General features: G+C 60.5%; 53 protein-coding genes and 1 tRNA gene (2 of these 54 only partly in view). 22 read left to right on the plus strand and 32 right to left on the minus strand.

Annotated features, from left to right (window positions below; all coding sequences use genetic code 11):
* The 4 genes from HRU82_03435 to HRU82_03450 form a co-directional block, all read right to left on the minus strand.
* A protein-coding gene (locus tag HRU82_03435; protein ID QOJ34058.1) for a hypothetical protein crosses the window boundary here: on the minus strand, window positions 1-189 show its start. Its footprint begins 366 nt before the window's first position; the window shows 189 of its 555 coding nt (coding positions 1-189); its start codon is at window positions 187-189; the stop codon falls past the left edge of the window.
* On the minus strand, window positions 189-1,124 hold the full coding sequence (locus HRU82_03440; protein ID QOJ34059.1) for a hypothetical protein: 936 nt from the start codon (window positions 1,122-1,124) through the stop codon (window positions 189-191). Before HRU82_03440 ends, HRU82_03435 begins: the two co-directional genes overlap by 1 nt.
* 3 nt (window positions 1,125-1,127) lie before the next feature.
* A complete protein-coding gene (locus tag HRU82_03445) occupies window positions 1,128-1,325 on the minus strand; it encodes a helix-turn-helix domain-containing protein (GenBank protein ID QOJ34060.1) in 198 nt (65 codons plus the stop codon).
* Between the two features lie 81 nt (window positions 1,326-1,406).
* Window positions 1,407-1,613 (minus strand): helix-turn-helix domain-containing protein, encoded by a 207-nt coding sequence (locus HRU82_03450; GenBank protein ID QOJ34061.1) that lies wholly within the window; start codon window positions 1,611-1,613, stop codon window positions 1,407-1,409.
* 157 nt (window positions 1,614-1,770) lie between these two features.
* Here HRU82_03450 and HRU82_03455 point away from each other — a divergent pair, with 157 nt between their 5' ends.
* From HRU82_03455 to HRU82_03465, 3 genes are all read left to right on the plus strand, one after another.
* Complete coding sequence (locus HRU82_03455; protein ID QOJ34062.1) at window positions 1,771-2,529, plus strand: hypothetical protein; 759 nt, start codon at window positions 1,771-1,773, stop codon at window positions 2,527-2,529.
* The gene (locus tag HRU82_03460; GenBank protein ID QOJ34063.1) at window positions 2,513-3,592 is read left to right on the plus strand and encodes a site-specific integrase; all 1,080 of its coding nucleotides are present in this window, start codon (window positions 2,513-2,515) and stop codon (window positions 3,590-3,592) included. Before HRU82_03455 ends, HRU82_03460 begins: the two co-directional genes overlap by 17 nt.
* Window positions 3,593-3,650: 58 nt before the next feature.
* Window positions 3,651-3,740 (plus strand) — tRNA-Ser (locus tag HRU82_03465).
* A 241-nt stretch (window positions 3,741-3,981) separates the two neighbouring features.
* Here HRU82_03465 and HRU82_03470 read toward each other — a convergent pair.
* Window positions 3,982-5,487: a DUF2779 domain-containing protein gene (locus HRU82_03470; GenBank protein ID QOJ34064.1), complete on the minus strand. Its 1,506-nt coding sequence runs from the start codon at window positions 5,485-5,487 to the stop codon at window positions 3,982-3,984.
* A gap of 89 nt (window positions 5,488-5,576) precedes the next feature.
* On the opposite strand from HRU82_03470, the gene HRU82_03475 reads away from it, so the two are divergent.
* Entirely contained in the window at window positions 5,577-6,923 is a 1,347-nt protein-coding gene (locus HRU82_03475) for an MATE family efflux transporter (GenBank protein ID QOJ34065.1), read from the plus strand.
* A gap of 3 nt (window positions 6,924-6,926) precedes the next feature.
* On the opposite strand, the gene HRU82_03480 is transcribed toward HRU82_03475, so the two are convergent.
* Window positions 6,927-8,294 (minus strand): 2-dehydropantoate 2-reductase, encoded by a 1,368-nt coding sequence (locus HRU82_03480; protein QOJ34066.1) that lies wholly within the window; start codon window positions 8,292-8,294, stop codon window positions 6,927-6,929.
* A 118-nt stretch (window positions 8,295-8,412) separates the two neighbouring features.
* Here HRU82_03480 and HRU82_03485 point away from each other — a divergent pair, with 118 nt between their 5' ends.
* Both HRU82_03485 and HRU82_03490 read left to right on the plus strand, forming a co-directional pair.
* Window positions 8,413-9,702: a DUF2130 domain-containing protein gene (locus tag HRU82_03485; GenBank protein ID QOJ34067.1), complete on the plus strand. Its 1,290-nt coding sequence runs from the start codon at window positions 8,413-8,415 to the stop codon at window positions 9,700-9,702.
* A gap of 2 nt (window positions 9,703-9,704) precedes the next feature.
* Window positions 9,705-10,436 carry an NAD-dependent deacylase gene (locus tag HRU82_03490; protein ID QOJ34068.1) on the plus strand — a complete coding sequence of 244 codons (732 nt, stop codon included), beginning with the start codon at window positions 9,705-9,707 and terminating at the stop codon, window positions 10,434-10,436.
* Here HRU82_03490 and HRU82_03495 read toward each other — a convergent pair.
* Window positions 10,422-11,147 carry an HAD-IA family hydrolase gene (locus HRU82_03495; protein QOJ34069.1) on the minus strand — a complete coding sequence of 242 codons (726 nt, stop codon included), beginning with the start codon at window positions 11,145-11,147 and terminating at the stop codon, window positions 10,422-10,424. The two genes, HRU82_03490 and HRU82_03495, sit on opposite strands and share 15 nt — an antisense overlap.
* Before the next feature lie 158 nt (window positions 11,148-11,305).
* Here HRU82_03495 and HRU82_03500 point away from each other — a divergent pair, with 158 nt between their 5' ends.
* From HRU82_03500 to HRU82_03540, 9 genes are all read left to right on the plus strand, one after another.
* Window positions 11,306-12,352, plus strand: coding sequence for a response regulator (locus tag HRU82_03500; GenBank protein ID QOJ34070.1), 1,047 nt, complete (start codon window positions 11,306-11,308; stop codon window positions 12,350-12,352).
* A 315-nt stretch (window positions 12,353-12,667) separates the two neighbouring features.
* Window positions 12,668-15,436 carry a valine--tRNA ligase gene (locus HRU82_03505; GenBank protein ID QOJ34071.1) on the plus strand — a complete coding sequence of 923 codons (2,769 nt, stop codon included), beginning with the start codon at window positions 12,668-12,670 and terminating at the stop codon, window positions 15,434-15,436.
* Window positions 15,411-16,313: a carboxylating nicotinate-nucleotide diphosphorylase gene (nadC, locus tag HRU82_03510; GenBank protein QOJ34072.1), complete on the plus strand. Its 903-nt coding sequence runs from the start codon at window positions 15,411-15,413 to the stop codon at window positions 16,311-16,313. Before HRU82_03505 ends, nadC begins: the two co-directional genes overlap by 26 nt.
* 10 nt (window positions 16,314-16,323) lie before the next feature.
* A complete protein-coding gene (locus HRU82_03515) occupies window positions 16,324-17,166 on the plus strand; it encodes a biotin--[acetyl-CoA-carboxylase] ligase (GenBank protein QOJ34073.1) in 843 nt (280 codons plus the stop codon).
* Window positions 17,167-17,200: 34 nt separating this feature from the next.
* Window positions 17,201-17,971: a type III pantothenate kinase gene (locus HRU82_03520; protein ID QOJ34074.1), complete on the plus strand. Its 771-nt coding sequence runs from the start codon at window positions 17,201-17,203 to the stop codon at window positions 17,969-17,971.
* Between the two features lie 100 nt (window positions 17,972-18,071).
* On the plus strand, window positions 18,072-18,626 hold the full coding sequence (gene grpE / locus HRU82_03525) for a nucleotide exchange factor GrpE (protein ID QOJ34075.1): 555 nt from the start codon (window positions 18,072-18,074) through the stop codon (window positions 18,624-18,626).
* A gap of 83 nt (window positions 18,627-18,709) precedes the next feature.
* Window positions 18,710-20,641 (plus strand): molecular chaperone DnaK, encoded by a 1,932-nt coding sequence (gene dnaK / locus HRU82_03530; GenBank protein QOJ34076.1) that lies wholly within the window; start codon window positions 18,710-18,712, stop codon window positions 20,639-20,641.
* A gap of 86 nt (window positions 20,642-20,727) precedes the next feature.
* On the plus strand, window positions 20,728-21,840 hold the full coding sequence (gene dnaJ / locus HRU82_03535) for a molecular chaperone DnaJ (protein ID QOJ34077.1): 1,113 nt from the start codon (window positions 20,728-20,730) through the stop codon (window positions 21,838-21,840).
* A gap of 35 nt (window positions 21,841-21,875) precedes the next feature.
* Window positions 21,876-22,613 (plus strand): 16S rRNA (uracil(1498)-N(3))-methyltransferase, encoded by a 738-nt coding sequence (locus HRU82_03540; GenBank protein ID QOJ34078.1) that lies wholly within the window; start codon window positions 21,876-21,878, stop codon window positions 22,611-22,613.
* Window positions 22,614-22,621: 8 nt separating this feature from the next.
* Here HRU82_03540 and HRU82_03545 read toward each other — a convergent pair whose 3' ends face one another.
* From HRU82_03545 to HRU82_03605, 13 genes are all read right to left on the minus strand, one after another.
* Window positions 22,622-23,584, minus strand: a complete 963-nt coding sequence (locus tag HRU82_03545; protein QOJ34079.1) for a hypothetical protein — start codon at window positions 23,582-23,584, stop codon at window positions 22,622-22,624.
* An 11-nt stretch (window positions 23,585-23,595) separates the two neighbouring features.
* Entirely contained in the window at window positions 23,596-25,266 is a 1,671-nt protein-coding gene (locus HRU82_03550; protein ID QOJ34080.1) for an IPT/TIG domain-containing protein, read from the minus strand.
* Between the two features lie 215 nt (window positions 25,267-25,481).
* Entirely contained in the window at window positions 25,482-25,946 is a 465-nt protein-coding gene (locus HRU82_03555) for a RidA family protein (protein ID QOJ34081.1), read from the minus strand.
* 14 nt (window positions 25,947-25,960) lie between these two features.
* Window positions 25,961-27,115 carry a phosphopentomutase gene (locus HRU82_03560; GenBank protein QOJ34082.1) on the minus strand — a complete coding sequence of 385 codons (1,155 nt, stop codon included), beginning with the start codon at window positions 27,113-27,115 and terminating at the stop codon, window positions 25,961-25,963.
* A gap of 89 nt (window positions 27,116-27,204) precedes the next feature.
* Window positions 27,205-27,894, minus strand: coding sequence for a deoxyribose-phosphate aldolase (gene deoC, locus HRU82_03565; GenBank protein QOJ34083.1), 690 nt, complete (start codon window positions 27,892-27,894; stop codon window positions 27,205-27,207).
* Window positions 27,895-27,945: 51 nt separating this feature from the next.
* Window positions 27,946-28,998, minus strand: coding sequence for an endolytic transglycosylase MltG (gene mltG / locus HRU82_03570; protein ID QOJ34084.1), 1,053 nt, complete (start codon window positions 28,996-28,998; stop codon window positions 27,946-27,948).
* Window positions 28,895-29,497 (minus strand): Holliday junction resolvase RuvX, encoded by a 603-nt coding sequence (ruvX, locus tag HRU82_03575; protein QOJ34085.1) that lies wholly within the window; start codon window positions 29,495-29,497, stop codon window positions 28,895-28,897. Before ruvX ends, mltG begins: the two co-directional genes overlap by 104 nt.
* A 4-nt stretch (window positions 29,498-29,501) precedes the next feature.
* The gene (gene alaS / locus HRU82_03580; GenBank protein QOJ34086.1) at window positions 29,502-32,132 is read right to left on the minus strand and encodes an alanine--tRNA ligase; all 2,631 of its coding nucleotides are present in this window, start codon (window positions 32,130-32,132) and stop codon (window positions 29,502-29,504) included.
* On the minus strand, window positions 32,129-32,584 hold the full coding sequence (locus HRU82_03585) for a RecX family transcriptional regulator (protein QOJ34087.1): 456 nt from the start codon (window positions 32,582-32,584) through the stop codon (window positions 32,129-32,131). Before HRU82_03585 ends, alaS begins: the two co-directional genes overlap by 4 nt.
* Window positions 32,585-32,593: 9 nt before the next feature.
* A complete protein-coding gene (gene recA, locus HRU82_03590; protein QOJ34088.1) occupies window positions 32,594-33,679 on the minus strand; it encodes a recombinase RecA in 1,086 nt (361 codons plus the stop codon).
* Window positions 33,680-33,870: 191 nt separating this feature from the next.
* A complete protein-coding gene (gene thpR, locus HRU82_03595) occupies window positions 33,871-34,476 on the minus strand; it encodes an RNA 2',3'-cyclic phosphodiesterase (protein QOJ34089.1) in 606 nt (201 codons plus the stop codon).
* The gene (locus tag HRU82_03600) at window positions 34,473-35,759 is read right to left on the minus strand and encodes a competence/damage-inducible protein A (protein QOJ34090.1); all 1,287 of its coding nucleotides are present in this window, start codon (window positions 35,757-35,759) and stop codon (window positions 34,473-34,475) included. The genes thpR and HRU82_03600 overlap by 4 nt, the downstream gene beginning before the upstream one ends.
* A gap of 43 nt (window positions 35,760-35,802) precedes the next feature.
* Window positions 35,803-36,417 (minus strand): hypothetical protein, encoded by a 615-nt coding sequence (locus HRU82_03605; GenBank protein ID QOJ34091.1) that lies wholly within the window; start codon window positions 36,415-36,417, stop codon window positions 35,803-35,805.
* A 145-nt stretch (window positions 36,418-36,562) separates the two neighbouring features.
* On the opposite strand from HRU82_03605, the gene HRU82_03610 reads away from it, so the two are divergent.
* The 5 genes from HRU82_03610 to HRU82_03630 all read left to right on the plus strand — a co-directional run bounded on the left by HRU82_03610 (window position 36,563) and on the right by HRU82_03630 (window position 40,002).
* On the plus strand, window positions 36,563-37,267 hold the full coding sequence (locus HRU82_03610; GenBank protein QOJ34092.1) for a chlorite dismutase family protein: 705 nt from the start codon (window positions 36,563-36,565) through the stop codon (window positions 37,265-37,267).
* A 104-nt stretch (window positions 37,268-37,371) separates the two neighbouring features.
* Window positions 37,372-38,034, plus strand: coding sequence for a hypothetical protein (locus HRU82_03615; GenBank protein QOJ34093.1), 663 nt, complete (start codon window positions 37,372-37,374; stop codon window positions 38,032-38,034).
* Between the two features lie 88 nt (window positions 38,035-38,122).
* Window positions 38,123-38,335 carry a hypothetical protein gene (locus tag HRU82_03620; GenBank protein QOJ34094.1) on the plus strand — a complete coding sequence of 71 codons (213 nt, stop codon included), beginning with the start codon at window positions 38,123-38,125 and terminating at the stop codon, window positions 38,333-38,335.
* 34 nt (window positions 38,336-38,369) lie between these two features.
* Window positions 38,370-39,536 (plus strand): hypothetical protein, encoded by a 1,167-nt coding sequence (locus tag HRU82_03625; GenBank protein ID QOJ34095.1) that lies wholly within the window; start codon window positions 38,370-38,372, stop codon window positions 39,534-39,536.
* Between the two features lie 37 nt (window positions 39,537-39,573).
* A complete protein-coding gene (locus HRU82_03630; GenBank protein ID QOJ34096.1) occupies window positions 39,574-40,002 on the plus strand; it encodes a hypothetical protein in 429 nt (142 codons plus the stop codon).
* Between the two features lie 22 nt (window positions 40,003-40,024).
* Here the strand turns inward: HRU82_03630 and HRU82_03635 are convergent, their stop codons facing one another.
* From HRU82_03635 to HRU82_03665, 7 genes are all read right to left on the minus strand, one after another.
* Entirely contained in the window at window positions 40,025-40,591 is a 567-nt protein-coding gene (locus tag HRU82_03635; protein QOJ34097.1) for a DUF882 domain-containing protein, read from the minus strand.
* 296 nt (window positions 40,592-40,887) lie between these two features.
* Window positions 40,888-42,276, minus strand: coding sequence for a sigma-54-dependent Fis family transcriptional regulator (locus tag HRU82_03640; protein ID QOJ34098.1), 1,389 nt, complete (start codon window positions 42,274-42,276; stop codon window positions 40,888-40,890).
* A gap of 110 nt (window positions 42,277-42,386) precedes the next feature.
* The gene (locus tag HRU82_03645; GenBank protein QOJ34099.1) at window positions 42,387-42,770 is read right to left on the minus strand and encodes a hypothetical protein; all 384 of its coding nucleotides are present in this window, start codon (window positions 42,768-42,770) and stop codon (window positions 42,387-42,389) included.
* Between the two features lie 273 nt (window positions 42,771-43,043).
* A complete protein-coding gene (locus HRU82_03650) occupies window positions 43,044-43,691 on the minus strand; it encodes a response regulator transcription factor (protein ID QOJ34100.1) in 648 nt (215 codons plus the stop codon).
* A gap of 15 nt (window positions 43,692-43,706) precedes the next feature.
* Window positions 43,707-46,853 carry a PAS domain S-box protein gene (locus HRU82_03655; GenBank protein ID QOJ34101.1) on the minus strand — a complete coding sequence of 1,049 codons (3,147 nt, stop codon included), beginning with the start codon at window positions 46,851-46,853 and terminating at the stop codon, window positions 43,707-43,709.
* Between the two features lie 164 nt (window positions 46,854-47,017).
* Window positions 47,018-47,455 carry an NUDIX hydrolase gene (locus tag HRU82_03660; GenBank protein ID QOJ34102.1) on the minus strand — a complete coding sequence of 146 codons (438 nt, stop codon included), beginning with the start codon at window positions 47,453-47,455 and terminating at the stop codon, window positions 47,018-47,020.
* Window positions 47,448-48,386, minus strand: coding sequence for an SDR family oxidoreductase (locus HRU82_03665; GenBank protein ID QOJ34103.1), 939 nt, complete (start codon window positions 48,384-48,386; stop codon window positions 47,448-47,450). Before HRU82_03665 ends, HRU82_03660 begins: the two co-directional genes overlap by 8 nt.
* A 225-nt stretch (window positions 48,387-48,611) precedes the next feature.
* Between HRU82_03665 and HRU82_03670 the strand changes: the two genes are divergently transcribed.
* Complete coding sequence (locus tag HRU82_03670; GenBank protein QOJ34104.1) at window positions 48,612-49,295, plus strand: hypothetical protein; 684 nt, start codon at window positions 48,612-48,614, stop codon at window positions 49,293-49,295.
* A 22-nt stretch (window positions 49,296-49,317) separates the two neighbouring features.
* Here the strand turns inward: HRU82_03670 and HRU82_03675 are convergent, their stop codons facing one another.
* The 5 genes from HRU82_03675 to HRU82_03695 form a co-directional block, all read right to left on the minus strand.
* Entirely contained in the window at window positions 49,318-51,729 is a 2,412-nt protein-coding gene (locus HRU82_03675) for a CHAT domain-containing protein (GenBank protein QOJ34105.1), read from the minus strand.
* Window positions 51,730-51,746: 17 nt separating this feature from the next.
* On the minus strand, window positions 51,747-53,033 hold the full coding sequence (locus HRU82_03680; GenBank protein QOJ34106.1) for a filamentous hemagglutinin N-terminal domain-containing protein: 1,287 nt from the start codon (window positions 53,031-53,033) through the stop codon (window positions 51,747-51,749).
* Window positions 53,034-53,178: 145 nt separating this feature from the next.
* A complete protein-coding gene (locus tag HRU82_03685; GenBank protein ID QOJ34107.1) occupies window positions 53,179-54,975 on the minus strand; it encodes a ShlB/FhaC/HecB family hemolysin secretion/activation protein in 1,797 nt (598 codons plus the stop codon).
* Between the two features lie 304 nt (window positions 54,976-55,279).
* Window positions 55,280-56,287 (minus strand): hypothetical protein, encoded by a 1,008-nt coding sequence (locus HRU82_03690; protein ID QOJ34108.1) that lies wholly within the window; start codon window positions 56,285-56,287, stop codon window positions 55,280-55,282.
* Entirely contained in the window at window positions 56,284-57,039 is a 756-nt protein-coding gene (locus HRU82_03695) for an iron-containing redox enzyme family protein (protein ID QOJ34109.1), read from the minus strand. The genes HRU82_03690 and HRU82_03695 overlap by 4 nt, the downstream gene beginning before the upstream one ends.
* A gap of 182 nt (window positions 57,040-57,221) precedes the next feature.
* On the opposite strand from HRU82_03695, the gene HRU82_03700 reads away from it, so the two are divergent.
* A protein-coding gene (locus tag HRU82_03700; GenBank protein ID QOJ34110.1) for a VOC family protein crosses the window boundary here: on the plus strand, window positions 57,222-57,671 show its 5' portion. Its footprint extends 153 nt past the window's final position; only the first 450 of its 603 coding nucleotides appear in the window; the start codon lies at window positions 57,222-57,224; the stop codon falls past the right edge of the window.

Below are 57,671 nucleotides of genomic sequence, written 5' to 3' on the forward strand. Positions count from 1 at the left end.
AGACGGAATGCGATCGATGATGTCAGCCAGCGTGATTTTACGAAGCTCTTTTCGGCAACGCGTAAGGGCCTTGAGCACATCACCTAACGGATATCCCTGGAGTTCGCTGACGATGGTCGCAAGACCAATATCCGGCATTTCTTGTCCAACAACGGCAAAGGTTGCGGCCACTGCTTTTGCCAACTCCACTACGCACCTCCTTGAGGTTGCACCATGGCCGTGACGCGTTTGACCTGTTCCATCACATCGTCTCGTCTTTCGGCATTTCTAGCTTCGCCGGTCGTAGCCTTCACACCTGTCTGCCATTGCGTCTTCAGTCCAGTACAATCCTTTAGCAAAGCCTCAACAGGGTGACGGTTAGAGACGTAAAACGACTTGTTATGCTCGACATAGAAGGCCGCGACATGGGGAGCAATTTCAGGTCCCAGTCGTTCAACGAGCTTCGCTAGAATTCCATTGACCTGCTTGTCTCGATGAGGATTGATCCCATAGCGATTGCGATAGGCTGCTGAGTACGCTTCCCAGGTCGATACGGTTCGACCAGCAGCAACCTCCACCAATGATCGCTCGCCCGCGTCGGGCGCAGCGGAACTCTTTTCTTTCGTTTTCCTTTCTTCTCTTTCTTCTTTAGGAATCGAAGAAGAGGAGGAGGATGAAGAAGAAGAGGCAAATGAAGACGAAGAAGAAGAGTTGCCATTTGGTTCAACCAATTCACCACCATTAGTTAACGACCCTTCAACCAGCCTTGAACGTTCCTTGGATCGCAAAGCCCTTGATTCAGCTGAACGCTTTCCGCCTTCCTGGCTTTTCTTTCTCCATGCCTCCTGTTTTTTCCGTTCCTCCATCAGGCCCATATCGCAAAGTCTTCCTGGCTTCTTTGGGTGAGGGATAAAGCACTTACGCAACTTTTCCCCACTGCCCTTGTGCCAGCTATCTCCAAGGCGTGACAGCATGGCAAGCTCTTCATCATCATCTGGAAGACTGCAATCAGGATCCCGCCAGGCATGGCATTTAAGCCGGAAACGGGCGCCCTCTTCGGCCGGCGTAAGAAGCGCGTTCAGCGTGTCGGCCAGCCAGTCAGCTGCGTAGGTTTGAAAAGCGGGAGCTAAGTTTATCTTTGCCATCAACTATTGCCTCTCCTTCGCATTAGTCAGTGCCTCCTCTAAGGGACACCCTTCCAGCGAAGCTACCCAGGACTCGATTTCATGCCTCACGAAGACGATTCTTCCGCCCAACCGTCGAAACGGAATCAACCGTCTACTCACCTGCCCGCGTATTGTTTTTTCAGTGGTGCCAAGGAACGAGGCCGCAGTGGCTATATCCATTAGAGCGCCGTTTACTCGTCGAGGACCAAGGCCTTGACCAGGCTTTTTCATGGGAGGTATGCGGAGAGAAGAAGTCACGGACTATCGCGACTCCTCTGCAGCAATCTCTTTTCGCCAGCCCTTTAATATATGCTGGTCGATCCATGACCTGGGTATCCTTACTGATCGTCCTCCTATCTTTGTATATGGACAGCGACGCGTCGTAACCCACTTCCTAATTGTGCTTGGTTGCATCCCCAGCAAGGCGGCGGCTTCGCGAACCGTAAGCAACTGTTCTGCTTTGGTCATATGGTCTCCTTCGTTACGCTTGGGTATCCCTTGACCCTTTTGCAGATTATCTGTTACGCTGTGATATGTAAATGGCGTAACGCTATCCTGTTACGCTAACGGAGGCCGAGCAAAGATAATGGCGCAACGACAAACGGATGGAGCGACTAGGAAACCGATGACCAAAAGGATTCAGGATGGGAAAGGTTCACCGACGACCTATGAGGACGTATTTTTTCGAATCGGTGAAAGCGGAGCAGAAAACCTAAAATGGTTGCTTCAGTTTAGCCAAGCCAAACTCAAAGAACTTGGTCTTCGTGAGCGTGTGTGCATGATGGAAAATGTGCATGCCTTCTGCCTACTCAGCGGCAGTACTCCCGCTGCAGTCTATCGAAAGGAACAAGTTAGGAATTTTGACGTGGCCGCTGAGGCCGAGCCGGCTACATTTAATAAACGATTTCGGGAGATTGAAAGCTTACAAACAATTGTCCTTGAAGCCCTCGCCTGTTGCGTTGATAGACGACCGCTGCGCTTCCCCGCCATCAAAATGGAGATGGACATCGACTTTTCTCAATGGGGGCGCAATGACTCTCGGCCGTCATCGGCTCCATTTTGGATCACTCCACCAACGAGGATAGATGAAGAATTCTTCCCTGCATTCATTTATAGGATCGCCTGCATTCTTTCCGTTGATGGAGATCGTATCGGAAAGTGCCAATCAGAAGCCTGCACGCGAGGCATGCGTCTCTTTATCAGGACAAAAAGCGATCAACAATTTTGCTCCAATACTTGCCGATCCAGAGAAGCGATGAAGCGAAAGCGTCTTATTGACAGTCAGGTCAAGCAAAGCTCCAGACGTGAAGCACCGGTCGAGAAGAGTGGAGACGGTAATCATTCACCTACATCGAAAAGGAGAAGCCATGGCAAGAAAAGGTGATGGTCTTTATCAACGAGGAGGCAAGGGCGGGACGTGGTGGCTAGATTTCAGGCATGATGGACAACGACATGTTGTCCGATTAGGTAAAGGCATTTCCCGGAGCGTGGCCGGGGAACTTGCCGCCGTGAAACGTGCCGGCATTCTGAAAGGAGAAGCCGGTATTGGACACAAACGAAAAGATGTTCTATTTGAGAAAGCCGCGGAGGAGTTTCTTGCATGGGTGAAAACAAACAAGAAGCCTCGCACGCTGAAGGACTATCGGCAATGTATCGAACATCTCAAAGGATCATTCGCCGGGAAGCGCTTGGGGCAAATTCTCACACTGGACATTGAACGACACAAACGCAGCCGAGTTGATGCTGGCGCGCCCGTTCGTGCCAATCGCGAAGTCTCAGTTCTTCGTAACCTCCTGAACCGATGCCGTGCATGGAGCCTCTTCGAAGGTGAGAACGCCGCCACTGCCGTGAAGAAAATTAAAGAGCCGCAACGTCGTCTTCGCTTCATTGAACCAGAAGAGGAAACACGTTTGCTTGAACAGACCTCCGACTGCCTTCGCGCCTTAATCATCGTGGGAATCAACACCGGACTCCGAATCCGTGCAGAAGCATTGCCTTTGCGATGGTGCGATGTAGACCTTCAACGAGGCTTTGTAACGGTCACGGCCGCATATGCGAAGAACTCCAAGACCCGCAGCGTTCCCCTGAATAGCCGAGCAAGGGAATCTCTCAAGAATCTTCGCGCTGGGGCAAACGGTGAATTCGTGTTCTGCCAGCCTAACGGCCGCCCGTACAAAAGTATGGACAAGCCCTTTGCCACAGCCTGCAAGGAAGCCAATTTGAGCGGGACGGGTATAACCCTCCATACCCTCCGGCATACCTTCGCGAGTCGCTTGGCAATGGCTGGCGTCGATCTCAGAACCATACAGGAGTTGGGGGGGTGGTCAGAACTGTCCATGGTCCAGCGCTATGCTCATCTCAGTCCAAACCATAAGCGAGAGGCGATCGAGAAAATCGTCCCGGAATTTCACAACGCTATTCACAACACAGCGCTTTCGGCTGTGTAGAAAACGGCTTGCCAATGATCATGCAACTATGTGAATATGCGAGTCCTTTTGGCCTAGCGGAGAGGTGCGAGAGCGGCCGAATCGGACGGTCTCGAAAACCGTAGTCGGGGTAACTCGACCGAGGGTTCGAATCCCTCCCTCTCCGCCACCCCACGCGCGCCCTCTCCTGTGCCACCGACGACAGGGCGCTCCCCCTCATTCAGTGGCCTGTTCTCCGGTCAAATCCCGGCCTAAGCTCTCCCCCACACGGAGGGCGCCATGTTTGAACAATCCGAGTTCGCACTGGTGATGACGCTGCTGGCGGTAGGCGGGATCGCGTTGATGGCCGACGACCAAATCGGAACGACTTGTATGCAGGTGGTCCGGTGGGTCAGGCGCAAGGCGGGACATTAGGAGACTCGGCGTTTCAGCTCACGCCGCAGCTCGACCATCGCCAGCGTGTCCCGTTCGCAGTAACGCAACAGAGCTTCTTCAATCCTGGCCTTCTCGATCCAATCGTTCACCGCAAAGACCATTCGATAATACTCAAACGCAGCCGTCCCGCCGTCTCTTATGGCCAGGTCGTCGTAACGGAGCGACGGCACGACGGCGGGCAGCACGGCTTTGATGGAGTAACTACCTTCGAAACCCGGGTGGTAGTAATGATCCTTGATCACCGCATGGAGGTCCCACAGCCTCGCAATGGCCCGCTTCAGGTCCTTCCGTAGGGCGGGAAACTCTTCGGCCAGGCGCTCCAGGATGGAGCGCTCGTAACTCGAATAGACGCAAATGCTGCCTTCCTGCCCGAGCGATTCGAGTAGGGTCACCGTCAAGGCTTCCCGTGGATCGCGGCCATCACGACAAAGATATTCGGCATGCCGCAGGGTCCCGTCGGCCTCTTCGACGTGATTGGACCACTGCGTGGGAATCACCTGATAGGGTCTGGTCTCCGCGAATTTCGGCACCGCAGGCATGAAGGTCTCAAAATCCAAGTGATGCACGGGATACCGCGCACCCTCCAGCGCCGACCACAAGCCCGCCCCGATCCATTCGCGGTTGTCTCTCACTCGACGTTGCACCGGCGTCAGGCTCACATGTTCTGGAATGTCATCGATGGTCTCGATGCCTTGGTCTCGAAGCAGCACGACCGTTTTGCTTCCGCCTGGCAAGTGATAGATCCAGCGCGCCGGCTTATCCCTCGTGCAATGGGCCCAGAACGGACATTCGTAGGGGCTATGGCAATGCTCGTCCGGCGCGAGGTTCGGCGCCGAGGAGCCCGCCAACATCTCCTGCATACCCGCCAGTTGCTCCGCTACCGTTGCCAGCCGAGGCCGGACAAGCTCGTTCAGCGACCGCACCTCAAAGAGTTTCGTCAGGTCGATCGCACGACCGTCAAAGAGGTACTGCGTATTGACATGCATCAGGCAGATATCGGCAAGCACCAGCCCCGCCCCCTCCAACACGTAACTTTGGATGGCGAGATCGTCGAGGTGGATCTGCTTTACCTTGGTGGACGACTTCACCTCGATCAATCGCCAAGTCGGTTGACCGAGGGCGGTGACGCCCACGCGCTCCAAGACATCGACTCGAACCAGGACCTGATCATATTGGAAGGCTCCCTCAAAAATGGCCGGGACGTCAGGGGCCTGGAGCAATTGCTCCGTCTGCGCCAACGCCTCTTGAGACTGTCGGTATCCGACCTCGACCAACCGACCACCGGGAAATCGGCGGCGCGCCAGTTCGCCCAGTTCCGTCCCCATGTCGAGGATCGCTTGGGTCGCGGCATCCGGCTTGGTCGCTAGGGCCGGTGCATGGACTTCCAGGTACAGGCGTTTATGACATTGCAGACCCGACAAAAATCGAGACTTCGACAGGCGATAGGCGGATCGGGTGACGGACTCCGGCATGATGAGCATGGAGACTCTCAGGCTACCCAACACCCACGCCGCCTGTCCAGCCCCATCGGACCGGAACCTTACCCGACACCGCAGGCAGTTCTGGTAGGATGACGCCCATGGCAAACGGCCTTGCCCAGATCAGACGCTCGGTCATGACGCTGGCCCTGCCCGTGACGGTAAGCAGCCTCCTGCAACGGACGGAAGGAATCGTCGCGGTGTTTCTTGTCGGAGGCCTGGGCGCCATCCCGATCGCCGCCGTCGGCTTGGGTCAGTTGTTGGCCTTCATTGCCACCACGTTGGTGTCCGGGTTGTCGGTCGGCACGAACGTCATCATTGCTCAGCTGTGGGGAGCACGGCGCTACGATGAAGCAGGCCAAGCCGCGCGACATTTTCTGGGACTGTCCGCTCTCGTCTCCATCGGGTTGGTGTTGCTCGGCGTTTCTGTGAACCGCTTGGTGATGGAAATGCTCGGCGCGGTGCCCGATGTCATTACGCTCGCCCTGCCCTACTCCACGCTCATTTTTCTGGTGATCCCCTTCACGGTCTTCCTGCAGGTCTTCTCGTCGATTCTCCAGGGGACAGGCGACACCAGAACACCAATGTACGCCATGATCCTCGTCAACCTACTCCACATTGCCCTGGCCTATCCGTTGATTTATGGGCATTGGGGCCTGCCGGGGCTGGGTGTGAAGGGGGCGGCGGTGGCCGTCGGTGTGGCGGAGTGCCTCGGGTCACTGTATCTGCTGATACGCTGTCGCCCGCTGCTGCGCGGATCGCGACAATTCCGGCCCGATCTGCTTCGCACGATCTGGCAGGTCGGAGCACCGGTATCGGGCGAACGCATCGCGCAACAGGCGGGCATTCTGCTCTATACGAAGATCGTACTGATCTACGGAACCGTCGCCTATGCCGCCCATCAGGTCGGATTGTCGATCGAGTCGCTCTCGTTCTTGCCCGGATACGGGTTCGCCATCGCAGCCGCCACGATGGTCGGCCAGAGCATCGGTGCAGGCAAGTACATGCGGGCCAAGCTGGAAAATTGGGAAGCGAACCGGATGGCCGCGGCCATCATGTCGGCGATGGGTGTGGTGTTTTTCTTCTTTCCTTACATATTGCTGCGAGCCTTCACCGGCGATGAAGCGGTCGTGGAACTCGGCACGCTGTTCCTGAAGATCGTCGCCTTGCTGCAGATTCCGCTGGCGCTGACGATGGTCTTGGCCGGCTCCTTGCGGGGAGCGGGCGACACGCGGTTCATCATGGTCGCCACAATGATCGGCATGTGGGGTGTGCGGCTCCCCATCGCCATCATCATGGGCTACTGGTTGACAATGGGAGTCCTCTACGTCTGGTTAGCCATGATCGCGGATTGGACCCTGCGCATGGTCCTGATGCTCTGGCGCTACCGGTCGGAGCGATGGAGGACCATCCAGGTCCTGCGGTCCACCGCGACGTAAGGCTTACGCCTTTCTGTCACCCGTGCACTCGGGCGGCCTGACAGCGGGCCTGGTGTCTTTTCCAGATCCCACGCGCACCTCGATCCGCCCGACGCCCTTCACATTCGCGCAGAGATCGCCGAGCCCCGGGGTCACCAAGCGATAGGGTCCGCCCTTCGCCTCCGGCAACGGTTGTCCGTCCAGTTCATACAGCAGCAGGCCGAATTCCTGTGCCTGTTCTAGCGTCAATGTCGTAGCGTACTTGCCGTCGAGCGAGTGAACGGTCACGTGATCCGCATCCACGGCGAGGGCCGGAATTTCCAGAAGCCCTCGCACTCGGATCGCGCGCCCGCGCATGGAGGGCATAAGCGAGCTGATGTCGTCGACCTGGTGCTCCTTGGGCAATTGTGCGAGGGCCCTGCCGGTCAGGGACACCGCCTGCACGACCGCCCCATCGATGCGGATGACTCCCGGCCCGGACGGCTCCCGTTCCGTGACCGTTTTCACCATCGCCGTCAACGCCTCGTTCACCGGTGTGGGGATGCCCAATTCACGCCCCATTCGCACGATATAGCCGTTCAGATATTCGATTTCGGTCGGCCGCTTCGCCTTCCAGTCGTCGTACATCGAGGTGTGAATGTCGCGAATCTCCTGAGTCCATTTGACGACCCGCTCGGCCACATCGGGCGCCAGCGGCACCTTCAGCGCCGCCGACACCGCAGCCACCTCGCCGACGATCTGCCGGATTACCCCCATCATCTCCGGATGGTCCAAGGCCTTTGCCACCTTGTCGTCGATCAACACGGTGACGGGATTGAAGACGCAGTTCCAGCACATCTTTTCCCATTTGGTTCGACGAATGTCGTCGCTGAGCTGGCAAGAGATCCCCGCCTGTTTGAACACCTCCGCGATCTGCAGGAGGCGTTCGCTCTTGTGGCCCATGAGTTCGCCGATCGCCACAGCCCCACGCTTGTAATGTTCGATGACGCCGGGCTCCACGATCTTCGAGTAAATGTACGCCACCCCGCCGACGACACAATCGCGATGCAGCCGCGCCAGGAGCCGATCCTCCGTATCGATGCCGTTCTGCAGGGTGAGGATCACCGTGCGCTCCGTCAACACCGGCTCCAATTGGGCCATCACCTCATCGAGATCGTAGGCCTTCACGGCGAGGATGATGAGATCGGGCACCGGCAGCTGCCGCGGATCGGAAGCAGCCCGGGGATGCACCGTGAAATTGCCCTTGGCGCTCTTGACCGTCAGGCCATTACGCGACACCGCATCAAGCGTTCTCGGCCTGAGCAGAAACGAGACGTTGGAATTCTGTTTGGCAAGCTGGGCGCCGAAATAACCGCCGACGGACCCTGCCCCTACGACCATGATCTGCTGCATGTCATCCTCGCTGATTGCGTTCGAAAGGCGCGTACTATAGCATGCAGGCGCTTGGCGGAAACAGGGACCGCTTCCTCCCCGGGAGGCACGACGGAACCACAGACAAAGGCGCGCTGGCATGAGTGAACCGACCATTACCTGCCCATCCTGCAAAACGGAAATCAAGCTCACCGAATCGCTAGCCGCACCGCTGCTCGAATCCACGCGCAGAGACTATGAAAGACGGTTGGCTCAGAAGGATGCGGATGCGGCCAAACGAGAAGCGGAACTTCGCGCACGCGAAGAGTCTCTCGCCAAGGAGCGGGAACAACTCGACGAGCAAGTCGCCGAACGGCTCCGGCTTGAACGTGGCAGGATTGCGGCGGAGGAAGCGAAGAAAGCCAGGCTCGCGCTGCAGACCGATCTGGACCAGAAGAACCAAGAGCTGGCCGCCCTCAATGATCTGATGAGGGAGCGCGAGGCCAAACTGGCCGAGGCGCAGAAAGCGCATGCCGACCTGCTGAGAAAACAACGGGAGCTCGACGATGCCAGGCGCGAACTGGACCTCACGATCGAGAAGCGCGTCCAGGATGAACTGACGACGGCGCGGGAACAGGCCAAGAAGGAGGCGGAAGAAGGACTCAAGCTGAAAGTGCTGGAGGCGGAACACACCATCGCCTCGATGCAGAAACAGATCGATGAGTTGAAGCGCAAGGCCGAACAGGGCTCGCAGCAACTCCAAGGCGAAGTGCAAGAATTGGAATTGGAAGCGACGCTTCGGTCGACGTTTCCCCGGGACATGATCGAACCGGTCCCGAAGGGCGAACATGGCGGTGATGCGCTGCAGCGCGTGGCCGGCTCGAGCGGACAGCCCTGCGGCACCATCATCTGGGAATCGAAACGGACCAAAAACTGGAGCGACGGGTGGCTGGCCAAACTCCGCGAAGATCAGCGGGCAGCCAAAGCGGAGATTGCGGTCATCGTGAGCCAATCACTCCCAAAAGACATCGACAGTTTTGGCCTAATCGAGAACGTCTGGGTCACCCATCCGAAGACGCTCCTCCCTCTCGCCCTCACCCTGCGCCAAACCCTGATCGAGGTGGCCTCGGCGCGCCAAGCCTCCGAAGGACAGCAAACCAAAACGGAAATGGTCTACCAATATCTGACCGGCCCCCGATTCCGCCATCGGGTCGAAGCTATCGTGGAAGCCTTCTCCTCCATGCAGGAAGACCTCGACAAAGAAAAAAAGGCCATCATCAAACAGTGGGCCAAGCGGGAGGAACAGATCCACCGCGTGATGCAGGCGACGGCCGGGATGTACGGCGACCTGCAGGGGATCGCCGGAAAGACGATCCAGGAGATAGAGGGCCTGGAACTGCGGGCGTTGGAGGCGCCGCCATCCGACAACGGAAACAAGGACTGCTCCTAACCATGGGAACCGGATCCACACTGAGCCTGGTGCAGGCCAAACTCGCGGCGGCCCGCTCCGTCACCGTGCTCACCGGAGCCGGTATCTCCGCCGACAGCGGGGTGCCCACCTTTCGCGGGCCGGACGGGCTATGGCGCAACTTCCGCGCGGAGGACTTGGCTACCCCCGAAGCCTTCGTCCGAGATCCGAAGCTGGTATGGGAATGGTACAACTGGCGGCGCGAACTCATCGCCACCAAGCGTCCTAATGCCGCACACGACGTCGTCGCGCAGATGGAGCGTCGGATCGAACGGTTCTGGCTTATCACTCAAAACGTCGATGGGCTCCATCGGGACGCCGGTTCGCGACAACTTTCGGAGATTCACGGAAACATCTGGAAGGTGCGTTGCACCACCTGTCGACAGGTGTCTGACAATCGCGAGGTGCCGATCCCCATTCTCCCTTCCTGTGGAAGGTGCGCAGGCCTCTTGCGGCCCCATATCGTCTGGTTCGGCGAGGGCTTGGCGGAAGAAGATCTGCAGGCCAGCGACGCCGCGCTGCGCAATTGCGACATCTGCCTGATCATCGGCACATCCGGCCTCGTCTATCCCGCTGCAGGGTTCGCCGCAGTAGCCAAACGAGCCGGCGCGTTCGTGGTGGAAGTGAACCTCGATCCGCCTCAGCGGTCCGGCGTCGTCGACGCGACCCTCCAAGGCCGCGCCAAGGACATCGTCCCTCTCCTATTTCAGGCCTGACAGCAAAGGCACCAACTCGGTGAGGTTCGTGATGATCGGCCCGCTGGAGGGGCTTGGAGGTGTGCCCCGTGCCAATAGGACGCCGGTGAGCCCAACGGCTTGCGCCCCCTTCACGTCATCCCGTTCGCTGTCACCGACGTGCAAGGCTTCCTCCGGATCGACGACATGTTTCTCGAGCGCTTGCTGAAAGATGCGGGCGGAGGGCTTGGCGGCATGGGCCAGGCTGGAAATGGTGATGGTGTCGAAATAGTCGGCAATGCCCAGGCCCCGTAACAGGCTGAACAGTCGTGAGTCGAAGTTCGAAATGATGCCTAATTCGTACCCCTGCTCCTTCAGGAACTTGAGCACGTCTTCCGTTTCCGGATAGAGGCGCCACGCGTCAGGCTGCTCGAACGCGGCGAACACCTCTTCGAAAAACTCGTCGAACTTATCGAACATCCCGACGCGATAAAACACGTTGTGGACGATATCGAACCACCAGAGGCGCTCGGACTGTTTGATGGCCGCAGGCTCCATCGCTGCGAAGACCGGCGGCGGAGCCTCGCGGAAGGCTCGGCCGAACGCCGCCTTGATCGCCGACAGCGATTCCGGCGTTTTTCGGAACCCGTGGCGCTCGGCATACTGCAGATAGATTTCAGCCACCGACCCCTGCACATGAAAGAGCGTCTCGGCAGCGTCGAAAAACACGACGTGAATGCGACTGTCGGACATCGTGGACTTCCCTTCACCTCGCCGCAGACCAGCGCGACGGCTCGGATTGTAGGCAAGCGTGATCGGGCAAGTCAAAGCCCGACTCGTTTTGGCTTTCCTTTGACAGGTCCCACCCCCTTTGTTAGCTTCGACGGAGGATCAGGAACTGGGAGATCAGCATGGCTTCCACCATTTTCGTGGTCGATAGCAGTCCCGCCGTGCGGCGCATGGTGGAACAACTTTCACCCCCCGACGACTACCATCTCATGGCGTTCGAGGATGGCCCCACCGCGCTGGAGGCGGCCCGCAAACTGAGCCCACACCTGATCGTCGCCGACTACCACCTCGACAACATCACCTTTTCGGGATTCTGCAAAGAGATCGGCAAGGCCGACAATCTGGCCGAGACGCTCATCGTCTCGATCATGGACGCCTCCGCCCGCGTCGATGAAAGCAAACTGCGGTCGCTGGGCGTGAAGGCGATTCTCAAAAAACCCTTTCAAGGCCCCCAGCTCCTCGACACCGTCAAGACCGTCTTGGGCGAAACCGCGGGAGCATCCACACGGACAACGCCGAAGACTCGGGTCTGGCCACCCGCCTCAACCGGGGCCGACGAGGATGCCGCAGAAACATCGACTTCACCGGTCGTCTCCGTTACCCAGAGACCTCGGGAACTGGGAAAGGAGCCGTCCGCTATGCCCACCTCAGCCGGTCATCCCGCCGGACCATCCGTCAGAGCATCTGCCCTGACAGGACAGACCGGGGACGCCCTACTGAAAAGTCTGTTCGATCATCTGGTGCATTTGACCGTGCAACAGGTCGATCGTGCGATCGGCGATCGACTTGCGTCGGTCGTTGCGAAGGAGGTTTCAGGCCAACTGGCCAAGGCCTTGCGCACGGCGGTGCAGGAAGAGGTGCGGGCTCTCGTACGGGATGTGGTTCGAGAGGAAGTGGTCCAGCAAACCTCGGCACACTTACCCGAGTTGACGGATGCCAGCGTACAGCGACAGCTCCCCGAGGCCCTCCAAGGACAACAGGACACCGTCGCGCGTCTCATCAAAAGCGAGGTCGACCGGGCCGCCGCAGACTATGCGCGTCGGATGACTGGTGACATTGTACGCGAAGTGGCTCAGGAGCCGATCCGCGAAGCCGTGCAACGAATCGTCCCGGATGTGGCGGAAACTCAGATACGAGCAGAGATCAAGCGGTTGAGTTCGCCCAACTGACGCCTTGCGGGGTCAGCCCCGCTTCACCTTCTTGGCCGCCGCGCGACGAGCCTTGGCCAGGGCCTTCACCCTCTGAACATTCTTCCGGTGCTTTTTCCGAACCTTCCGATCCTTCTCTCGTCCCCTGGCCATAGTCTCTCCTCTTGGGTTGCCGGTTCTCGGGCGCCCCTCATGAGCGGCGCCTAAACCGCGCGTTGTATAACATAGCTGCTCCATGCTCCACAACCGGGACAGCCGTTCACCTCCCATTACCTTGAGAGCCCGATCCTCACATGTTAAGATGCGCCCGCGTCGCGAGCCGCACGCCTCCAAGCCATGTCCACGCCACAACTCGACAAAACGTACAGTCCCCATGAGGTGGAGAATCGCTGGTACCAGCGCTGGGTGGACGCCGGTCTGTTTCACGCGGAACCGAGTGATTCAGGCGAACCCTATACCATTGTCATTCCGCCTCCCAACGTCACCGGGTCCCTGCACGTCGGCCACGCCCTGAACAATACGCTGCAAGACATCCTGATCCGCTGGCGGCGCATGCAGGGCTGCAAGGCGCTCTGGATGCCCGGCACAGACCATGCCGGAATCGCCACTCAAAACGTGGTCGAGCGGCAACTCCAAGCGGAAGGCACGTCGCGGGAGACACTCGGGCGAGGGGAATTCCTGAAGCGCGTGTGGCAGTGGAAGGAAAAGTCCGGCGGCACCATCATCGGCCAGCTCAAGAAGCTCGGCGCCTCCTGCGACTGGCCGCGCGAGCGGTTCACCATGGACCCGGGCCTATCCGAAGCGGTGCGCGAAGTGTTCGTGCGCCTACACCAAGACGGCCTGCTCTATCGCGGCGAACGACTCATCAACTGGTGTCCTCGCTGCCTCACCGCCCTCTCGGACATCGAAGTCGAACATGAAGAGATCACCGGCAAGCTCTACACGATTCGGTATCCGCTGTCAGACGATCCGTCGCAGTGCCTCCTCGTGGCTACCACACGCCCGGAAACCTTGTTCGGCGACACGGCGGTGGCGGTGCATCCCGAAGATGAGCGCTTTCGGCACCTGATCGGCAAGCAGGTCAGGCTCCCCTTGACTGCGCGAACGATCCCCATCGTCGGCGACAGCATTCTCGTGGACCGCGAGTTCGGAACCGGCGCCGTCAAAATCACCCCCGCACATGACTTCAAGGACTTCGAGGCCGGGGAACGCAATGGCCTAAAACGGATCAAGATTCTGGACCTGCACGCGCACATCACGCCCGAAGATCAATTCCGCCTCGCAACGAAAGCCGACCCCGAGGTGGCGGCAGCCTTGGGTGGATTGCCCGTCCTGAAGGCCAGACCCAAGGTCGAACAACTATTGACCGATCAAAGTTTTCTCGAAAAGGTCGAGTCCCACAAGATGGCGCTCGGCAAATGTTATCGCTGCAAGACGGTGGTGGAGCCATTCTTGTCGGACCAGTGGTTCGTCAAGATCAAACCCTTGGCGGAACCGGCGATCCACGCGGTCGAAGAGGGACGCGTCCGAATCATCCCCGAGGCTTGGAAGAACAACTATCTCGGCTGGATGCGAGACATTAAGGACTGGTGCGTCTCGCGGCAGATTTGGTGGGGCCATCAAATTCCAGCCTGGTATTGCGAAGCCTGCTACGGCGCTCCCTTCCTGCGGCGCAGTTCTGACGGCGCGCCGCTCATTCCGTCGGATGCCGCGGCGATCGTGGCGAAGACGCAGCCGGATGCCTGTCCGAAGGGCCACCGCAACGCCCTCGTCCAAGACCCCGATGTGTTGGATACCTGGTTCTCCTCTGCGCTCTGGCCCTTCTCCACCCTGGGATGGCCGAACCAGACGCCGGAGTTGAAGACCTTCTATCCGACCTCCACCCTCGTGACCGGACTCGACATTCTGTTCTTCTGGGTCGCGCGCATGATCATGATGGGCCTAAAGTTCATGGGCGAGGTGCCCTTCCGCGATGTCTATATCCACGCCTTGGTGCGCGATGCGGAAGGCCAAAAGATGAGCAAGTCCAAGGGCAACGTCATCGATCCGTTGCATGTGATGGAACAGTTCGGCACCGATGCGCTGCGGTTCACCTTGGCCTCCATGGCCTCGCCAGGCCGCGACGTCAAGCTAGCCGAGGAACGCATCGAAGGGTACCGCAATTTCACCAACAAGATTTGGAACGCCGCGCGTTTCATCCTCATGCACCTGAACGGCGAACGTGTCGAGGTCCCGCCCGCGCAACGCTCCTTCGCCGACCGCTGGATCTTGAGCCGTCTGAACGCCACCATCCAGGCCGTCAACCAGGAACTGGAACAGTACCGGTTCGACCGTGCCTCCAGCGCGGTCTACCAGTTCATCTGGCATGAGTACTGCGACAAGTACGTGGAGATGGTCAAACCGGATCTCAAAGAAGGCTCATCGGAACAGGGCGCCCGTACCAGACACACATTGGCCGAAACCTTCGAAACCGTGATGCGGTTGCTGCATCCCTTCATGCCGTTTATTTCGGAGGAGATTTGGCAAACCCTGCCGCATGAAGGAACCAGCATTGTCCGCAAACCCTATCCGACGCCTCAAGCTGAGTGGAATGACCAGGAAGCGGAACAGGAGTTTTCGTTGTTGGAGGAATGCCGCGAGTTGATGAACCAAGAACGGGCTATCCTCGGCTATCAAGCGGGAAAACGACTCCACTTCAAGGTTCACGGGAAGACAGAAGAAATTGGGTCAGCTCTTGAGAAGCATAAAGAGCTGATTGAGTACATGGAGAATGTTGATGACCTCTGGGTGGCAAAAACCTTTGACGTGGCTAACCCGGGCGGCCTTCTGATCTTAACGGGCAGCTCAATCCAGGTGCGAACGTCGATGGAGGGGGCGGATCTTCAGAAGGCCAGAGAGAACGTCCTCAAACAGATCACCACACTTCAAAAGGAAGTCGACCGCACCCAAAAGAAACTCGGCAACCCCGAGTTCGTTGCCAAGGCGCCACCGGATGTGTTGACCGAACACCGCGAGCGTCTCGAACGGGAATCTCAGATGATTCAGTTGCTGGAGCAGGCAGGGGGACAGATAGAAATTTATGTCCGTGAGCGAAGCCGTACTTAGTCCTCCTAATATTCAAGCCATCCACAAAGCGGTTCAACTCGCCCTCGACGAAGACCTGGCCTGCGGCGACGTCACCACCAACGCCCTATTCCCCCGCGCGCTCGCGGCGCGAGCCACCATCATCGCGCATCAGGTCATGACGGTCGCCGGAATCGCCGTCGCGCGGGAAGTCTTCCTCACGGTCGATCCTTCATTACGCATCACCGAGCCCCTCGCGGATGGCACCAGGGTCAAGGCAGAAACCGCGATCATGGAGGTGGACGGAGATGTCCGCTCACTGTTGATGGCGGAGCGAGTGGCCGTGAATTTTCTGCAGCGGCTCTCTGGCATCGCCACGCTCACCGCGCAGTTTTGCTCGGCCGTAGGGACCTCTGCCGCCAGAATCCTCGATACACGCAAGACCACGCCGGGCCTCAGGGCGCTCGAAAAGTGGGCGGTGGCGCTGGGGGGGGGAAAGAATCATCGATTCTCGCTGGGCGACGGGATTTTGATCAAGGACAACCACCTGGCAGCCTTACGCTCCCAAGGTGTCGACGTCGCAGGCGCCTGCCGTCTAGCCAGGGCTGGCGCACCCCATGGTCTGCGCATCGAAGTCGAAGCGAAGACGCTCGAAGAGGTGAAGGAGGCCCTCGCGGGAAAAGCCGACATCATTCTTCTCGACAATATGTCACCCGCCCTCGTGCGCCAGGCCGTAGACTTGATCAAGGGGCGGACTCTCGTGGAGGTGTCCGGCGGCATCACGCTCGATACGGTTGAAGCGATGGCCAAGGCCGGTGCCGACTTCATCTCCGTCGGGGCCCTGACACATTCCGCCCCTGCCGCCAACCTCAGCCTGGACCTCTCCGCTCGTCGAGGCCGCCGTGGCCGCCGACGCTGACAACTCTTCTGTGACGCAACGAATCGACCTCGACCGGCTCCAGAAGCTCTTGCGAACCCGGGCCTTCGGCAGGACGGTGCAGTACCGCTCATCCACGGCTTCGACGAATGCCGACGCCCTCGCCTCGCTACAGAACCTGACGGCTCAAGCCGTGCCTCACGGCATGGTCTTCTTGGCCGAACAGCAGACGGCTGGCCGAGGGCGGCGTGGCCGGACCTGGCATTCGCCTGCTGAAGGCAATATTTACTTCTCCGTGATCGCCGTCCCCCGCGCCGAGACTATGCGCGTCGGGCCCTGGCTCTCTTGGGTTCCGCTCTGCGCAGCCCTCGCGACCGCGGACAGCCTGACGGCCGTCACCGGGCGCGCGGTGGACGTGAAATGGCCAAACGATCTTCTGATCGGCACCAAGAAACTCGGCGGCATCCTCTGTGAACAGACCACGCTGCCCGACCGGACGCTGGCGATCGTCATCGGCATCGGCCTCAACGTCAACGCCGATGTCGGCCGGTTCCCGTCCGACCTGCAAACAACCGCCATCTCGCTTGCGGCGGAACTCGGTCGGCCGCTGGATCCTGTCTCCCTCCTGGCCGAGCTATTCCTGTATCTGGAGCAGCGTTTGGAGCGTTTGTTTCAGGAGGGACCGGCGGGGATGGTCGGCGAATTCACGCGACGCTGTTCCACTATCGGCAAGGTCGTTCGCGTCAATCTGGAGGCACAGGGCGTCGTGGAAGGCCTGGCCGAATCCATCGGTCCAGACGGCTGCCTCTGCCTCCGGATCTCTTCAGGAAATTCCCCCGACAATCCGCCGCTCCTGGAAGTCAGAAGCGCGGAAGTCGTGCACCTGCGAGGGTGAAATCCTGCGCCGGTTAGGCTATCGTAGAGACACCATGCTTCTGACCATCGATATCGGCAACACCAATGTCGTCTGGGGCTTGTTCGACGGGAGCGAGCTGAAGGGCCATTGGCGTTTGGCCACCGACTCGCGCCGCACCGAGAATGAATACGGCATGCTCCTGCTCGACCTGCTCCGCCACACAGGCCTCGCCCCGGAGCAGATCACCGGATCGATTCTTTCCAGCGTCGTCCCCGCGCTGACCTCGACCTTCGATGCCGTGGTCCAGACTTACTTTCACCTGACGCCGATCATCGTGGGCCCGGAGATCGATTCTGGCCTCACCCTCCGGTATGCCAATCCGAAGGAAATCGGCAGCGACCGGATCGTCAATGCCGCCGCCGCCCATGCGCGGTACCGCACCGACTTGATCATTGTCGATTTCGGCACGGCCACGACATTTTGCGCCGTGACCAAGGCCGGCGAATATCTCGGCGGCGTGATCGCCCCCGGCCTCGGCATTTCCGCCGACGCCCTCTTCTCGCGCACGGCCAAATTGCCCAAGGTCGAAATCATCCGACCCAAAACCGTGATCGGGACGGACACGATCGAGGGCATCCAAAGCGGCCTCCTGTTCGGCTATGTGGGGTTGGTCGATGGCATCGTACGCCGCATGGAGCGCGAACTCGGCCACACCTCCAAGGTCATCGCGACAGGCGGCCTCGCGTCGGTGATCGCGGCGGAAACCGAATCGATCCAGGACGTTCTCCCCTTTCTCACGCTGGAAGGTCTCGCACTCCTCTACCGTCGCAGCCATCGAGGCTGAACCGCTCACTTACCAAAGCGAAAAAACGAGGTTTTCTTCTCATTCCCCGTTGACTTCCCTTCCACGGTGGCTATCTGACTGCGGAGTAAAGGTGCAGACCATGGTTGATGACGATAAGAACTCTCAGAGTATCGACAACTTAGACGCTTCCGAGACACCGATCGAGACGTCCGCCGAAGGCGCAGCCGATCTGCAGCTCGCGCTGGAGTCGAAGACCGAGGAATGCAAGGGCCTGAACGAAAAATACCTGCGGCTTGCGGCGGAGTTCGACAACTACAAGCGTCTGGCACAGCGCGACCAGCGCGAGCAGATCAAATTCGGCAACGAACGGATTTTGAAAGAGCTGCTCCCGGTGGTCGACAACTTGGAGCGGGCGATCAAGTCGGCGAAAGATGCCGCGACCGTGGATGCCCTGACCCAAGGGGTGGAACTGACGCTCAAGCAACTGCTCAGCGCGCTGAACAAGTTCGGCGTCACACCGGTCGAAAGCGTCGGATTAGCCTTCGATCCGGCCACACAACAGGCCGTGGCGCAGGTGCCGTCGGAGACCGTGCCCGAGAACCATGTCGTGGAAGAATATCAGCGCGGCTACCTTCTCCAAGACCGAATTCTCCGCGCCGCAATGGTCTCTGTGTCGACCGGAGCCCCGAATTAGGGCCGCATCACTGCGTCCCGCTGGAATGCATCGCTTACGACGAATCGTTCACATCCTGATATTTTTTGCGAAGGAGCCAACCCATGGGCAAAGTCATTGGAATCGACCTCGGCACGACGAACTCCTGCGTCGCCATCATGAGCGGTGGTGACCCGGTCGTCATCGCCAATGCGGAAGGAAGCCGAACCACGCCGTCGGTGGTGGCCATTACGGACAAGAATGAGCGTTTGGTCGGACAAATCGCCAAGCGGCAGGCCATCACGAACCCGGAAAACACCATCTTCTCGGTCAAACGGTTGATGGGCCGCAAGTTCAAGAGCAAAGAAGTCCAGGAAGCCATGAAGCGGCTGCCGTACAAGGTTGTCGAGGCGGATAACGGCGATGCCCATGTCGAATTGCGCGGCAAGCGCTATAGCCCGCCCGAAGTATCCGCCATGATCCTGCAGAAAATGAGGCAGACGGCGGAAGATTACCTGGGCGAGAAGGTCACCGAGGCCGTCGTGACGGTCCCGGCCTACTTCGACGACAGCCAGCGCCAGGCGACCAAAGATGCCGGCCAAATCGCCGGGTTGAACGTTCTGCGCATCATCAACGAGCCGACGGCCGCCTCGTTGGCCTACGGCTTGGATAAGAAAAAAGATGAGCGCATCGTCGTCTACGACTTAGGCGGCGGCACCTTCGACGTCTCCGTGCTGGAAATCGGCGAAGGCGTGTTCGAGGTGAAGTCCACGAACGGCGACACCTACCTCGGCGGCGACGACTTCGACCTGCGCGTCATGGACTGGCTCGTCGAGGAGTTCAAGAAGGATCAGGGCATCGATCTCCGCAAAGATCGCATGGCCTTGCAGCGGCTGAAAGAAGCGGCGGAACGGGCCAAGATCGAACTATCCTCGTCGCAGGAGACTGAAATCAATTTGCCCTTCATCACGGCGGATGCGAGCGGGCCGAAGCATATGGTCACGAAGCTCTCCCGCGCCAAGCTGGAGCAGCTCGTCGATGACCTCATCCAACGCACCATCGATCCCTGCCGAAAGGCCTTGTCGGATGCGGGTGTAAGCGCAAAAGACATCCATGAAGTGGTCTTGGTCGGCGGCATGACCCGCATGCCGAAAGTGATCCAAATCGTGAAGGACTTTTTCGGGAAGGAGCCCCATCGCGGCGTAAACCCTGATGAAGTCGTCGCCATCGGAGCCGGCGTACAGGGCGGCGTCCTCAAGGGCGAAGTCAAGGATGTGTTGCTGCTCGACGTGACGCCTCTGTCCCTGGGTATCGAAACCCTGGGCGGCGTCTTCACGAAACTCATCGAACGGAACACGACGATTCCGACCAAGAAGAGCCAAGTGTTTTCGACCGCGGCGGACAATCAAACAGCGGTGACCATTCGCGTGTTCCAGGGCGAACGGGAAATGGCGAATGACAACAAGCTGCTGGGCCAATTCGACCTGGTCGGCATTCCTCCCGCGCCGCGCGGCATGCCCCAAATCGAGGTCGCTTTCGACATCGACGCCAACGGCATCGTCCACGTCTCGGCGAAGGACCTGGCGACGCAGAAGGAGCAGTCCATCAAGATTACGGCCTCCAGCGGCCTCAGCAAGGAAGAAGTCGATAAGCTGGTGAAGGATGCTCAGGCCCACACGGAAGACGACAAGAAGCGGCGCCGAGCAGCCGAGGCCCGCAACCAGGCGGACTCCCTGCTCTACAGCACCGAGAAAAACCTGAAGGAGCACGGCGACAAGATCGGCGAAGACGACAAAACCAAGATCACGGATGCAATCGCCGCTTTGCGCAAGGCCATGGAGGGCGACGATCCTGCCGCCATCGAGTCCGCGACGCAGAGCTTGACTACGGCCTCCCACAAATTGGCCGAAGAAATGTACAAGAAGGCCTCCGCCGCCGCATCGGGACCTGGTCCTGACGCCGCCGCGGGCGCATCCGCGGGCGCCGACGCCCAAGCCAAGACCGACGAAAAGGTCGTGGATGCGGAATTCGAGGAAGTGGACAAGGACAAGAAGTAAGACTTTTTACCCCTGTGCGCACGACCGGATGCCGCCGACGCGGTCCATCCGGTCGTGCAGCATAGTAGATCGGACACCCATTTTCCGTGGCCAGACGCGATTACTACGAAACGCTGGGGGTTGAACGCAATGCCTCAGAGGACGAGATCAAGAAGGCATACCGCAAACTCGCTCGCCAGCACCATCCTGACCTCCACGCGTCACCCGAGCACAAAAAAACCGCGGAAGAAAAGTTCAAAGAGATCAACGAAGCCTACGAAGTCCTCGGCGATCAGGAAAAACGCCGCCGCTATGACACCTTCGGCCATGCCGGCGGACCGCAGGGGGCTGAAGGGTTCGATTTCGGCGGACAAGGTGGGTTCGGCGATATCTTCAACGACATCTTCGAAGATTTCTTCGGCCAACCGCGCGGCCGCGCCAGGGCCGAGCGTGGCAACGACCTGCAATACAATCTCGAACTGACGTTCGAAGAGTCGGTGTTCGGCAAAGAAGCGAAGCTCAAGATTCCCCGGTGGGAAACCTGCTCGGACTGCAAGGGCACGGGTGCCCGCTCAGCCACGGCCATCAAGATGTGCCCGGCCTGCAAGGGGCAAGGACAGTTGCGATTCCAGCAAGGATTTTTCAGCGTTAGCCGTCCCTGCGGCCAGTGCGAAGGGGCCGGCCAGATCATTACCGAACCCTGTCAGGGCTGCGGCGGCCGCCAGCGCATCCGGAAAGAGCGCATGTTGTCCGTTCAGATTCCGGCCGGCATCGAGTCCGGGATGCGGCTCCGACTCGCCAACGAAGGTGAGCATGGCATTCAAGGGGGCCCGCAGGGCGACTTGTACGTCGCCATCACGGTCAAACCCCACCCGTTGTTTCACCGCGAGGGGCAGGATATCGGCTGCGACCTTCCCGTCAACCTCGTCACCGCCATCCTCGGTGGCCGCGTCGAGGTCCCAACCCTCAAGGGTACGACTTTCATGAAGGTGCCGGCAGGGACCCAGCCAGGGAAAGTGCTCCGTCTGAAGGGCCTGGGCTTCCCAAGCCTCAAGGGCGGCCACGCGGGGGACCAGGTGTTCACCATTAAGGTGGAGATCCCCACGAAACTCAATCAACGCCAGAAGGAACTCCTTGAGGAATTCGCCAAGGAAAGTGGATACGCCCGAGACAGCGACAGCGAAGGCTTCTTCGACAAGATGAAGACGTTCTTCGAATAGCCCGTTCCCGATTCCCTCCTGAGACGCCGACAACCATGCCGGCCTTCTTCATCAACTCCACCGAGATTCACGAGAAGCACATCACCCTGACCGGAGACCTCTGTCACCATTTGCAGGCAAGTCTCCGCGTCACGCTCGGTGAAATCTTATGGCTCACGGATGAGCGACGACGCCGTTACCGCGTCGAGGTGAGCGAGCAGACAAAGCAGTCCTTGACGGTTTCGATTCTCGACCAGCAAGAAGCGCCATCGGCCGCCGGGCCCGCCTTGCTGCTCGTGCAGGCCATTCTGAAAGGCGACCACATGGATTGGGTGGTGCAAAAAGCGAGTGAACTGGGGGTGCAGACGATCGTGCCTCTCGTCGCACGCCATGGGGTGGTCCGCCCACAGCCTGATCGTATCGCGGCGCAACGAGCCCGCTGGCAACGGATCGCCGTCGAAGCCGCACAACAGTCGGAACAGTGGCAACCGCCGCAGGTAACCGATCCAGTGGAGTGGCGTACCTACCTGGCCGCTCTCCCCGCACCCTGTTCCTTGATTTTGACGGAACGCCGCGAAGCGATGGCACTCCACCGCATGAGGTTGCCCGAGGATCCGATGCAGAGTCTCGCGCTCATCATCGGCCCTGAAGGGGGGTGGAGCGAAGAGGAAGTCTCGCTGGCTGTGGGAGCCGGCTGCCAGGCCGTCGGCCTGGGACCGATGATCCTACGGGCCGAAACGGCAGCCTTGGCCGCCGTGAGTATCGTGCAGAGTCGATTAGGACGATTGGGTTAGGCGGCGGGTCAGCGGCGCGCTTGGGTAATGGAGATGATCGTGCCGCCCTCGCCGGCTGCCCAGCCTGACGCAGCCTGTGGAAAACTGAGCGCCATCAGCGAACGTTTTACCGGACTTGCCTCCTCCGTCCAGTTGTACCCGGCATCGCTCGTACGGAGAATCTGGCCCCGTTCACCGACAATCCATCCTTGCTGCGCATCGGTAAACCGCACCCGAATCAAGTCGGTCAATTTGTGGCAGGTCCGCCCACAAGGCAAGGTCCGGTCGATCCAGTGAAGCCCGCCATCCGTGGTCTGGAAGAGCGCGCCGGCGTTGCCGACCGCCCACCCATTGGCCTCGTCCGCAAAGGCGATGTCGAAAAAGGTCGCGGAGCTCTGGGTCTGCTGAGTCGACCAGGTGCGGCCCCCGTCGGAGGTCGTTAAGATCGTCCCAAGGGCACCGACAATCGTGCCCTGTTGTTCGCTCGTCACGGCGATGGCGTGCAGCGCGGCGTTCGTCCCGCTTGCCTGATCCGTCCAGGTGGCGCCGCCGTCGGCGGTCTGCAGAATCGTGCCGTTCCCGCCCACCAGCCAGCCCTTAGTCGGAGTCGCAAAGGCAATCCCATACAGGGGCGCCTGGGAGGAGACGATCTTTGGGGTCCAGGTTTCGCCCCCATCTTGACTCATCCGGACGGTGCCGTTGGCGCCCACCACCCACCCGTGACGCGCGTCCTGAAAATAGACGGCGGTCAACAGGGCCGTAGTGCCGCTGGCGACCTTTTTCCATTTCTTGCCGCCGTCGGTGGTCTTGAGAATCGTCCCACCCGAACCGACCGCCCATCCGAGCTGCGCATCACGAAAGAACATCCCCAGCAGCGTGGCTTCCGACCCGCTCTTCTGCATGGTCACGGATACCTGGGCTTCAGCAGGAACCACCCACAAGTGGGCGGCCAACAGGATCGACAGACAACAAGCACTCAGTACACTACGCAAGGTCGGGCGCCTCATTGTTGATGGTGAGTGTGGTCGGGACTCGGATTGCGCCAATAACTCGCATCAGGCAATCCCTTGGGCTCGATCGTGAAGGGTCCGGCTTCCAACGTAAGCCATTTCTTCGTAGTGCAACATGTGCCGTCGGGATTCACGTCCCAAGACCCACGGCGAACCACCAGCGGTCCCGACGTAAGATCTGGATTGAATATTCCCGGCTTGCCTGCGCCGAACGGATGGCGCCGAGGAATGCGAACCTTGATCTCCGTGTCCGTCCAGGAGAGCACGACCGCGCCCACCCCGTTGAACAGCACTTCCGTTCGGGAGACATTCTCGCCCAGTTCGGCCGCGTCCCTCGCGTATACACTATCGGTGATGCCCACCTTGCTCGGCTCGGCGGTTTTAAGGAATGCTCCGAACCCGCTGCCTGTGATGGTGACCGTTTCATCCAACCCACCGGTCGTGGGGCTGTAAGAGTCGATCTTGGGAGTAATCAAGGTGAATGACCCGATTTCGGTTTCCAAAACCCGGCTGTCGGCGCAGCAGGTCCCGTCCGGCTTCGGAGTGTTGGCGGCGCGTTTGACGACGACCGGACCACTCTTGGCGCTGTAAGGGACCCATACATCGATCCGGTCATTGCCCCAGCGATAGACGATGGCCTGCACCCCGCCGATCTCCACGGTATTCTCGCTCTTGGCAAAATCGATGTAGTTGAAAGGGGTAGAACCGGCTTCCGAGTAAAACCCGAAGTTTTCTCCCGTGATCTTCAGCAGAGTCCCGATCGGCGCTTGAGCCGGCGTCACGCCCTTGCCGCGCGGAATCTGTACCTCATAGGTCCCGACCTTTCGCTCCTGGCCATTGCGTTTGATGATGACCGGGCCGGTTTGGGCATCCAACGGCACATGTACGACGATGGTCGTATCGCTCCATTGAGAAACCGTCGCAAGGTGGCCACCGAAGAGCACGCCGTCTTCCGGGTTCCTCGTCGCGCCGAAACCCTTGCCGAACAACACGACTTTAGTACCGACTGGTCCGCTCATGGGATCCACCCGCACCGAGGCCAACACTCGAACGGGCATGGCATTGCTCACGACATGCGTGACCGCCGCGCAACAGGAACCATCCGCCAGCGGGTCGGACGATGCCATACGCACCATCACGTCCCCAGTCTGCACGTTGCCCGGCAATTCCACCTCGATCTTGTCGTCCCGCCATTTCCGCACGCGGACCGTCACATCGCCGACGACCACGCTATTGACGCCGAAAATCGTATTGGGGTCGCGCGGCCCCGGCGTGTTGCCGAAATGCTCCCCGTTGATCTCCAGCACGGTGCCCGGCTCCGCTTCGGCCGGTGACACGGACAGAATCTTGGGTTGTAAGCGGGTGAAGCTTCCAGCCTTCAACCGTTTTTTGCCGATGAAAACCTCGACCGGCCCATTCACGGCTTGCGACGGAACCCGCACCTCGATCAGATCGGGCTCCCAGCGCTGGATGAGCGCCGAGCCCCCCTGAAATTTGACTTGGTTGACAGTCGTGGACTTGAAAAGACCGAAGCCCTTTCCTGTGATAGACAACACCGCGCCGGGGACGGCGGCGTTGGGCTGAAGGCTCGGCGCTTCCGCCCGTACCTCAGGAGAAACGGCTAGGCTGGCCACCGCAAAGATGCTGGCGACAAGTTGCGTCATGGATTTCATGGGATGGTGTTTCCTCCCGATACCCTGCAAGCGGTCCGATCGGAATTCCGAACGGGCCGAGATGAGTTCATGATGGATGAACGCCCTGCGCGTGGTAGAGACCCCACGCAACTGAGCAAAAAGGCCGGACTCACGGACTATAACAAGCTGTTTTTTTTGCTGTCAAGGCGAGTGCAGCACGGCAGGACCATCCGATGACACGTCGACTATGAGGCCTTCACCTGAACCAGCAATTCCAACTCGATCGCGGCGTTGAGGGGGAGTTCTGCCGCGCCGAGTGCCACCCTGGCATGGCGCCCCGCTTCGCCGAAAATCTGAACCAACAGGTCGGAGGCGCCGTTGATGACGGCCGGTTGCTGAACGAATCCGCTTGCCGACGCCACATGGCCGACGACACGGACGACCCGCTGCACTCGGTCGAGGGATCCCAGTTCATGTCGCACCACCGCCAACGCATTCAGCAGGGCGAGGCGGGCCGCATCCATCCCCTGCCCCACCGTCACCTCTCGGCCCAATTTTCCGGTGACGGCCACCTGTCCGTCGCGAAACGGCAACATCCCGCTGAGGTACAGGATCTCCCCGACTAAGATTGCCGGCACATAGCTGGCGACCGGTTTGGGAGGCGGCGGTAAGGTGATGCCGAGGCGGAGCAATGTGGAGTCGTATGACATGCTGGATTCCTTGCTTACCGGGAACGCAGGGCGTCCAGAAAGCTGTCGCCCCATGGCAGTCGCGTGGCCTGCAGCGCTTCGCCGATCGTCTGGCCGAGGTCGGCTGCCGTCGGCCTGATACCCAGATCCACGCCTCGAGCGAGCCGCGGCCCTGTAATCAGACAGGGCACATATTCCCGCGAGTGTCCCGGAGCTGGCCGGGCGCAATCGAACCCATGGTCGCCGGTGATGATCAAGATGTCGCCGATCTTGAGCCGTTCCTGCAAGTCCCGCAAGCGCCGATCGAACTGTTGTAAATCGGCGACCGTCGCCTGCAAATCCGTGGTGATGACGGGCACGGTGGCGTAGATCAAGCCGCGCGGCACCTTGCTGAACATTCCGATCATTTCGTCCATCACGGCATTCGGCTGATAGAGCGGAATCGATCTGGTGACGCCGCGCATGCTGAATAGATCGCCGACCTTGCCCACACCGATGACGAGCTGGCTCGCGCGACTCAAGTGATCCAACAATGTCGGACCGGCCGGTTCCACCACGAAATCCCGGCGACGGTCGGTCACCGTGAACCGACCGGGCTGCCCGGCCAACGGATAGGCCACGATCCGAACCGTCGGCAACAGATCCTTCAATCGCTTTCGGGCTTCGCGCGCCAACCGATAGAGCTCTTCCGCTGGAATCACCTGCTCATGCGCGGCCAAGACAATCGTTCCGGTCGTGTCCACCCAAGCGATCGGGGCGCCGCTTTGCTGATGTTGGCCGCCGAATTCGTCGATCGGCTCCAGCGCGGCCGCGCGGCTGTTGCCCACGGTCTTCTGTCCCAAGGCCGCTTCCAAAGCCGTGGCCAGTTCGGAGGTGAATGTCTCGCACGTCGGCACGTCCTGTTCGATGACGTAGCCGGCCAACTCCCAATGCCCGGTGAGGGAATTCTTCCCCTTGGTCGCAAAGCCGAGTTTGCCGAAGCAACCTTCGGGCTGAACCATCGGGCGGATGCCTTGAAACTGGCCGAGGTGTCCGAGGCCGAGCCGTTCGAGATTCGGAAGGGTGAGACCTTTGCAGATGGCTGCCAGACGTTGAAGGGTATTGCAGCCCCCGTCGCCGTACGTGTCCGCATCGGGCAAGGCGCCGACCCCGAATCCGTCCAACACAAGGAGAATGACGCGAGTCACCATGGGCGCACTATACCAAATTCGCAAAAACGAGCAAGGGTGTCAGACTCTGTTGGAGATACGTAGTGCATGCATCGACAGGGCCGCCCCGTTCAGCGGGTACCGGCCCGCTGCGATTGCCACTCATCCACGATCTTCAGGCTCACGCTGGTACCGATTCGGTCGGCGCCCGCTTCCAACAAGGCTTGTGTCGTTTTCCAGTCCCTGATCCCTCCCGACGCCTTGACCTTGGCACGACCGGCGACCGCTTCTTTCATCAACCGGACGTCGTCCACCGTCGCGCCCGCGTGCGAGAACCCTGTCGAGGTCTTCACGTAATCCATCCCCGCCTCGACAGCCAGTCGACAGGCGGTGATTTTCTCCTCGCGCGTCAACAGGCAGGTCTCCACGATGACCTTGTGATTGACGCCCGGCGTGGCCTGGATCACCGCAACCATATCGTTCCGCACGAAATCATGATCTCCTGACTTCAGCCGGCTGATGTTGATCACCATATCGAGCACCCTGGCGCCGCGCGCCACCGCCTCGATGGCTTCGGTTACCTTCGCGTGCGTGGAATGGCCACCGAGCGGAAATCCGACGGGAATCCCGACCTGAATCTCGGTTCCTGCCACCGCCGCAACGGCTTCGTCGATATAACAAGGCGGCACAAAGATCACGATGAAGCCCTGCACCTTCGCTTCGGCGCACAATCGCAAGACATCCGCCTTGGTCGCATCAGGCCGCAAGACGGTGTGGTCGAGGTAACGGGGCAGGCATTCATTCCACGGCAGCACGCCCATTGAGGGATTCCTTTCCGTCGGTGACATGAGGTCGTAACTCCGAATCGCAGATCAAGCGCCGTGGGCGACGAGGCTTCCCTTCAGCCGTTTGCGGAAGGGCTGCTTTTGATACTTCTCCACGGCCTGGTTGTGTTCGGCGAGGGTCGAGGAAAAATGATGGGTCCCGTCGTTTCGCGAGACAAAATACAGGTAGGAAGCCCGGGCGGGAAACAACGCGGCTCGAAGCGAATGGGCGCCGGGGCTCGCGATCGGTCCCGGCGGCAAGCCCCGCACGCGATAGGTGTTGTAAGGACTCTGGCTAGAGAGATCGCGCTTGTGAATGTTCCCATCGAAGGCGGGTAGCCCATAAATCACCGTGGGGTCACTCTGGAGCGGGATATTCTTCCGCAGTCGATTGTGGAATACGGCCGCGATCAATTCCCGCTCGTCCTTCACTCCCGTTTCCTTTTCGATGACGGAGGCCAGGGTCAACACCTGGTGCAGCGACAAGTTCATGCGGGTGGCCTGCTGCTGAAGCTCGCCGTTCCACACGCGACGCAACTCATCCACCATCGTCTTGATCACGTCCTTGGCCTTCGTGCCCTTCGCGAACGAATAGGTTTCCGGGAACAAATACCCTTCCAAGGACTCCGCATCGATCTCCAGCTGTTTGATGAAGGACCGATCATAGATCAGCCTCGCGAACTCTTTGTGGTCGGTGATGTGCTGATCGGCCAACACATCCGTAATTTGCGCCAGCGTATACCCTTCCGGAATCGTGACGGGGTGCAGGACGACACGCCCGGCCAGCAGTTTGTTCAGGATCTCTTGGGGTGTCATACCGCCGTCCAGCTCATACTCGCCCGGACGTATTTTGCGATCGATATCCTTGGTCCGGCCGAGCAACATGAAGGCCGAACGGCTGCGAATCAGCTGTTCGCTCTTCAAGAGCGCCGCAACTTGCTGAAAGGTACTGCCTTCGGGAATGAAGACCACGCGGGAAGGAGGCTTCGGTTTCCCGCTAGCGACGGGGCTTTGCGCCCATCGCAGCACGAGAAATCCCGTGATGCCCGTCAGCAGCACCGCGGCCAGGATCAGCCCTACCATCGTTCGTCTCTGCATCATCGACTCGTTCCCGTTCTCCCGACACGGATTCGAACGCGTCACACTCGTTGGGGATCCCTTCCGATACGGAAACGGACGGTTCCTCCACACTGGCCAAATAACTCTGCAGCAAAATCGCCGCCGCGACACGATCCACGATGCCTTTTCGTTTTCGGCGGCTGACATCGGCGGCGATCAACACCTCCTCCGCCGACCTTGTCGTCATCCGCTCATCCCACGTCACCACCGGGACGGGGATCATCGGGGACAGGGTCTGTATGAATGCTTCGACGACCTTAGCCGCCGGACCGAGTTCCCCGTCCAACTTGAAAGGCATGCCCACCAGGACCATCCCTACATCATGGTCCCGGACAAGCTGTTGGATATGGCGGAGGTCGGACTCGAGATTCTTCCGGTGGAGGGTTTCAAGCGGTTGGGCCGTCCACCCAAGTTCATCGCTCAAGGCGAACCCGATCCGTTTGGCCCCATGGTCGATCGCAAGAATACGCCGGCCCTTCATTACTTTACCGTTCCAAGGCCTTCTGGACCAACCCAAAAACTTTTTCCAACGCGGGTCCGAGGCCTTCCGGATTCTTGCCCCCGGCCTGCGCCATTTCCGGGCGGCCTCCGCCGGTTCCGCCCACCTCGACCGCCATCTCTTTGATCAGCTCCCCCGCCTTCAGCCGACCGACGAGATCCTTGGTGACGACCACCAACAACGAGACCTTGCCGTCATTGGCAGCCCCGATGGCCACCACTCCGCTCCGGAGCTTATCGCGCAACTGGTCCGCCAGCGCCCGCATCCCGTTCACATCCAAGCCGTCGGCACGTTGCGCATGGACCTGCACGCCCTTGACCTCGCGGGTCTGGGTTTCGCTGGACGAGCTGCCGGCCAGCTTCAACTTCACCTCCGACAACTCTCGCTCCTTCTCTTTTAACTGCTCGGCCAATTTGCGCGTACGGGTCACCAATTCGCCCGGCGCGACCTTCAGGAGATCCGACAACTCGCGGACGTCCGCCTCCAGCCGTTTCACCGAATCCAAGGCGCCGCTTCCGGTCAAGCACTCGATACGCCTGACCCCGGCCGCCACCCCAGCCTCCGACAGGATCCGGAACAACCCGATCTCGCCGGTCCGGCGACAATGGGTTCCGCCGCACAATTCCTTGCTGAAGGTATCGATGCTCACCACCCGCACCTGATCGCCGTATTTATCACCGAAAAAAGCCAGCGCTCCACCCGCCACGGCATCCTGCACGCCCATCACGTCGGTTTGGACGGATTGGTCCAACCGGATCTGCTCGTTCACGATCCCCTCGATTTCATCGATGTCGCGGAACGACAGGGGGCGGAAGTGGGCAAAGTCGAACCGCAGGCGATTCGGCGCCACCAGCGACCCATACTGTTTGACGTGCGGTCCCAAGAGATCCCGTAGCGCGGCATGCACCAAGTGCGTCGCAGTGTGATTCCTGGCCGCATCCTTCCTGGTTCGCTGATTGACCGTGAGCTGCAGCCGCTCTCCTTCTCGGATCGATCCGGACTGCACGACGCCCTTGTGCACGATCAGGGTCGACACGGGTCTGGTGGTTTCGTGAACGTCGACTCGCCCGTCGGTCCCGATCAGGGTGCCTTGATCGCCGGCTTGGCCACCCCCTTCGGCATAGAAGGGCGTCACATCGAGTACGATTTCGATTTCATCACCCTCGCGCGCCTCTTTGACGAGCGCGTCGCCTTTCAGGATGGCCTGAACAATGCCCTCGGAGTTCAGCTGTTCATAACCGACGAAGGTGGTGCCCTTCACGCGGGCAGCGACCTCACTGAGCGTGGGTCGCTCCGTTTCCGTTTCAAACCCGCCAGTCTTCCTGGCACGGGTGCGCTGCTCTTCGATGGCCGCCTCGAAGCCCGTCTCGTCCAGCTTGATCTCCTGTTCACGGCAGGCTTCGACGATGAGGTCCATCGGAAACCCATAGGTGTCATAGAGCTTGAAGATGTCGGTACCGGCCAGCGTATCCTGCCCGGACGACCGCACTTTGGTCAGCATCTCGGTCAGAATCGGCAGGCCTTGGTCAAGCGTCGCGATGAAACGTTCTTCTTCCCCTCGCGTGGCCTCCTTCACCGTCTCGGCCGCAGCAGTCAGTTCATGGTAGGCCACGCCCATATGGGAAACGACCGCCGCAGTCAGGTCGTGGAGGAATGGCTCCGTAATGCCGAGCAGGCGCCCGTGGCGAGCGGCCCGCCTAAGAATCCGACGCAATACGTAGCCACGGCCTTCATTCGACGGCAACACGCCATCAGCCATGAGAAAGGTGATGGCCCTGAGATGGTCCGCGATCACCCGCATGGACCGATCCACCTGTTCTTTCGTGCCATATTGCAACCCGGCCCTTTGGCCGATGGCCGCCAACAGTGGAGCGAACAGATCACTGTCGTAGTTGCTCAGTTTGCCTTGAGCCACCGCCGCCAGCCGCTCCAACCCCATTCCGGTGTCGATGCTCGGTTTGGGTAACGGATTCAGCGTGCCGCCGCTGTCGCGGTTGAACTGCATGAAGACAAGATTCCAAATCTCGATGACTCGATCACCCTCGCCGTTCGGGGTGTCGTCGCCCGGCACCGCCGCGCCTTGGTCGAAATGCAGTTCCGAACAGGGTCCGCAGGGTCCTGTGTCCGCCATCTGCCAGAAATTATCCTTTTCACCACAACGGACGATCCGGCTCGGCGCAACGCCGATCTTTTTCCACAGCCGATCGGCTTCGTCGTCTTCGCGGAAAATCGTGACCCACATCCGGTCCTTCGCCAGCCCCACGACCGACGTGAGAAACTCCCAACCGAAGCGAATCGCCTCTTCCTTGAAGTAGTCACCGAAGGAAAAGTTGCCGAGCATTTCAAAGAACGTATGGTGCCGTCTGGTGTAGCCGACATTCTCGAGGTCGTTATGTTTGCCGCCGGCCCGCAGACACTTCTGCACCGACACGGCACGACGGTAGGCGCGGGTCTCCTCACCGAGAAACACCCGTTTGAACTGATTCATTCCGGCATTCGTGAACAGCAAGGTGGGATCGGCCTGCGGAATCAAGGGAGCGCTGGGCACCGCCCGATGTCCCTGCTGCTCGAAGTAGTGAATGAAGGCCCGCCGAAGATCGTTCGCGCTCTGGCTCATAACTCGTCCAACCCCGCCTCTAGATCGACTTGCGTGACTTGCTGAATGGTCTCATCATCGAACCCGCGTTGCCGCAACAACCGCACCCACTGCAACGGCCCGGTCCGGCTCGTTCGTCCTTCGAGCACCTGGCAGGCCAACTCCTGCTCGGAGATCGAGCGATAGGCCTTTTTCAAGGCCCGTTCCACGACCGGTTCCTCGAACCCGCGCTGCAGTAATTCGGCCTTCAGCCGCTCACGGCCCATCGGCCGGCGGGCCAGCCTGGTTTCGGCCCATCGAACGGCATAGGCCTGATCGTTCACATAGCCCAACCGCTCCAACTCGCGCACGACGGCGGCAGCCTTTGGTCGTGTGGCGCCCTTGTCCCGGAGATAACGCTCCACCTGCGCCACGGTTCGATCGGTTCGGGCCAGATACCGCACCGCGAGATTGAGGTAATCAGGAACCGCCACCGCCCCCACCTACGTGGCGACCCGGGCGCCGTGCCCCCGCTTCTCGCCCCGCTCCTCCTTCGCCTCTTTGGCGTCGGCCTTTTTCTCCGTTCCCGAGCCAGGCAAACCGGCTTGTTCCCTGATCTTCCCTTCAATTTCTTTGGCGATACTCGGGTTGGCCTTGAGAAAGTCGCGGACGGCTTCGCGGCCTTGCCCCAGCCGCTCACCCTTGTAGGAGTACCACGCGCCGGCTTTCTCCACCACGCGCTTTTCCACGCCCATATCGACCAGTTCACCGGCCTTGGAGATCCCTTCCGCAAACATGATGTCGAATTCCGCCTGCTTGAACGGCGGCGCCATCTTGTTCTTGACCACCTTCACCCGGACGCGGCTGCCGGTCACATCCTGTCCGTCCTTGATCGATTCGATGCGCCGGATATCCAACCGCACGGAGGAGTAAAACTTGAGCGCATTACCGCCCGTCGTCGTTTCAGGATTGCCGAACATGACACCGATCTTCATCCGAATCTGGTTGATGAAGATGAGGGTGGTTTGGGATTTCGAGATGGCCGCGGTCAACTTGCGGAGCGCCTGGGACATGAGCCTCGCCTGGAGTCCCATGTGGGCATCTCCCATCTCGCCTTCGATCTCCGCCCGCGGCACCAGGGCCGCCACGGAGTCGACCACGATGATGTCGATGGCGCCGCTCCGCACCAGGGTCTCGGCGATTTCGAGCGCCTGCTCGCCCGTGTCCGGCTGCGAGACCAGCAAATCGTCCGTCTGCACGCCGAGTTTCTTCGCATACGAAAGATCCAACGCATGTTCGGCATCGATGAACGCCGCCACCCCGCCCGCCTTCTGCGCCTCAGCAATCGCATGCAGGGTCAGGGTCGTCTTACCGGACGATTCCGGACCGAAGATTTCGACCACGCGGCCACGCGGCAAGCCTCCGACACCCAAGGCGATGTCCAACCCCAGCGACCCGCTGGAAATCGCCGGGACATCTGCGGGACGGTCCTCCGCCCCCAGCTTCATGACCGCACCCTTCCCATATTGTTTTTCGATCTGCGCCAGGGCTAGGTCCAACGCGCGCTTCTTCTCGTCTTTTTCAGCCATTGATGACTCCTTCTCGCAGCATCCGTGTGACGCGCCTTTTGTCCGAAGCGCCTGGGGAGACAACGCACCAGCCGATGCTGAGTTGACCGACTGGAGGCGGACCAGACTCAGACCAGGAGCCGGTGGAACGGAGGATTATACCGGACTCCTCATGGGGAAACCTAGCCCGGACGGTTCGAGCAACGACGTCTCTACTGCAGCGGTACTTCCCAGAGCGTGCTGTAGATCGAACCGGTCGGTCGCAGTTCGCTCTTCATGAGGAGGATGGCATCGACCGGTAGCTCACCCAGCTCGACCGGACGATCCAGGACAGCGCCTTGGGCCAGAGCCTGCCCGGCCTGTCGTTCACCTTCTTTGATCCGCGCCACGGTCAGGTGTGGACTGAACGGCCGCTCTTCCGGTGCAAACCCAGCCGATCGGCAACAGACTTCGACGGCACGATGCAGCGCCGCCAGCCGTTGCGCCTCCGGTCCCCGCTCCCAGCTCTCGGAAGGACCAACCCACAACACGCGCGGCTGTTGAGGACGCGGGAAGGCCCCCAGCCGTTGGAGCGGAACTGTCACGGCTCGCTGTCCCTGCGCCGCCTCTTCAACCCCCAGTCGAAGGAGGTCGATCACGTCCTCCGGCGTATCGCCGAGAAATCTGAGCGTCAGGTGCATGGCGTCCGGCCGCACCCAGCTGAGACGGACTTGCCTCCCGGCCACCGGATCCAGCCGTTGCTTGAGGTCCTGCTGCAGGGTGGAGAGCGCCCGGCGAATCGTCGCCGGCAATGCCACCGCGAGAAACGTGCGAATCATCCCTGCGTCCTCGTGATGAGCCAGCGCCGCAGCAGATCCAGCGCCGCTTGCGAAGATCGTTGTTTGATCACGTTGCGATCGCCGCCATGGAATCGAAACTCCTTGGTCGTCGCATCGTTCGGCCCGCCGTCCAATCCTACATAGACCAACCCCACCGGCTTGGTTTCCGTCGCGCCACCCGGTCCTGCGATGCCTGTCACGCTCAACCCAACCGACGTTCCGCTCCGTTCACGCACGCCGCGAGCCATGGCCGCCGCGACTTCAGCGCTGACGGCCCCATGCCGCTCGATCAGGTCGGACGGGACCCCCAACATCTCGCGTTTCGCGCGGTTGCTGTAACAGACGGCCACGCGATCCAGATAGGCGGACGAGCCCGCCACCTGCGTCAACCGGTGGCCGATCAACCCGCCGGTGCAAGACTCCGCCACAGCCAACGTCAGGCGTTGCCCGGCCAGCAGCCGCCCCACCACCGCTTCCATCGTGTCGCCTTCTTCGCCGTACAGAATGTCGCTGAGCCGCCGCTTGGCTTCTACCGCCAGGCCGTCGACGGTTGCCGCTCCCCGACGCACCGTCACGGGTCCCGCCAGGGACACCATGATTTCCATCGATGAGGCATAGATGCCAAGCTGGACCGGACTCCTTTTCGGGATGAGGCCCTTCAGCTTGTCATCGACCCAGGATTCCGGCACTCCAGACGTATGGAGCACGCGGCGCACCATCGGAACGGCCTGAACTGCCTGCGCGCGTTGCATCCATTCACGAAGTATAGGCAGAACCCCCGCCGTCAGCATCGGTTCCATTTCGCGCGGAACGCCCGGCAGAGCGGCAAGCAGCGTTCCCTTCCAGGTCAGAGCGAACCCCGGCGCCGTGCCCACCGGATTGGACAGCACCTGCGCGCCGGCAGGGATCAGGGCTTGGCGAAACTGGGACCGAGTCGGCGTCCGTCCCCAGCCGGCTAGACGCGCCGTCATTTCATCTAATGCCGCCTTTCGCCGCACCAGCCGGTAGCCGGTCGCCCGCGCCACCGCATCACGCGTGAGATCGTCGATCGTCGGCCCCAAGCCGCCGGTCATGATCATCACACGCACTCTCGCGGCTGCAGTCCTGACCGTCTGCGCGATATCGGCGAGATCGTCCCCGACCGTCGTCTTGTAACGGAGCGCCACGCCGCACTCCGCCAATCGATCGGCGATGAAGAGAGAGTTGGTATCGAGCCGCCCTCCTACGAGAAGCTCCGAGCCGACCGCAATCGTTTCCGCAATCCAAGGTCTGGTGGTCTTCATCGCCATCGGGTTCGTATGGTTAGGGGAGTGGACTGAGGCAGGTCTATTCAATATGGGCGAAATCCAGGTCGAAGCCGACCTCGCCGCCCCCTGATGGGAACACCAACAATCTGGTTTTGGCCAGCGGATCAAGCTCCGCATAGGGAAACTGCGCGATCACCTTGGCGCGATAGGCCGGCTGTTGGGGCCAGACCGCCGTACGATCACCTCTGGCGTCGAACCGCACGCTGGCCGGTTTGACGGTTCGCCCCCCCTGTTCGAGCACCACATAACTGTCGGCGGCGAAATTCAACCGCTCGCCATAAATGACGATACTGACCAACAGCTGCTCATTCGCCATCACTTGGGCAATATCCTGCTCGGTCGGGGTGAGGTCCCGGAGGGCCAGGTGGTTGGCCATGACCAGGAGGCTGCCCAGCTTGGTCATGATAAAGCCGCGCGGCGCGAGGGCATCGGCGGCACCAAACCAGGTGTGGAGCTGATCGGGAGAGACACGGTCCCGTGCTGCGGTACGCCCCCGTTCCACCGTGGCCTGGATCTGTGCCGCGCTGGGTTGCAGCTCAATGCCATAGGCGTAGCCGGTGACGGACCCGGCCAAGGCCAGTCCCAGACAGCAGACCGTTCCTCCTTCCATCGCCAGGCTGCGAAGCCCTCTCATGGCGCAGGCAGTACCAGAACGGCTGGGCGCTGTCAATTCGCAGCCGGAGCCTTCTTGGCTCTGTTGACAGTGTACGAGACGAAATGCTAAAGACGACGAAATCGTATTCTTTCACATTATCAAGAAGTTGCCTGGAGGGTCCGTTATGTCCAGCCCCGAACAACCCCGCCGTCAATTTGTGAATTTCACGTTCTACAAGGTTGATCCTGCATGGCGCCGGCTCTCCGAAGATGAGCGGACACGCGGCAAGCAAGAGTTCCTCCGCGCCGTCGAAGAATATCAGGGCAAGGTGCTGGTCATCGCCTATACGACCGTGGGCATCCGGGGCGACTGCGACCTCATGCTGTGGCGCATCAGCTACGAGCTGGAATTGTTCCAGGAAATGAGCACGAAGATCCTGGCTTCAGGTTTGGGCAAATATTTGAGCAACCCCTATTCCTACCTGGCCATGACCAAGCGGTCGATCTATGTGGACAACCACACTCACGAAAACCAGGAGAGCAAGCGGTTGACCGTGGTGCCCGGCAAGGCCAAGTACATCTTCGTCTACCCCTTCGTGAAGACCCGCGAATGGTTCCTCCTCACCAAGGCGGCCAGGCAAGGCATGATGGACGAACACATTGAAGTGGGCCATCGGTTCCCGTCGGTCAAGCTCAATACCACCTACTCATTCGGACTCGACGATCAGGAATGGGTGGTGGCCTTCGAGAGCGACAAGCCGGAAGACTTCCTTGACCTCGTCATGGCCTTGCGTGAAACCGAAGGGAGCCGCTATACCCTGCGCGATACGCCGATCTTCACCTGCATTCGCAAGAGCCTGAAAGAAACGCTCGACACGCTGGGGGGATAACCCCTCCCGTCAGGCGCTCGACAGCTGCGGCCTTCGGTCCCAGGTGATCGAAGGCCGTGCCGTTTCTGACTCCGGTGGACAAGCCGAAAACCCCTCTTGCTTCCATGTCCGAGCCATCGCCGTCAATGTCCCCCCTCGACCGAGGCGCCGCCTTCTGGTCGGCGCTCGTTCCCGGTCTGGGACAGATGATCCGAGGCCGCTATCGATCGGGTGTCCTGTACGGGTTCGGCACAATCCTGCTCGTCTTGCTCAGTGTTGCGTTGGGACGGGTCTCGGGGCGCGCGGCGGAAGTGTTTTTCTTCATGCTGCTCGCGCTGCCCTGGTGGGCTCTGCAGAGCTACGACGCGGCCTTAGGGCCGTCCGCAACCGGCTCGGACTTGCTTCGAACGGGACGAACGGCCTGGGCCCAGGCCCACGACATCCGCTTCCTGGGACTGCTCTTCCTGGTCAGCGCGGCCAACGACACCATCATTATCCTACAGAACCCCGAGTACCTCCTGCCCTTCTTCTGCACCAAGCTGGACGGACTCCCCGGCATCGTTACGAAAGCCCTGTCCCCCTTCCTCCATCTGCTGGTCGGCTATGGGTTTCTCTACATCAAGAAGTGGTCGCTGTTGGTCTACCTCGTCTATGCCGCCTACGGCACGACCAATGCGCTCGTGAACTTGACCTGTTTCGGTCCCGGCCGCATCCGCAACACTCTGCTGATCGCCTTGCTTGCCTTTACCAGCTATATCCTCTGGCGGCGTCGCGTCTTTCGCCGCTAACGCTCGCACCGGCCGGCTTTGACAGTCGCCTCGGCCCTATGTTACCTGTAGTCATCTATTGTCACCCACATCGGACGGAGCAGCTGCCATGGCCGATAACAATGCCGTCTATGCGATTCGCTTTCCCGACGGGTCCGTCAGTCTGTATATCGACGAAGAATATGCCATCGACCGTGGCGTAGACCCCGCCAAGCTGGTTCGCGTGGAAATTCCACGCGAGATGTTCATCAGCGGAAGTATCCAGCAAATTCGGGAGTACGTGGCGGTCTACCTGGAAAATATCCACCAGGGCACGGCCTAAGCATACCCTTTTCACCGCACGAGGGGCCCACACGATGTCCGGATTGCTTACTCAAGACCTCATTGTCTCCACGATCGACCAGGCCCCGATTCAAGGGCGCATCATGCTGAAGCTTCTGTTGCTTCAGCACTTCGACCTGACACCCGAGGAAATCGAGTACATCGCGGCCGACCGTCCGGATCCTCGCTGCGTGGCCGGCAGCAAACCGATTCACCAGACCATCACGCAGGATGCGATTCGCGACGTTACCAACCGTCGCGATGAATATCGGCGGCGGGTGCGAATGCGCCGGGAGCGACTGTGGCTGCAGATGGAAGCCATGAAGAGCATGATCGCGCTGGCCGAAGGCATGGTGCGTGCCGCCGCCGATCTACTACAGAACAAATTCAACATCGACGCCGACAGCGTCAGCAGCATCAAGCAGCAAGCGCGTGCCGCGGTCCCGCGACCGGCGATCCGTATGCTGGAACGGCGCTGGGAAGAAGACGACATTACGCAGGAGGCCTACCAGGAGGCCAGACTGGGCCTTGAAATGCAGGCCCAATTACGGCTCTTGGAAAAGTACCGCAAACGACTGGAGCTGTCGGAACGGGAGTGGAAGACCATCAACGCCGTACCCCTGCAGGACCACGAGATCGGTCATATTTGGGGAATCCCCGCAGGCAGTCTCGCGGCCCGCAAGGTCAAACACCTACACCACTATCTTCAAAGCCTGCAGACGGCCCTACAGCGGTCGTCGGCAACCAATACGCCTGCCACCGGCCCGCTCGATTTGTGGAAGGCAACCCTGGATGTCTTGGCAGGACGACCGGTCGAGCGCTCCATTGCCGTCTATGACGGCCTAGAGCGGACGGAAGAAGCCCTGACGGAAAGGTTGCGTCAATTCGTCTGGGGGACGTTGGGGGAGGACCTCGAGGCCAAGTTCTGGCTGTCGCTCGTGCATGGTGCCAGTTCGAGAGCCGTACATTCGGAAGCCACGCGATCTGTATTCGGGCTCCAACGCCTGATGGCCGTGCTCTCGGAAGTCGACCAAAGCCCAGACGCCCTTGAGCAGGAATTGCTGACAAGGACCATGCCCGTCGCCAAAGATCTCCCGGCGCTGCCGGATGAGGCTAAGCCTCAGACCGAAGAGATAGACCAAATGAAGGAGCATGTGCTGAAGAGCTTCATGGGCGAATTGCATAACGATCTCAGCCGGTAAGACCTCGCGTGTGGCCTCGCGTTCGGAGGAGGGCTTGATGGCACACAACACATTTTCCAACCTCGTTCTCAGCCGTCTGCTCCTGCCCCTTGGAGTGGCAGTGATCATGACCTGGGGCTTTGCTCCCACGCTCCTCTCGGCCGCCTCGATGGTGGAAGTGACGGAGCTGCTCGCCCACCCCGACCATTACGACCATCAGGTCATTACGGTCAGCGGGCGAGTCACCAGCTTTCAACTGGCCACGAATCGTGATGGGCACCCGGCCTTTGGATTTCTTCTGCAGGATACGGCGGGGACGGTGAAGGTCGTCGGACTCGGCAAGACCGAAATCCGAGAGGGCGACTACGTGGTGGTGGAAGGTGTTTTCAGTCGCCTTCGCCAGGCCGGTCGGGCCATCGTCTACAACGAAATCAAAGCTACGTCCGTCCAGTCGATGACCAAGATGAACCCGGACTTGGTCGGCTGACCCCCTCCAGGTGCTCGGCAGCCTACCAGAAACGGAAGGGGCCTGAGTCCAAGTGCACGAACCGACTGCGAGGATAGTACCCCACCCCACCCCGCCCTAAACGTAGCGCGGCATCCCGGACCGTCCTGAGCGGCACGCCGGGAATCTGGATGTCTACGGCCTGCCCAGAGACGTGATAACTGTGCCGCGCCGCGCGCTTGCCGATATCGATGAGGTGGGCGTTGTATTCGGGAGAGCGATAGCCGGAGATGACATGCACTTCCCGCCGACCTCCCAACCGCAATTGCACCAGGTTGAGAAACTCGATCAGCTGCACATCCATCATGATGGACTGATTGGTGTGGTGGCACCGCAAGAGGTAATTGAGATCGTTAAGGGCGCTCTCATCATAGCGGCCCTCCTCGTTTCGATAGACCACTGAAAGCCGTTCGTCCGTCTGGAGATTCAGAAGGGTCAACTTTCCAACGGGACCTCCCTGTGCCCACACCGCCTGCGGGAGAATCAACCGCGCGCAGACCAAAGCTGCGCCGACTGCGGAAGCACGCAAAAATCCACGCCGACTACATGAAGGTTGTGGATGAGGTCTCATCACTGTCATCCCTGGGTTATCCTGCCTCCCCATCGGGCGCCGGCAGGGACGGTCCTCGGACTGTTGAGAGGACAGGACCCTGCTGTGCCTCTTGCGGAGGATCGACCACACACCGAAGGTGGAAATCGGAGAAGGCGTGAGGGTGCGAGATCGTGCTGAATCGAACAGTCTCTACTTAACAAATCCTTTTTGAATGGTCAATCCTTTTACCCGTTCACCGTCGAACCGGACAACATCCGAGCAGCCGCGCACCTCTACTGGGCCGTGCTGATCTCCCGCCACTAGGAGATCGCCGCTCACTGTGACACGTTCAACGCACGTCGCACGTCCAGTGCGCGATCCATTCCGTACTGGCGCAACCGACGATAGAGCGTCGAACGGCTGATGCCCAATTCGTGAGCCGCTCGGCTCAAATTGCCGTGAGAGAGCGTAAAGGCTTTCATGATCAGGTCGGTTTCGACACGCTGCTGATTCACCTTGAACGAAATCGATTCCTCGCCCTGCCCATCCGGGTGATAGGGAATATCCAGATCCGCCGGCGTAATCGGTGTCCCATCGGACATGATGAAGGCACGAGCGACCCGATCAGACAACTCGCGCACATTGCCCGGCCAATTGTACGCGCGCAGGGCCGCGACCGCTTCGCGACTGAAGCCAGGCATAGGCACAGCGGTCTGTGCGGCCGCTTGGCGGAGGAACCGCATGCTCAAGACCACGACATCGTCGCCCCGCTCACGCAAGCGCGGGAGATTGATGTGGACCGTGCCCAGGCGATAATACAGATCCTCGCGGAAAAGCCCCTTCTCCACCGCATCCTTCACACCGATGCAATTGGAGGCAATGATTCGGACATCACAGTCGACGGGTCGATGTCCGCCGCTCCGAATGCAGGTGCGTTCTTGCAAGAAGCGTAACAGCTTGGCCTGCAACGCGGGAGGCAGTTCGCTCACCTCCTGCAAGAGCAAGGTCCCTCCATGCGCCGATTCCAGCTTTCCTGGCTTGATCCCGCTGCTCCCGCTCCTCGCTTCGCCTTCTTCCCCGAACAATTCCGAATCCAAGACCCGCTCCGGGATAGCCCCGCAATGCATGATCACAAATGGAGCGTTCCGCCGCGCCCCTCGATCGTGAATGGCGCGGGCGATCAACTCTTTGCCGGTCCCGTTCTCACCGGTAATGAGGAGCGGCACATCCGTGGTCGCAACTTTCCGGACCGCTTCGAGGATCCGCTGAAAGGCCGGGCTCGTGCCGAGCAATCCCGGGGCGACGACTGTATTTGTGGCTCGGCCCTCTTGGCGCGCCTCTCGCTCTAACCCCGCCGCCCGCGCGGCGCGCCGTACAACGGCGCTCAAGAGTCGTAGGTCCAGCGGCTGTGACAGCACATCGTAGGCCCCCTGAGCGATGGCCTGCGCTGCCAACCCCTGATCGTCACCGGCTGTGCAGGCGATGATTCTCAGCCCGGGTCCCGCCTGACGCGCCGCACCTATCAGGCGTAGCGCCGCATCTGCCGACCGACCGTCTGCACGAGGGCCGAGGAGCACCACCGCCGGGGCCTGCATCGCAATCGCATCGAGGGCGTCGTCTTTCGCGGCCGTCGTCTCTATGTCGAATTCCTCGCCGAGAGCCGCTCGCACGCTCGAAACATCAAAGGATTCGTCCTCGATCACCAACAGTTTCGGTTTCGCCACGATTCGGCCTCCTTTCGTCTTGTTCGACAAAACAATGGCCTCACGCCACTGTCGCCGATTGGGGGTGATGATTCAACCCGGACCCATCCAGGCTGCAGGCCTATTGCGCCCTACGGCACATCGAGCGAACGGCACAAGAAGACATCCGCACCGATACCGATCGATCCCCCTGATCGGCGCGGCATTTCGTTCGGTCGACTCTCGTTGGGCATCATGGCGATGATCGGGACCTGCGGCCAGAGACTACGAATCCGAGGCACAGCCCCAGACCGAGACAGCGCGGGATCGACGAAGGTCATGATGACGGCATCCGGATGCAGGTCCTGCAAGTCGCGCTCAGCCTGTTGAGGGCTTGACGCCAATGTGGCTTGGTAGCCATGCAACGCGCATCGATCGGCACATTTGAATCCTGTGACGACATCTTCGTAGAGTACGACGACCTTCGGTCGCCTGCTCACTCGACGGCTGGTTAGACGCTGTGCTGGTGGCATCATGACCGTCACCTTCCTCTCCGATTCAATGTCTTGTTGATACCTACGAGGTGAGGGGCGCTCCGTCCGCTCCTCAGGGTAGGTCTGTATCTGGCACGAAGGGTCGGAGCAGCGGAACCGCCCGGATGGGTAGGCGATCTTTTTGTGCTCCCTATGAAGTGAAAGATAGGGCGGATGGGGCAGCGACACTATCGGCAGGGGTCGGATTCACCTGTCGCAGTCGGCAGAATGAAGTTGTCGTCATTTGTCCGACAGGGTGACCGACGGCAGCGGCTGTCACACGACCAGCCCATGTTGCAGGGCGTATCGGGTCAGTTCGGCATTGTTCTTCAGATTCATCTTTTCCAAGATCCGGGCCCGGTAGGTGCTGATGGTAGTGACGCTCAAGTTAATGCTCTCGGCAATCGAGCTCACTGTTTTGCCCGAGGCGATCAGGCAGAGCACTTCGTATTCCCGGTCTGAAAGGCGTTCGTGCGGCAGTTTATCGACGCCGGTCCGCACCGTCACGGCCAAGGCCTCACCGACCGAGGCACTCACGTAATGGCCGCCGGCTAAGACCTTCTTCGCCGCCTGCACCAATTCTTCCGGCGCACTGGCCTTGGTCAAGTACCCGGCCGCCCCGGCCTTGAACATCCGAATGGCATATTGGTCTTCGGGGTGCATGCTGAGGATCAAAACCGGCAAGTCCGGTGCCAATTGCTTGAGTTCCTTGAGGACTTCAGGCCCGCTTCGACCCGGCATGCTGATGTCCATGATGACCAGGTCGTAATGGCGTTCCCGCACCTCGTCCAGCATCTCTTGCGCGTTGCCGCATTCCGCCATCCGAGCCCCTTCAAACCCCTCTTCCAAAATATCCTTCACGCCGCGGCGAAAGAACGGATGATCGTCGACGACAAGAATGCGCACCGTGCTCGTGGATCTCATGGTTCTCCCTCCCCATTAACGCGGGAGACGCAAGACGATGGTCGTCCCGGCACCCTCCCTGGTCTCGATGCGCACCTCGCCGCCGAGCAGGCCGGCGCGCTCGTGCATGCCTAACAGCCCGAACGATCGGGCATCGACCAATCGCTCCTGCGGAATACCACGCCCGTTATCGCACACCTGCAGGACCACGTCCCGGCCTTGATCCTCCAGCCGCACCTGGACCTCGGTAGCCTGAGCATGCCTGGTCACGTTGGTCAGGGCCTCTTGACAGATGCGAAACACCGCCGTCGCATGTTCGGGATCGATGCGGAGGTCTTCATGACTGACCGCACAGCGACAGGTGATACCCGTGCGACGCTGGAAATCGCGGCACTGCCACTCGATCGCCGCCACCAGGCCGAGATCGTCCAACACGCCGGGCCGCAATTCCGCTACCAGTCGTTGCACGGACGTGATGGTGCTGTCCACCTGTTCTTTCATGCCTCGAATTTTCTCGTCGATCCTGGCGCGTCCACCCGGCGCCACTCGTTCCCCCAGCAACCCACCCAATCGAGAGAGATCGATTTTCAGGCACGTCAGGCCCACTCCCAGTTCGTCGTGCAACTCGCGCGCGATTCGTCCGCGCTCCTCTTCCCGAATCCCCTCCATGCGGCGAGACAATTTTCTGAGCCGCCGCAGCGAATCCTGTAACTGTTCCTCGGCGCGTTTGCGGTCGGTGGTATCCTTGAACACAACCACGGCCCCGACCACCTCTCCCCGCTCACGGATGGGCGTACTCACATATTCGACGGGGAAGCTGCTGCCATCCTTGCGCCGGAAGGCACTGTCGGCATGCTCCGTCACCACTCCTCCCACGATCGTGGCGTTCATCATGGCGCACCGTTCGGTGTACGACATGCTGTTCACGTCCGCGTCCGGAATCAAGGCATGGAACGATTGCCCGATCAATTCGTCGGCCTCCCATCCAAACATCTTAGCCGCCGCCGGATTAACGAAGGTCAAGCGTCCCTCTCGATCCACGCCATAGATCCCTTCGCCGGCGGAGTTCAACACCACTTGGTTATGACGATGCAGGCGGTCCAACTCTTCTTCAGCCGCCCGACGCTCGCTGATGTCCCGCATGATGATCGTGAAGAAGAGATCGGCCTTGCCTCTCCAGGGCGTGAGACTCAACTCCAGCGGAAACTCGCCGCCGTCTTTTCGGCGCCCGACCAATTCCAAGGTTTTACTGGTCATCTGCATCTGTTCAAGCACGCGAACCCGCTGCACCGTTCGCGACAACCGTTCCTGGCCCGTCTCAGCGATGATCATAGTGACCGGTTGTCCGATGATTTCTTCGGCCGCATATCCGAACGTAGCCTCCGCTCCCTTGTTCCAAAACGCGACCTTCATCAACGCATTCACCAGCACGATGGCGTCCTTCGTGGACTGTACGATGGAACGCAACCGCTCTTCGCTGACGCGAAGCGCATCCTCGATCCGCCTGCGCTCGGTCACATCCCGAATGATCCCCAACACGCCTACGACCCGGCCTTGCCGCAACTGGGGTGTCCCGACGAACTCGCCCGTCACGTAGCCGTCCGGATTGCGGCTGAGCTGCATCGAACAGGTCAGGGGTGCTCCCCGTTCCAGAATGGCCTGCACAACGTCCCGACAAAATCCGGCATCGTCCGGATGCAACAGCGCCGTCAGCGGCTCTCCGAGCCATTGCGACCGTCCCCAGTTGGTCACGGTTTCGAAGGCTTGATTGAGAGAGGTGATGCTGCCCTCTGAGGACAGCGTGAAGATGATATCCCGCGCGCCCTCGACCAAGCTTCTGAAGCGATACTCCGATTCGAAGAGCGCTTCCTGCGCCCGCTTGAGCCAAGTAATGTCATGGAAGACCGCCACGGCGCCACGCAGGGCGCCATCCTCCTCCGTGACCGGCCGCGCATTGATGCTGACCCACCGGCCCGGCAGTTCCGGTGAGACCTGCACGTACACCTCGAGCCAATCGATCTTTTCCCCGCGCAGCGCGCGCGCCAGCGGCCACTCGGCCCGCTGAAACCCCGTCACGGTGTCGGCATGAAAGAGCTGATGGCCTCCGCCCCATTCAGCCGGAGAGATAAGACTGGGGGGAAATCCGAGGATGCTTTCGACCGCCGGGTTAGCGACGACCAACCGCCCCTCGCCGTCGATCACCACCACTCCGTCGCCCATGCTGCGCAGAATCGAGTTGACGATCCGCGTCTGTTCCCCCAGGGCCTGTTCGGACCGCTCCAGCGCCTCCGCCCGCTCGCGGAGCGCCCGGTTGGCCTGGTCCATCCCCGCCGACTGAGTCCGCACCGCATTCTCATAGACCTGCAGGAGTTGTTCGGTGACGGAGAGCCTCGCATGGTGTCGGGCATGAGTACCAGCATCCGCGGCTGCACGATCCGATTGATGCCGCGCGTCTTCCGTCGTGGTGACGCCCGTATCGTCAAACGCCAGCAAGGAGACCTTCATGCTGAGCGCGAGTGATTTGCAGAGGGTGGCGGTCGTGCGGGGAATCGGCGTGCGTGAAAACAGGATCACGGCGAACAGGTCTCGCGACGGCAAGATGCCGCCGAAACACAGCACCGACTTCACGCCATACTTCAGCACAAAGTTCTGCTGCACCGGCACATAGGGACTTCCCACGGCATCAGGCACGTAAAACACGTTGTAGGTGCGCTCCTCCTCGTCCATGAGCCACTCCACTTCCGGCGCCACGTCGAAGAAGGTGGGCGACCCAAACTGGCGCAACAACTGCGAGAACATGGGGAACTGTTTGACGAAGTCGTCGCTGACCATCGGAATGGCCCGATAGCGACGAGACCGTTCGACCACATTCCAATCCGGTTCGTCTCCCGCCGTGGACAAGAGTGTGAGGCATTTGAGATCGGGCGTGGGAAGGATGCCTCCGAGCATCCCGCAAGCCAACTGCTGACTGTCCGAGTCCAATCGGCTGAACGGCGCGGTTTTGAAACAACGAACCAACACGCAGTCACGTGCCCCGGTGGAGGAGTCCCCGAAGGTCGAAAACAGGTAGGCAACGGTTCGACCGGCAAGGTCTCGGAACGAGGTCGCTTGCTGTCCCAGCCGCCGAAGAACGGCTGAACATTCGGTCATTTCCAATAGGGAGAAGCGTGCCAGACTATACACGGCGGGCCCTCTCGTGAAGAACGGATGGGGTGCCGACCGCGCCGCAGGGTATTCGTCGAGCTGGATTCCGAGTCAGGGGGAAGGCGCGCACCCGCAGGTCATGCCCGGCAAGACAGGGCACAGCGTTGTCCTGCTCGCGAGTCTAGTAAAGGGGTGACGCCATGTCAAGGCGAGGGCGTCGCACCTTGCGAAGCTTTTCCGGCGATGACCTCCAACAGCAATGTCACGTCCGATGGATAACGGAGTCGCTTGATGGCCTCCTGGTGCTCCACCCACTGGACCTCTTCCACCTCTCCGTCCGGCTGCCCCGCCTGCTCAAGCGGCGTCATCTTGAACCAGACGACGGTCTTCCGGAACCGGCGTCCGACCCGCTGAAACCAATATTCCGTTCGGCAGAGTTCCACATCGATCCGACATCGCCAGCCCGTTTCCTCCAGCACCTCTCGTAGAGCCGCCTGGGCCGGAGTTTCTCCGGCATCCAACCTGCCTTTGGGAAACGACCAGATCGGCCGGCCTTTCTGATCCGACACCCGAATCAGCAGCACCTCCTGTCCGCGAAGCACGATGCCGCCCGCGGAACGTACGACGGTCGGTTCAGACATGATCCATTCCCACGTTCGACGTGCCTCCTTCATTCCGGCAGAGACCCGCTTTCGGCTTGGAGGCCGGCAAGCCCAAGAACCAGGCGAGCACCCGATCCTGCGCACGATCCGGCAGAAGCCACTTCAGCAGCGCACGGAACCGAGCATCCTTTCCGACCACATACCGGGTCCGCGGCCGCTTGGCCGTCAAGGCATGGGCCACGGCACGCGCGACCCATTCGGCCGGAATCGCGCGATTCTCCGCCCTCGTGATGACCTCCTGCATGCGCAACAACGGCTGTTCATACAATCGCAACGCTTCCGGATCGACCCGGCCGAGCATTCGGTTGACTGCCAGCCCCGCGCGCCGCCAGATCTCGGACTGAATCGCTCCCGGTTCCACCAACGCCACCTGCATCCCCCAGGGCGCCAGTTCCAGCCGCATCGCATCACTCATCGCCTCAAGCGCGTACTTGGATCCACAATAGGCACCGAGGAACGGCGTGGCGGCCAAACCCGCGATCGAGCTCATGTTCACAATGCGCCCCCCGCCCCGGCGAAGCAGCGGCAACAACGTCTGCGTCACCGCGAGCGCTCCGAATACATTTACCTCGAACTGCGCCCTGATATCGGCCAAGGGCAGAAGTTCGAGCGGACCGGCCACGGAAATGCCGGCGTTGTTCACCAGCCCCGACAACCCTTGGTCGCCGACTGCGTCGGTTAACGTTCGGCCGGCGGCGGCGATGGATGCGGCGTCGGTCACATCCAGCATCAAGATACGTAGCCGGGAGGAAGCCCCGCCTAGCAGGACTTCGCCGTCTGCCTGCCGCCGCACACAGGCCCACACCGTGAGGCCCAGACTATCGAGATATCGCGCGCAGGCAGCGCCGATCCCGGTGGACGCACCAGTGACGACGACCCTACGTTCCTCTGTTGCCGGCTGTTGTGTCATGCCAATTCCGTCCTTGTCGCCAAGGAGACCATTTCTATCGACGGCCCACAGGGTACCATGCAGAGGGGTGCAACGGCAGCAGCGGAGTACAGGCGATCATCGCGCCGGCTCTCCGTAGGTGATCCCCCTCGCCCTCAAGTGGAACGGGGAATGGACCGATGGGAAGGGGTGACGGCCTCCAGGAGGTCGATTTGACAAACCCCATCCCTCAACTAGACTTGACCTATGCGCAAAAAAACCATCACCAACGGAACACAACGGCTTCCCGGTTACACAACCTTGACCTTGGCCCTGTGCGCAATACTCGTGGCTGTCAGTCCATCGCAGGCGCGGGCCGATCGCCAGCTGACCGTCCCGATCTCTGTCGCCGCCTACACGGACCAACAAGTAGGCTTTCCCACGTTTGTGCTGAAGTGGGATCAAGGCGTGCAGCCCGACCCGCTGTCTCTACGATGGGGGCGCAGCCAAGTCCCGGTGAGGGGCGCAGGCATGGGTTCGATCCAGCGCGCATTTCAATTCGCCGTCGAGCGACTCGCAGCGAGCCTACACCCGACCGGCACCATCTCCCTCTATGCCACATTCTCGGGACCACTGACTGCGGAAGGCACGACCGCTGAGGCGGCGTTGGCCATTGGATTTCTGGCCCTCCTCAAAGGAGACCCCCTGCTGAAGGAAATCACCATCACCGGCACGCTGGAGCCGGATGGGCGGATCGGTCAGGTGGGGCAGGTCCAGGAAAAGACTTCGGCCGCCGCCCGTGCGGGTTATCGGGTGTTACTGGTACCGCGAGGCCAGTTCTATGCACCCAGGGTCAACCTGATCAAGGCCACGTCTGAATCGAACGTGTTGGTGCGGGAAGTGGATACGATTGAAGAAGCCTACGAACTCATGACCGGCAAGAAATTGTAACTCCGCCGACAGACCCCTTCCGTCACATCCAATTATTGATCAACAAGAACGGGGCCCAATAGCTGGGGTGGGTATGTCCCGGCTGCGCGAGCATTTTCTGCTGTGCCCGTTGCAACGCTACGGCCTTGGAGACGGTGGAATCCTGCAGCTGCCGGTAGAACTCCGCGACGAGTTCAGGAGCGGCCTGATCACCGGCCACCCACAGACTGGCAAGCGCACTCCTGGCGCCGGTCTTCACGGCAATGCCTCCCAAGCCCAGCGCGGCACGGTCATCTTCGGCGGCCGTTTCGCAGGCACTCAAGGTCAAGAGTTCCAGCGGCTCTTTGCGATATTGCAGAAGACCGACCATCTGGGCGAGGCGATCCATCGAAATCTTATCGTCGTAGGCAAGCAGGAACGAGTTGGTCGCGTCATGTCCGACTTCGCTGTGTGAGGCCACATGCACGATGTCGACTTGTTGCGACTTGATCTGTTGTTCGACGGACGGCACAGAGAACTCGCTGTTCACCAACGCCGTGCCTCCGTAAATCGTCTTCACCGCCTGCACCTCGTCACCCCGCTCGGCTTCGGCGGGAAATCCCTGGCGCGACTCGGTCAACGCCATCGAGAGCACCCCACCTCGCCCCCGTTGCGAGGCACGTGGGTCGGTCAATTCCATCGCCGGACTCACCGCCACCGCGTAGCGATTCACGACGAATTCACGACCGTCATGTAGGGCCGAGATGGGAATCGTCCGCAGCGTGCCTTCGGGCACCATGACCAGTGTGGTGATGCCGGCAGCCTGGAAATCCTGTTGCAGCGGAGCGAGCAACCATCCGTAGAGCGTCTGTGCCGGCCCCAAATAGTTCTGCGAACGGCGGTCCTGCACGAGGTGCCGGAAGGCCCGAACCTCGCGGGTCAAGGTGTCCCCTCCCACGGGCACGGGGTAGTGTTTGAGCCCCGCGGCTGTCTCGACTACCAATTCCAATCGGTCCGACAACGAGATGGGATACAGCACCGCGGTACCCGCCGGAATTCCGCTCACACCGCGTTGTTGCTTGGCCGTTGCCACACAGTCGTCACGGAAATAGTCCTGCAACTCGGCCCTGTGCGAGGCTTCCACCGCATCGCGCACACGGACCAGATACTGCTGGTTCTGTTCAGCGGACGTGCTCGCCGCCGTGCGCCGCAGTAACGCATCCTCATACTCGCGATAGAGCGGCAGGACGGATTCGCGGAACGAATGGTGGCGATTCTGAAACCCACTGGAATATTCGTATCCGATCGGCTGGAGTACCGCGAGAGCTCGCTGGTAGGCGTCCAACGCTTCCTCTTCCTTGCCACTCGCGCGAAGCAATCGTGCCGTCTGCCATTGCCAACGATAGAGGGAATCCGGAGCGTTGACCTTCTGTGCGGCAAAGATCGCCTTTCTGGAGTATTCAAGCGCCGCGGCGGAATTCTGCTCTGTTTCTCGGAGGCTCCCCAGGTAGCCCCAGGCGTACGACTGGCCCCTGGCGTCGCCGATGCGGCCGGCCGCTTCAGCAGCATGGGTGAAGGCCTCGGACGCCTGACGCAGTAACTCCGCGTCGCCGGAAGCCGTCGAGGCCGCGGTGGCAGCCTCAGGCCTCTTCCCCGCGCCCGCTCGGGCCGCCGCCAGGGCCTCGTGCAGATCCTGATATCCTAGGCCGATGTTCAATAACCCGGCCGTCTTCGCCTGGTCATCCTCGAGGGCCTGCACTTCTTTCAATGCCTGGTCGAATTCTCGCTGCGCCTCGGGGAGTTGTCGGTTCTGCATCCGCGCCACCGCCCCGTTGACCTGAGCCGTGGCCGACAGTGCGGGCTGCTTCGTTTCGGCAGCCAGGCGACGGCTCTCCGCATAGACGTCGATGGCTTCGGGAAATTGGCCGCGAGCAGCCAAGGCATTGCCCAAGTCGTTGAGGAGGCCGGCAACCAATGCCGGTCGCTGCTCCTCTCTTGCCAGATTCAAGGCCTTGGTGAGGTGCTCGGTGGCGGATTCGGCCTTGCCCAGCGATAGGGACGTAGTTCCGAGCTGCCCGAGGATCGTCGCCGTCAACAGCCGGTGGCCCGCCTGTTCCGACAGGGTGAGCGCTGTCTGCAGGACGTTCTGCGCCCGGCGAATTTGGCCTTCCCGCTGAAGGGCATAGGCCACGTTGATCAAGGCCTGACATTGCTCCTTGGCCTGCCCGATTTCTTCGTATCCACGAGCGGCCTCCATCCAATGCACGGCCGCTTGCGCAAAGGCGCCACGCTCAAACTGGACCTTACCATGCCGCATCTGCTGATCCGCCTGGTCCTTCCCTGCGATCCCGAGCGGGCTCTCGGCCTGGACCGTCCGAGCATCCCACCCCCCGCCCAGGAGAAGGACGGCGCCAATCACAACCCTCGGCGCCAAGCCACCGATCGACTGTCTCCATGAGTCTCGACGCAACGGCATAGTGTTCTCCTTGGCCCCTAGCAGCCTTGCCACCCGTCACCCAGTCGACCCTGTGAAAGCATGGATGACCGGATCGTCGGCATCGTCGATGGCGCTCCCTCCGCGACCATCCCTCCGACCTCTTCCAGCACGACCGGACTGGGAAGGAAGGCGCCCGGTTGTGTCGGAGTCACATCCCTCGTCGCCTGCACGAAACTGCTGAAGGTGCCGTCCTTTCGCGAGGCACACCGGCTGGTGACCAAGGCCACCGGCGGGGCTGGCGACTGTTGCGGCAGGATCGTAGCGGCACGGTTGACGACGGCAACGGGATCGATCGGATTGGCCAGTGCGATCGGCGCCGTCGAGGCACCGGAAGCCAACGGAATTGGCGGCAAGCCGCCAGTGTTCTGTCCGATCACCTGGATCTGGGTGATTCGTTGCGTGAAGGGGTTCGTAGTCGTCACCACCTGCGCCCCCGAGGGTACCGTGATCGTAGACGGCAACACGTCCACGGAAGCGGGAATCACTCCTCCCCCCCCGGCCTGGAGCACCGTTCCAGGAGCAGCCTGGACATCACCGGCCTGGGTCACTCGGACAAACGGATTACTTGCGAAGGGCTCCACACTGACATTGCCGCCGGAGGCCCCGTTACTGCCGACCACGACCCGTTGTGCGGAGATACGCGACCCGTTGATCTGCACCGTGCCGCCGACCAAGCCGATCACGGCATTCCCCTGTAACACCGTCCCGGACGACAACACGACGGGACCGTAGGGTGCGGGGCCCAGAAATCCAAAGGAAGCCGGCGGGGCCACCGACAGCGTGTTGTCGAAGGCGAACTGGTTGGCGGAAAACACTCGTTGGTCGCTGAAGAGAATGGCATTGGCCGTTCCGAAAAAGGCCGAACCCGTGACATTCAATCGCGCCGAGGGTCCGAAAATCACCCCGGATGGATTGATAAAATACAGATTCCAATTCAACGCTTGAATCGTGCCGTTGATATTCGAAGGGGATCCGCCGATCACGCGGCTGATGACGTTGCTGGCCCCGCCGGGATTCACGAAGGCGGCGACATCGCCTGCCCCCACGGAGAATTGATTGAAGCTATGGAAGACGTTGGGCCCGTTGCCCGGCCTGGTCCCGCCGGTGATATTGGTGACGTTCCCGGACGTGCTGACCGAAGTTCCAAGCCCACCGGTGCCCACGGCACCAGGCGTCGGAACGATATTGGTCGACTGTGCGCGAGCTAGTTGAGGGGTCAGGGCGGTCAGCACTGTCAAGGCAACAGCCGCACCGGTCAAGAGCCGCACAGGTTGGAACGTCATCGTGATCCTCCTCAGCCGGTGTGGGGCAGGCATCGCGCTCTCTTACTCTACTTTCACAAAGAACTGCAAGGCACGTTGAACCCTGTACGGTTCCGCACTAGAGCCATTCGGTGGAAGCTCTGGGCCCGTCGGACCGATGCCGCGCCTAGAACGCTTCCACGACCAATTGCAGGTGCACGCCATGGTCTTGCAGGTTGCCGCGCTCCGTGTCGAACTTGCGCAGTTGTTTCCCCCAATAGATTTCGAATCGGCTCCCGCGCCAGAAATTCCAAATCCCGCCGATCCCCACGCTCGCAAGCGTCTTGGGAGGAGAACCGGGCGTCTCCACCGTGGTCTGCCACCCATGGCCCAGATCGACAAAGGGCGCCAGAAACGCCCTGTCCACTCCCGCCTTGTCTTGGTACACCGGCACCCGCGCTTCAAGGGAGCCCATGGCCGCATTGTCACGGATCAAGGTAAACTCACGATACCCGCGCACGCTGTAGCGTCCGCCGAGGGCCATTTGTTCCAGCGGAAACAGGTGGTCGTTGGACAGTTGTACGACGCCACGGCCCACCAGTTGTGTCCTCATCCAAGGCAATTGACGGATGACCTGCGCCTGCCCCAACCAGGAGAAGAAACGCGAATCGGGCAAGTTCCGATCACCGTTGGCGGTCGCCCCCAGTGCGCCGACGCCGACAGAAAAGCGTGAGGAGGCCAACAACACCTGGTTGGAGGAACGTTGAGAATATTCCTGGCCGAACCGCAAAGCCGTCACGCGGAATTTGCCGCCCGGCGAGCCCGCCACCAACTCCTGAGGGACCCCGCCGATCGAACTCTCGTTGGTTTCATGTTCACCCATGAGGTACAGAGCAAACTCCCGATCGAGCCGACGATAGACGGGGTGTCGCGCAGAAAGACTGAAGATCTGCGCTTTGTTCCGGATGTCCAGCTCTTCGAACGGGTCTTCCGTCACGCTGAAGTCGAAGCGGCGGTATTGGAAGGCCACCGTCGTGTCGTGGGCGTTCACCGGCACTTCATAACGAAAATTCAGCATCGGGTTCACGCCCGCCGAACGGCCGTATTGTAGGCTGAGCGTATCCCCGAAGCCGAGGACGTTCTGGTGCGCCAGGGTCACGAACCCCTGCTCGGCACCGACGTTGGGAGACTGGTAGTTGTTGAATTCGAGCCAGGCCTTGACGGGATTGGCTTCCTTCACCCGCACGTTCAGCGTGCTCTCACCCCTGACGAGGCCGGGCAGCAGTTCCGCATTCAGCCTCTCGATCCTAGGGTTGGCCTGAATGAGCTGCAAGCGCTCCTCCAGGTTCGCCACATTCAACGGAGGCCCGGCCGCCAGATTCACGCGATTGCGGAAGTAGGAAGGGCGAAACCACTTGGTGTCGTCGACATTCACCTGCGTCAATGTGCCTTCCACGATCTGCATTGTGAGCACGCCGTCGGCGACGTCCTGATCCGGGATCACCGCCCCTGACGTCACATACCCGTGATTGATGTAGTAGTACGTAAGCGCCAGACGAAGCGCCTCCAAATCCTCCGCCGTCAACTCCCGATTGGCATAGGGGGCCGTGACTGCGGACAGCTGTTGCTGTGTGAAGGCCGTATTCCCGACCAGCCGAATCTCCTTCACCATGATCCTGGGGCCGGTCACGGCTTTTTCCAATTCACCGCGCGACGGAGGTGGAACTTCGAGCGCCGGCGGCTGAACGGGCGGAGGTGCCGTCGGCAGTTGGGGCGGCTTGGGCGGCAGCGGAGTCGTTTGTACCTCCGGCGGCAAAGGAATCGTCGGTACCTGTGCATGGGCCGGCGAGAAGGTTGCGTTCACGAGCAGAAAGCAGGCGGCTGCAACGGCGGAGACTCGTCGGCAAGCGGACCACCGGGGACCGAAGCTCTCCTTACCGTGAACGCATGATGTCTGTTTCCCCGCTTCATCCGCACAAGCCATCAAGGCCCTCCTTCTTGATGACAGGACGCAACACCCGTAATGCAGGTCCCGCAGAATCATCCCGGACTGTTGCACAACTGCACAGTCGTCGTGTTACGTATCTCTCCTAGGAACCTGTTCTCTGAGCCGGTGCTTATAACACGTCTGGAGAGAAAAAACTCGGCGCGGGAAAAGTTTTTTCGGGAGATGTCGATGGGGTGCGGAGCGCAATTTGGATGGGGGATGCCGGAAGGCGCCTTGCTAGGGCCATACGGATAGGGCCGCCGATCGACGCGGCCTTTTCATCCGATGGCCTGGCGCGGGACTACAGGGCCGGGTTGGACAGCTCACGAAACGACACTATGAATCGCTCACGTTGTTCGTGGAACGGAAGGGGGCTTCGGTACTCGAACACATAACGGGTCATGTCGAACAACGGGGCAGGATCCAACGCGCGAACCATGTCCGGCTTCCAGGTGATCTGCAATCGATTGATCATCGTGATGGGGATGGGTGTGCCGACCATGCCGAGCGGAACCGTTCCGTAGCGCTGCGAGAAGATCAACACTTCGCGGTCGAACATCGCGGCATTCATGTCCTCCGCAGCCCCATACGTTCGAAAATCATCCTCCAGCCGCTGAAATGTCGGGGACTGCACCAAGTCCTCCCGAAACGCATAGAAAATCTCGATGCCCACGCGACGCTGGTCTTCCATGACCTGAACGGCATCGGCCACCGTCGCCTGCTCGTGCATCTGCGCTGCGGTCAGAATGAGCAGCCGACGGATTCGAACCTTTCGCCGCACCGCCGCCTGATTGGCGAGGAGATAATTCGGATAGAGCGCTTCACCCTTTTTCCAAATGTTCCATCGTTCCATCAGGGCATCGATGGAATGTTCCGCCGTCTCCACCAAACGAACCGCCTCGGCATTCGCCGCCGCTCCTTCGTAGGTCAAGCTCTGGGCCTCTACCTGCTTCAACTCCTGTCCGATGGCTTCGACCTTCTTCGGGAGATATCGCGGACGTTTCGGCACATGCAACATGACGTCCACCGCGGTCAGGGCCAGTGTCCAATATTCCTTCGCGCGGGCCGGGGCCTTGTCCCGCTGGGCGATGAGCAACAGTTCGACGGGATTCCGGTCGAGCAGATGGGCGATTTTGATGCAGAGCTCCGGCCTCGGCACCTTCAGGCCGCGCCGGATGAGATTCGCCTCCGGCTGAGCGATGCCCAACTTATCGGCCAACGCATAGTCACTGGCGAGTTGATAGCGTTCCTTGATCTCGATCAGGTAACGCGCAATTTCGTAGGAGCTGCCTCCCTTGGCCTTCTTCACACCCTTCCAGGACCTCCTGTCTGACGGTCACCATACGCCGCCGCCAGCGCTCCCCCGTCCGCTTGCGGCCGCTCCTCCTCAAGCCCCATCCAGAATCCATAGAGGAAATCCAACACCGCCCGGACGCCCTCCCGAAACGCCTGTTGTTCCTGCGAGGACAACCCGCCCGCCGAGCCATCGATGATCTGCACCGCCTGCTTCATGGCGGCCTCATGGCTTTCTTCGAGGGCTCGATGGAAGGTGAAGTAGGTCAAGTCCATGGCGGGATAGCGTGACGCGCGGAGCGCCGACAGGCCGGGGATCAATTGATCCCACATCGGGATCGCCATGTGTTCCAACCCGAACGAAGCTCCCAAGGCCATCGCATGGTTGCCGCCTCCGTACAGGGCATCCATGCCGTCGATGTACGCGCGGGTAGAGGGTCTCATGGGGGTGCCCAGCGCGTCGTGAACGGAAATCCCCACCGAGCGTAGAAACTTGCGATACAACAGCTCATGCCTGTGCGCCACGATGCCGTCGCCCAATTCAGAGTACAACACTCGGGTCAGTTCGTCGGCCACTGCTTCATCTTCCGTATTGACTAGTTGCGCAGCCAGGATGCGCGGAAAAAATCGCGCGAAGTTATAGAACTCCACCGCGAAGGCTCGAAACTCCCGATCGGAAAGGGCCCCGCATTGAAAGCGGGCGAGATAGGCATTGTGGATCGCCCCGTGTCCAAGCACCAACGCGCGAGTCTCCTCATAGAACGACATGGGACACCTCCCTGATGCGCCCAGTGAGCAAACGGTTCGCGTCCCGACGGTGACCGTCGATTTCAGCCCGCATGATATAAAAACTCTATCACTCGATGCAATCGGTATGTTATAGTGCGTCGTGCATCGGCGTTCGAATCCCAGACCCCAGGCTCCCACCAAGCCGTACAGGAGGGACCGTCATGAGCGAGACCGCCGGCATTGACCACATCACGCTGTGCGTGAAAAATCTTCCCGCCGCAGAACACCTCTTCACGAAAGTCCTTGGATTCCACATCATCTGGTCGGCGCAGGACGTGGGCAGCGAGCGCTCCAGCATGGACACCATTGTCGTTCAGCGCGGAGAGGCCAAGATCGCCCTCATGCAAGGCCGCAACAAGACTCAGCGCTCACAGATTTGCGAGTTCATCGACCGCTACGGCGAAGGGGTACAGCACATCGCCATCGAGGTGGACGACATCGATGCCGTCTGCCGCGAGTGGGAGCAACAGGGCGTCCGTTTCTGCGGGGAGACGAAGAACGGTCGCGATGGGTTCGGCCCCCTGCGGCAGCGTTTCACCTATCCCCTGTTTCCCGATTGCGGGCTCTTTCTCGAATTGACCCAACGCCAACACGGCCACGAGGAATCTAAA

The sequence above is a fragment of the Nitrospira sp. genome (genome assembly GCA_015709715.1).
Classification (GTDB): Bacteria; Nitrospirota; Nitrospiria; order Nitrospirales; family Nitrospiraceae; genus Nitrospira_A.

What these genes read in the sequence shown, in the direction of transcription:
- HRU82_03675 (QOJ34105.1), bottom strand. Translation starts at nt 51,729, where the DNA reads ATGCCGTTGCGTCGAGACTCATGGAGACAGTCGATCGGTGGCTTGGCG.
- HRU82_03560 (QOJ34082.1), bottom strand. Translation starts at nt 27,115, where the DNA reads ATGGTGACTCGCGTCATTCTCCTTGTGTTGGACGGATTCGGGGTCGGC.
- HRU82_03445 (QOJ34060.1), bottom strand. Translation starts at nt 1,325, where the DNA reads ATGGATATAGCCACTGCGGCCTCGTTCCTTGGCACCACTGAAAAAACA.
- HRU82_03490 (QOJ34068.1), top strand. Translation starts at nt 9,705, where the DNA reads ATGGGAACCGGATCCACACTGAGCCTGGTGCAGGCCAAACTCGCGGCG.
- HRU82_03540 (QOJ34078.1), top strand. Translation starts at nt 21,876, where the DNA reads ATGCCGGCCTTCTTCATCAACTCCACCGAGATTCACGAGAAGCACATC.
- HRU82_03480 (QOJ34066.1), bottom strand. Translation starts at nt 8,294, where the DNA reads ATGCAGCAGATCATGGTCGTAGGGGCAGGGTCCGTCGGCGGTTATTTC.
- HRU82_03615 (QOJ34093.1), top strand. Translation starts at nt 37,372, where the DNA reads ATGTCCGAGCCATCGCCGTCAATGTCCCCCCTCGACCGAGGCGCCGCC.
- alaS (QOJ34086.1), bottom strand. Translation starts at nt 32,132, where the DNA reads ATGAGCCAGAGCGCGAACGATCTTCGGCGGGCCTTCATTCACTACTTC.
- HRU82_03695 (QOJ34109.1), bottom strand. Translation starts at nt 57,039, where the DNA reads ATGTCGTTCTATGAGGAGACTCGCGCGTTGGTGCTTGGACACGGGGCG.
- HRU82_03665 (QOJ34103.1), bottom strand. Translation starts at nt 48,386, where the DNA reads ATGACACAACAGCCGGCAACAGAGGAACGTAGGGTCGTCGTCACTGGT.
- nadC (QOJ34072.1), top strand. Translation starts at nt 15,411, where the DNA reads ATGTCCGTGAGCGAAGCCGTACTTAGTCCTCCTAATATTCAAGCCATC.
- HRU82_03660 (QOJ34102.1), bottom strand. Translation starts at nt 47,455, where the DNA reads ATGTCTGAACCGACCGTCGTACGTTCCGCGGGCGGCATCGTGCTTCGC.
- HRU82_03670 (QOJ34104.1), top strand. Translation starts at nt 48,612, where the DNA reads ATGCGCAAAAAAACCATCACCAACGGAACACAACGGCTTCCCGGTTAC.
- HRU82_03470 (QOJ34064.1), bottom strand. Translation starts at nt 5,487, where the DNA reads ATGCTCATCATGCCGGAGTCCGTCACCCGATCCGCCTATCGCCTGTCG.
- HRU82_03645 (QOJ34099.1), bottom strand. Translation starts at nt 42,770, where the DNA reads ATGATGCCACCAGCACAGCGTCTAACCAGCCGTCGAGTGAGCAGGCGA.
- HRU82_03630 (QOJ34096.1), top strand. Translation starts at nt 39,574, where the DNA reads ATGGCACACAACACATTTTCCAACCTCGTTCTCAGCCGTCTGCTCCTG.
- HRU82_03550 (QOJ34080.1), bottom strand. Translation starts at nt 25,266, where the DNA reads ATGACGCAACTTGTCGCCAGCATCTTTGCGGTGGCCAGCCTAGCCGTT.
- HRU82_03600 (QOJ34090.1), bottom strand. Translation starts at nt 35,759, where the DNA reads ATGAAGACCACCAGACCTTGGATTGCGGAAACGATTGCGGTCGGCTCG.
- HRU82_03500 (QOJ34070.1), top strand. Translation starts at nt 11,306, where the DNA reads ATGGCTTCCACCATTTTCGTGGTCGATAGCAGTCCCGCCGTGCGGCGC.
- HRU82_03625 (QOJ34095.1), top strand. Translation starts at nt 38,370, where the DNA reads ATGTCCGGATTGCTTACTCAAGACCTCATTGTCTCCACGATCGACCAG.
- thpR (QOJ34089.1), bottom strand. Translation starts at nt 34,476, where the DNA reads ATGATTCGCACGTTTCTCGCGGTGGCATTGCCGGCGACGATTCGCCGG.
- recA (QOJ34088.1), bottom strand. Translation starts at nt 33,679, where the DNA reads ATGGCTGAAAAAGACGAGAAGAAGCGCGCGTTGGACCTAGCCCTGGCG.
- HRU82_03680 (QOJ34106.1), bottom strand. Translation starts at nt 53,033, where the DNA reads ATGACGTTCCAACCTGTGCGGCTCTTGACCGGTGCGGCTGTTGCCTTG.
- HRU82_03440 (QOJ34059.1), bottom strand. Translation starts at nt 1,124, where the DNA reads ATGGCAAAGATAAACTTAGCTCCCGCTTTTCAAACCTACGCAGCTGAC.
- HRU82_03605 (QOJ34091.1), bottom strand. Translation starts at nt 36,417, where the DNA reads ATGAGAGGGCTTCGCAGCCTGGCGATGGAAGGAGGAACGGTCTGCTGT.
- grpE (QOJ34075.1), top strand. Translation starts at nt 18,072, where the DNA reads ATGGTTGATGACGATAAGAACTCTCAGAGTATCGACAACTTAGACGCT.
- HRU82_03555 (QOJ34081.1), bottom strand. Translation starts at nt 25,946, where the DNA reads ATGTCATACGACTCCACATTGCTCCGCCTCGGCATCACCTTACCGCCG.
- deoC (QOJ34083.1), bottom strand. Translation starts at nt 27,894, where the DNA reads ATGGGCGTGCTGCCGTGGAATGAATGCCTGCCCCGTTACCTCGACCAC.
- HRU82_03455 (QOJ34062.1), top strand. Translation starts at nt 1,771, where the DNA reads ATGACCAAAAGGATTCAGGATGGGAAAGGTTCACCGACGACCTATGAG.
- HRU82_03485 (QOJ34067.1), top strand. Translation starts at nt 8,413, where the DNA reads ATGAGTGAACCGACCATTACCTGCCCATCCTGCAAAACGGAAATCAAG.
- HRU82_03610 (QOJ34092.1), top strand. Translation starts at nt 36,563, where the DNA reads ATGTCCAGCCCCGAACAACCCCGCCGTCAATTTGTGAATTTCACGTTC.
- dnaK (QOJ34076.1), top strand. Translation starts at nt 18,710, where the DNA reads ATGGGCAAAGTCATTGGAATCGACCTCGGCACGACGAACTCCTGCGTC.
- HRU82_03520 (QOJ34074.1), top strand. Translation starts at nt 17,201, where the DNA reads ATGCTTCTGACCATCGATATCGGCAACACCAATGTCGTCTGGGGCTTG.
- HRU82_03450 (QOJ34061.1), bottom strand. Translation starts at nt 1,613, where the DNA reads ATGACCAAAGCAGAACAGTTGCTTACGGTTCGCGAAGCCGCCGCCTTG.
- HRU82_03620 (QOJ34094.1), top strand. Translation starts at nt 38,123, where the DNA reads ATGGCCGATAACAATGCCGTCTATGCGATTCGCTTTCCCGACGGGTCC.
- HRU82_03495 (QOJ34069.1), bottom strand. Translation starts at nt 11,147, where the DNA reads ATGTCCGACAGTCGCATTCACGTCGTGTTTTTCGACGCTGCCGAGACG.
- HRU82_03505 (QOJ34071.1), top strand. Translation starts at nt 12,668, where the DNA reads ATGTCCACGCCACAACTCGACAAAACGTACAGTCCCCATGAGGTGGAG.
- HRU82_03460 (QOJ34063.1), top strand. Translation starts at nt 2,513, where the DNA reads ATGGCAAGAAAAGGTGATGGTCTTTATCAACGAGGAGGCAAGGGCGGG.
- HRU82_03685 (QOJ34107.1), bottom strand. Translation starts at nt 54,975, where the DNA reads ATGGCTTGTGCGGATGAAGCGGGGAAACAGACATCATGCGTTCACGGT.
- HRU82_03650 (QOJ34100.1), bottom strand. Translation starts at nt 43,691, where the DNA reads ATGAGATCCACGAGCACGGTGCGCATTCTTGTCGTCGACGATCATCCG.
- ruvX (QOJ34085.1), bottom strand. Translation starts at nt 29,497, where the DNA reads ATGAAGGGCCGGCGTATTCTTGCGATCGACCATGGGGCCAAACGGATC.
- mltG (QOJ34084.1), bottom strand. Translation starts at nt 28,998, where the DNA reads ATGATGCAGAGACGAACGATGGTAGGGCTGATCCTGGCCGCGGTGCTG.
- HRU82_03635 (QOJ34097.1), bottom strand. Translation starts at nt 40,591, where the DNA reads ATGAGACCTCATCCACAACCTTCATGTAGTCGGCGTGGATTTTTGCGT.
- HRU82_03475 (QOJ34065.1), top strand. Translation starts at nt 5,577, where the DNA reads ATGACGCCCATGGCAAACGGCCTTGCCCAGATCAGACGCTCGGTCATG.